The sequence below is a fragment of the Streptomyces sp. TAA040 genome (genome assembly GCF_000424845.1).
Genome location: NZ_AUKR01000001.1, coordinates 1 through 54,715, shown reverse-complemented (window position 1 = coordinate 54,715; position 54,715 = coordinate 1). Strand labels below are relative to the sequence as shown.

Sequence of the window (54,715 nt, the reverse complement as noted above, 5' to 3'; positions counted from 1 at the left end):
CGTCACGATGGACGAGATGACGATGCTGGCCGCGGCCGTGGTCCGCGGCACCCGGCGCGCCCTGGTCCTCGCGGACCTGCCGTTCGGCTCGTACCAGGAGGGCCCTGCACAGGCCCTGCGCAGCGCCACCCGGCTGGTGAAGGAGGCGGGCGTCGGCGCGGTGAAGCTGGAGGGCGGGGAGCGCTCGCTGCCGCAGACGGAGCTGCTCGTCTCGGCCGGCATCCCTGTGATGGCCCATCTGGGGCTGACCCCGCAGTCGGTCAACACCATGGGCTACCGGGTTCAGGGCCGGGACGGGGAGGCCGCGCACCGGCTGGTCCGGGACGCCAAGGCCGCCCAGGACGCGGGCGCGTTCGCGGTGGTACTGGAGCTGGTGCCCGCCGCCCTGGCCGCAGAGGTGAGCCGCTCGCTCCAGATCCCGACCGTCGGCATCGGCGCGGGACCGGAGTGCGACGCCCAGGTCCTGGTGTGGACGGACATGGCCGGCATGACGGGTGGCCGGATGCCCCGATTCGTCAAGCAGTACGCCGCACTCCGGGGGGCCCTCGGGGACGCGGCGAAGGAGTTCGCCGCCGAGGTCGGGGGCGGTTCCTTCCCCGCCCCCGAGCACACCTTCGACTGAGCCGGCCCGCGGCGCCCCCGCCCCCGTTCCGGGCCGCCCGGAGTGGAGGCGGGGCCCGCGGGTACGGTCGGTGCCCATGGACAGCGCCCCGGCCCAGCAGCGGATCAGTCCGGTCTTCCTCGGCATCGCCGCCGTGGCGGTGCTCGGCGGCTGGGCGGTCTGGCAGGACCTGCCCCCGCTGACCGGGCTGTGGGTGTTCCTCTTCGTGGTCGCCTGCTGGGTCGTCTCGCTGTGCCTGCACGAGTACGCCCACGCCCGAACCGCCCTGCACAGCGGGGACCTCTCGGTGGGCGCCAAGGGGTACCTGACCCTGAACCCGCTCAGGTACACCCACGCTCTGCTGAGTATCGTGCTGCCGGTGCTCTTCGTGGTCCTGGGCGGGATCGGCCTGCCGGGCGGCGCGGTCTTCATCGAACGGCACCGCATCCGGGGCCGGTTGCGGCACAGCCTGATCTCCGCGGCCGGGCCGGGGACGAACGCCGTCCTGGCGCTGCTGCTCAGCGCGCCGTTCTGGCTCGACGCGCTGGACGGGGTGCCGGCCGCCTTCCGCTTCGCGCTGGCCTTCCTGGCGATGCTCCAGGTCACCGCGGCGCTCCTGAACGCGCTTCCGGTGCCCGGCCTGGACGGTTACGGCGTGCTGGAGCCCTGGCTGTCGCCGGGGGTCCGCCGCCAGGTGGAGCCGTTCGCCCCGTACGGGCTGATCGCCGTCTTCGCCTGCCTGTGGGTTCCCGAGCTGAACGCCTTGTTCTGGGACGGCGTCCACGCCCTGATGGGCGGCCTGGGCGTCCCGGAGGGGGACGTCTACGACGGACTGGAGTTGTTCCGGTTCTGGCAGGGCGAACCGGCGGCCGCTCCGCGCTGACGGCCGTCCTCCCCGCGAGCGCCGGCGGCGGTCATTCCGCGCCGGCGGCGGTGGACCGCTCGGCGGCGGCCCGCTCGACCCGGTATCGGCGCCAGTGGAACCAGGCGATGTTGGACGCGACCCCGATCATCAGAATCCAGACCACGCCCAGCCAACTGCCCCGGGCGAAGGAGACCACCGCCGCGGCCAGGGCGAGCACACAGACGAGCAGGGCGTACAGGGCGATGCGGGGCATGGGAACGGGCTCCAGTTCGGGGGGACGTGCACCGCCCATTCTCCACCCCCGCCCCCGTCCGTCCACCCGCGCCCGGCCCGCGCCCCCGACGTCGGGGGCGCGGGCCTGGGGCGCGGTTTCACACGTCCGTGAGGCGGACGCCGGCGTGCGCCTTGTACCGGCGGTTGACCGAGACGAGGTTCGCGACCAGCGACTCGACCTGGTGGGCGTTGCGCAGCCGGCCCGAGAAGATCCCGCGCATACCGGGGATGCGGCCGGCCAGTGCCTGGACGATCTCGCAGTCGGCCCGCTCCTCGCCCAGCACCATCACGTCCGTGTCGATGGACTCGACGGCCGGGTCCTGGAGCAGTACCGCGGACAGGTGGTGGAAGGCGGCGGTGACCCGGGAGCCGGGCAGCAGTGCGGCGGCCTGCTCAGCGGCGCTGCCCTCCTCGGGCTTGAGGGCGTAGCCGCCCTTCTTGTCGAAGCCCAGCGGGTTGACGCAGTCGACGACCAGCTTCCCGTCGAGTTCGGTGCGCAGCCCCTCCAGGGTCGCCGCGTGCCCGTCCCAGGGCACCGCCACGATCACCACGTCACTGCGCCGGGCGCACTCGGCGTTGCCGGCGCCCTCGACGCCGTTGCCCAGTTCGGCCGCCGCCGCGGCCGCGCGTTCGGCGGAACGGGAACCGACGACCACCCGCTGCCCGGCTCGGGCGAACCGGTAGGCGAGGCCGCGCCCCTGGTCGCCGGTGCCGCCGAGTACACCGACGGTGAGCCCGGACACGTCCGGCAGGTCCCAGGGGTCCTTCTTGGGTGCAGGAGAAGTCATGGGGACGATCCTGCCAGGGTCGCGCGGACGGGTGGCCCTCCCCCACCCGTGGCGCGCCTCACCCCGCCCGGCGCACCCGCCCGGTACATCCTGCCCCGCGCGTCGGCGCACCACCCGCGCACCGGGACGGGGTTACCGGCCGGTTCTGCCGCCGAGGGCGGGACGCGTGGAGCAGGATGCCGTGCATGGACGCCGTCAAGGTCGCGCTGCTGCGCGACGTGCTCGCCGGAACGGAGTGGCTCCAGGAGGCCCGGCGGTTCGCCGGCGCGGTGCGGTCCTCGGTGGCGCCGCACGGCGGCGGGCTGCTGCTCGTCGGCAGCGAGAGCTACGAACCGTGGCACCTGGCCGCCCATCTGGACGACGAGGCGGCCTGGTCCGGTCTTCCCGGGCTGTCCCCCACCCTGGTCAGGCACCGGGTGCCCGCGACAGCGCCTCCCCACCTGTCGGTGGGCCTGCCCCGGCTGGAGTCGGCGCGCCGCGGGTCGACGCTGCTGGTGGTTGCCCCGGACGACCCGGGCGCGGGCCTGCTGGAACGGGTGCACGGCGCCCGGCGTGCGGGTGCGCAGGTCTTCGCACTGGACGCCGACCTCCCGGGGACGGCCGAACTGCGCGGCCTGGCCCACGACGTGCTCAGCGCCGACGACAGGGCGCCGGACCTCGAACTCGCCCAGCACCTCGTCAGCGCCGCGGCCGGGGAGAGCGGGGTGCCGCTGCCCCGGCGCGGCCGGCGGGTCCGGGACCGGCTGTCCCGCCTGGGGGACCGGCTCACCGCCCCGCCCCCCGACCGCTGGTGACCGCACCCGCCGACGCTGAAGGGCGGCGGCGGGCCGGTGCCGGGGCGCGCCCTCTCACTCGCGGGTGCCGGTCCCGTCGGGGCGGTCGTCCTCGTCGTGCCAGCGGGGGTCGTCGCGCCACTCCGCGTTGCGGGCGTGCGCCGTCTCCATCGCGGCGGCAGCCTCCTCGCGGCTGGAGTAGGGGCCGAAGCGGTCCCGTGCCGGGCACTCCGGCCCTTCCTCCACCGTTCCGTGCTTGAGGCAGTAGAACCACTCGCCCGGGTCGCCGACCGGCTTGCGCTTGAACAGAGCCATCCGCCCATCGTCCCGCACGGACCGAACGGATGCCAGCGCCGGAGGCATCACCGCTAGACTCGCCCGCATGTCTGGCCAGTCTCTTCTCGTTCCCGGCACCCTCTCCCCGAGGCGTCCCGTGCCCACCGCGATCCCGCGCCCCGAGTACGTCGACAAGGAGGGGCCCACGCCGTACACCGGCCCCGAGGTGCAGGACGCGGAGACCGTGGAGAAGATGCGGCTCGCCGGCCGGGTCGCCGCACGGGCGATGGCCGAGGCCGCCGCGCTGATCGCGCCCGGTGTCACCACCGACAAGCTCGACGAGGTGGCGCACGCGTACATGTGCGACCACGGCGCCTATCCCTCCACCCTCGGGTACCGGAAGTTCCCCAAGTCGCTGTGCACCTCGGTCAACGAGGTGATCTGCCACGGCATCCCGGACTCCACCGTGCTGCGCGACGGCGACATCGTGAACCTGGACGTGACCGCCTTCCTGGACGGCGTACACGGCGACAACAACGCCACCTACCTGTGCGGCGAGGTGGACGAGGAGTCCCGGCAACTCGTCGACCGGACCAGGGAGTCGCTGAACCGGGCGATCAAGGCGGTGCGGCCCGGACGGCAGATCAACATCATCGGCCGGGTCATCGAGTCCTACGCCAGGCGGTTCGGCTACGGCGTCGTCCGCGACTTCACCGGCCACGGGATCAACACCTCGTTCCACTCCGGTCTGATCGTCCCGCACTACGACGACCCGCGGGCCACCACGGTGATGCAGCCCGGCATGACGTTCACGATCGAGCCGATGCTGACCCTGGGCACCCACGAGTGGGACATGTGGGAGGACGGTTGGACGGTGGTGACCAAGGACCGCAGGCGCACCGCCCAGTTCGAGCACACCCTGGTGGTGACCGAGTCCGGGGCGGAGATCCTCACCCTCCCGTGAGCGCGGGGCGGCGGGGCGGCGGACGGAGGGCTCGCGGAGGTTTTCCCGACAGACCGTCGGGACAGGACCAGGGTACCGACAGCGCGTCGGCAAGGGGTTGACTTAGGCAAGCCTAAGCAGGAGGATCACCGTCAGGTCAGCGCGCTGTGGCTGCCCGACGCTCCCGCCTTCCCGCTCTCCTGGCTCCCGGAGGCCCGCCTTGGCCGCACCCGCCGAACCGGCACCCTTCTCCGCCCTCATCCGCACCGCCTCGCACCAGCAGCACGCGAGCGCCCGCGGTTCCACCTTCATGGGAGACCTCCTCGGCGCACGCCTGGGCATGGCCGCCTACGTCCGGTACACCGGGCAACTGTGGTTCGTCTACCGGGCCCTGGAGGAGGCGGCAGCGGGGCTGGCGGCGGACCCGGTGGCCGGTCCCTTCATACGCCCCGAACTCTTCCGCGTCGCCTCGCTGGAGCACGACCTGGACCACCTGCACGAGGGGCGGGAGTGGGCCGCCGCGCTCGAACCGCTGCCGGCCACCGCGGCCTACGCCGCGCGGATCGGCGAGGTCGCCCGCGACTGGCCGGGCGGGTACGTCGCCCACCACTACACCCGCTACCTCGGCGACCTGTCCGGCGGGCAGATCGTCCGGGACACCGCCGAGAAGGCCTGGGGCTTCCCTCACAAGGGCGACGGCGTGCGCTTCTACGTCTTCGAGGGCGTTCCCAACCCGGCGGCCTTCAAGCGGGAGTACCGCGAGCTGCTGGACTCCCTCCCGGCGGACGAGTTGGAGCAGCAGCGGATCGTCGAGGAGTGCCGGCGCGCCTTCGCTCTGAACAGCGCGGTCTTCGAGGACCTGGAGGGCAGCTTCCCGCTCACCGCCTGAGCCGCCTCGGCCGCCTCGGTCCTCTGAGCCGCCCGGTGCACGCGAGCCCCGCGTGCGGCTGGACCGGGGCACTCGGACGGCCGCGGCTCAGCCGCCGCGGGCCTCGATCAGGCCGTTCTGCTGGTCGAGGAAGCGCACCCGGTCGCCGTCCGCGTCCACAGGGGGCACCCGCACCGCCTGCTGGGCCAGGAAGACCTGGGTCAGGGTCCGTTCCGCCTCGCCCTTGAGCAGCGGCCGGACAAGTGGCCGCACCACCGGCCGGTACCCCTCGGCCACGGTCTGCTTGGTGTGGTGGTGGGAGGCGAAGAACACCAGCGCCGAGCCGTCCCGCGCATACAGCCCCATCGGCGGGTACCGCTCCGGGTCCGCGGGCATGTCCGCCCACTCGTTGCGGGCTGCGGGCCGGTTGGCGGACTCCGCCCGCGTCTCCCGGCGCTCGGTCGTACGGACTCCCTCGGCGAAGTCGTCGCCCTCGCCGTCCTGGAGGTAGCGGGTGTACGACTCGCTCAGCTCCTCGGGGGGCAGCAGCAGATCCTCCCCGCCCACCACCGGCTGCACCCGCCCCTCCTCGTCGGTGGCGAACTCCGGTATCTCCTCCTCGGGCAGCACGCCGAGGTAGGCCGCCCTCCACTTCTCCTCGACGCCGTCGCGGGCGAAGGCGAGCATCAGGCGCCCCTCGTCGGTGTCGCTGCTCTCGGCGTCCACCAGGAAGAACTTCGGCCAACCGGCCTGCGCGGGGATGTGGAAGCGGGTGTCGGACAGCACCAGGGGACGGTGGTCGGGGTCCCCCTCCGGGCTGACCGCCCGGTGCGCCTCCAGCCGGGCGGCGTCGACGGCGCCCAGCGCACCTCTCTCGACACCGCGGCTCAGCTCCGCGTCGTGGTCCCGGTCCGCCCGGTTGCCGACCTCGACGAACTCCTTCAGCGTGCGCGCCGCCTCGGCCTCCGAGACGGCGGTTACGACGGCCTTCTCCCCGTGCACCGTCACGCAGCCGCTCAGCGCGACGACCAGCACCGCGGCACCCGCCGCCGCCAGTACCCGCGTCCTCATGCCCGCGCCCTCCCCGAGCCCCCGTGAACCACTGCCGCAGGGACGCACCTTACCCGCACGGGTCCGGCCGGCGGACGGGGACCACCAACCGCTCGCCCGTCCGGGGATGCGGTACGACTTCGACGCGCTGGCGGTAGACCTCCGACAGCAGAGCGGCGTCGAACACCGTCGCCGCGTCGCCGTGGGCGGCGGCCGGTCCCAGGTCGGGCAGGACCACGACCACGACGTCACCGGCCGCCGCGCGCTCCCGGCAGAGCCGCAGCACGAGTTCCTGGTGTCGCAGGTCGAGCGCCGCGGTCGACTCGTCGAGGAGGAGCAGCGGCGCGCGCTGGGCCAGGACCCGGGCGAGTGCCGCCCGGGCCCGCTCCCCGCCGGAGAGCGCCGCGAAGGGGCGCTCCGCGAACCGGGAGAACTCGGTGGCGGCCATCGCGGCCTCGACGACCTCCTCGTCCCCGCGCTGCGCCGGCGTGCCGGACCAGCGCGCGCGTCCCAGCCGCACCACCTCCCGCACCGGAAGCGGGAGGGCCAGGGAGATCGCCCACCGGCAGCCCGACGGGCGGTGTCTCCCCGGCCGGCACGGCCGGCGGCGGCTCCCGGGTCCTGGCGTCCAACGGCGCCGGGCTTCCGCCGGCGACTGTGCTGGGCGGGGCTGGCCACACTCCGGGAGGCGGCTGCGTACACGGCGCGCCGCCGTTACCGCGGAGCGCTGACGGTCCGGCGCTCCTCACCCCCCGGGGACGTCCGCCGCGCCGCCGGTCAGCGCACCGGCCAGGCGGCGGGCTCCTCGTGCTCGGCATCGCCCGCATGGACGGCGCAGGCGTCGGTGAGCGCCTCCAGCATGGTCAACGGGTCCGGCAGCGGCCGTTCGGGGGCCCGGACCCATCGGACGTCGGACAGCCCCTCACCCAGCACCCGGGAAGGCGGCACCAGGACGTAGCTGCCGCGGCAGTGCCAGCGCAGCCCGGGGTGCTCGTCCATCGTCTCGGGGTGGCAGTCGAGGTCGCAGGGCCACCACTCGTCCTCGTCCTCCGGAGTCCCCCGGGTGGCGGCGAAGAAGAGCATGCGGTCCTCGCCGTACACGGCGACCGGGCCGACCTCGATCCCCTCTTCCTCCAGCCGTTCCAGCGCCGCGCGGCCCGCGTCGTAGGGGACGTCGAGCACGTCGTGGTTGAGCCCGGTGGCGGTGACGAAGTTGGCGTCGGGACGGTTGCGGGCCCAGCGCTCGACCTGCTCCGGGTCGATGCTCGCCTGGGTCTGCCAGGCGAACGAGACGGGGTGCCTGGCAGGTGTGGGGCAACCGATGCGCTCGCAGGAGCAGCTGTAGCCGTCCGGGTGCGCGGCCGGGGCCAGGGGGAAGCCCGCGGCCGCCGACGAGAGGAGCAGATCTTCCCGGATGCGGGCGGTCTTGGCCGCTTCGCCGTCGGCGCTCCGGACACGGCGGCGCAGCCAGTGGGAGAGTCTGCCTTCGCGTTCCATCTACCGCCTCATTCCGGGCCGGAGCCGTGGGCTGCCGTCCACCGACGAACGCCCGGCGCCGTAGCCGGCCGGAGTTCACGGAGCACGGATGACTGCCCCCATAGTGCTCCTCCTCCGCCCGGAATGGGTAACCGGGGGCCGCGCGAACGCAGCATGGTGATAGCACCGGCGTCGCACACCTGTGCTTCCGGCGAACAGCGGTCGCTCCCCGTACGACGGTATCGCCGGACATGTACCGACACCTCGCCGGAGCCGTGGTAGAACGCCTCGCACCGGTCGGCCGCCTCGCGCCCCGCGGCGGACCGGGCCGCGCTCGGCCGCCGTCCGGGGCGGGCGGCTCAGACCCGCGGCCGCAGCCCGGCGAGCACCAGGTCGACCAGGGTGTCGGTGAAACGGTGGCTCAGTTCACCCGAGCCCATCAGCCACCGCTGGAAGAACGGCGAGAGGAGCATGTCGACGGCGACCCGCAGGTCGGTCCCGACCTCGATGTCCCCGGCCTCCCGAGCAGATTCGAGTCGCCGGATGTAGATCGCCAGCCCGGGTTCGGTGAGCCGCTCCACGAACTGGCGGGAGAGCTCCGGGTCGGCGGCGCCGGCGGCTGCCAGTGCACGGTAGGGGGCCTCGAAGGCCGGATCGCTGAACTCGTCGACCGTGGCACGGAGGACGCTCTTGAGGTCGGCGGACAGGTCCCCGGTGTCCGGGACGCCGTCCCGGTACTCCTCCTCGGTGGTCGCGGTGAAAGCGTCCAGCAGCACCGCCGCCTTGGAGGGCCACCAGCGGTAGATCGTCTGCTTGCCGACCCCGGCCCGGGCCGCGATCGCCTCGATCGTCAGCTTCGGATAGCCGACCTCGCCGACCAGTTCGATGCTCGCGCCGAAGATGGCCCGGCGGGAGCGCTCACTTCGCCGGGACGCGTCCGGGGTGCGTGAAGGGGTCATGACCTCAACCTACCGATTCAGAGGCGATACGTATCGTCTCGACAAGACGATACGTATCGCCTCACACTGGTCATATCCCCGCACGGCACCGATCCGGCAGCGGTGCGGACCGGCGCACACCCGGGGCGATCCGGCAGGCGATCCGAGGAGGCGGCACATGGGCAAGGGCAAGAGCGGTGACATGCTGGGGGCCGGAGGCACCCGCTCCTCCCTCCCGCGCACGGCGATGCACGGGACACCGGACCGGGCCGGACGGCGGAGCAGGCACGGCGAGCCCGCCGGAAAGGGCTTCGACCCGATGGCGGAGAAACGCGAACTCCTGCGCAGGATGCGGGAGAAGAACGGCTGACCGGTGTTCCGGCCCCCGTCCGGGGCGACAGCGGGCATCCCGCCCCGGCGGCAGCACCGGCCGGGCCCCGGGCCGGTCGGCAGCCCGGCGCCTCCTACTCCCCCGGCGCGGAAGGCGGGTGCTGCGGCGACGCCTCCCGCGCCGGCGCATCCGCCTCGGCGGACGGCCAGGGGTCACCCCAGCCGGTGTTCCTGGCGGCACGGTACCGGGGACCGCGCCGCTTGCTGACGCTCTCCCGCGCCAACGTGCCGTCCGGTCGGCACAGCTCCAGCAGCACCTGGCCCTTGCGGATCTGCGGGCGCCGGACCACCCGGGCGTCCGCCGCCACGGCCTCCGCCGCGACGTCCGCCCGGGTCGCGTCCGCGGGCGGGCGCACCGCGGCGACGTAGCTGTACTTCTCGTCCTCGTAGGACAGCGTTCCGCCCTTGACCTGGCGGTGCAGCGAGGAGCGGCTCACCCGCGCCGCGAAGTGGCACCAGTCCGCACCGGGGACCATCGGGCAGGTGTCGTTGTGCGGGCACGGGGCCACGACGGTCAGTCCGGCCGCGATCAGCTGGTCGCGGGCCTCCCGGATCCGGAGGTAGCCGTCCGGGGTGCCCGGCTCGACCAGCACCACCGCCGTCCCCGCGCCGGCCGCGGCGGCGACCGCCGCCCGCCGGTCCTGCGCGGTCAGTTCGCCCAGCACGTACGAGACGGTGACGAGGTCGGCGTCCGGCAGGTCGAGGCGCGCGTCGATCCGGGTACGCCGCCAGGCGACCCCGGACGGTCCGGCGTCCGCCCGGCCGACCAGTTCCGCGCCCAGCTCCAGGGCGGGCTCCGCCCAGTCCAGCACCGTGCTGTCCGCGGCCCGGGCCCACACGTCGGCCACCGCCCAGGTCGCCGCGCCCGTGCCGCCGCCGAGGTCGAGGTGTACCACCGGTGTCCAGTCCGGCCTACGGCCGGCGAGGGCCGACAGGGACGCGCGCACCGCCTCGAAGGTGGCCGGCATCCGGTACGCCGCGTAGGCCACCGCATCGGCCCGGTCCCGCAGCACCGGCGTACTGGTCCGGGTCGTCCCGCGGTAGCCGGCGATCAGCCGGTCCACCGCGGCGGTGGCCTGCCGCGGAGGCAGGCCGTCGAGTAGGGCGGCGAGAGCGGCCCGCAGTTCAGCGTCGATCACCGGCACAGTCTAGGGAGCCGCCGGTGGCTCCCCGCCCGGGCGTGCGGCAGCCCGCGGCCGCACGCACCCGGCCCGGCCCGGCCCGGCCCCGGATCGGGTAATACCCCCAGGCACGGCGCACCCCGGGGGCGCACGTCACGGGGGACGCGCCCACCCGTTCGGGCCCGCACGCCGGTCAGCTCGGACCCTCTGCGTCATATGACGCAGCACAGGCTCCCCCGAAGCGGTACTCAGGAAGCACACCGGCGCGGCGGGCGCACTTCGTGCCCCCCGGCGGACGAACGGCTCGAAGAGAGGCACCATGGGACCCACACCACGCTACTTCCTGATCGCCATCCTGGACATCGTCGGATCCGGCCACCGCAGCGACCCGGACCAGGCCTGGCTGCGCCAGCGCATGTACCAGCTCACGCGGCGCGCACTGACTGCCGCGGGCATCGACTCGTCCCACGTGGAGGACCGCGGGGACGGGATACTCCTGCTCCTCCCCGCAGGTGTGCCCAAACCGATCCTGCTGGGCACCTTCGTGGACGCCCTGGAGGGGGAGCTCCGCGAGCACGCCCGGCAGCACCGCGAGGGCGCCCGCGCCCTCCGGCTGCGCGCCGCTCTGCACGCCGGGGAGGTGGCGTGGGACGGCAGGGGCTGGGTCGGAGCAGACCTCAACGCCGCCTTCCGGATGGTGGACCTGCCGGACCTGCGCCGGACCCTGGACGCGGCTCCGAAGGGGGTGCTCGCCGTCGGTGTGTCCGACGCGCTGTACCAGGCGGTCGTCCGGCACGACTACCCCGGCATCGACCCCGTCGCGTACCGCTCGGTGAGGTTCTCCGCCAAGGAGATGACGGACCACAGGCTGTGGATACGGGTCCCCGGCTACGTGGAGCCCCCCGGGCTCGACGCGACCGGCCCCGGAACCGGCCGCCCGGCCGACGCGCGAGCGGAGGACGCGCGACCGACCGCGGGAGCGGGCAGCCCGCCGCACGGGGCGGCGGCACCCGCACCACCGGCGCAGGGCGGCATCGGCACGGTGCACGGCGGCTTCCACCACGGCGCGATCGGCATCGCGCACCGCGAGGTGCGGCAGACCTGGAACTCCGGCGGCCCCGGCTCCGGCGAGCTCGACCTCAAGCGGGAACTCGTCCGCCTGCGGGAGGAACTGACGGAGGCACACCGACGACAGCAGATCGACGAGGAGACCTACCGGGAGGCGGGCGACGAGCTGGACGCCGCCGAGCAGAACAGTCCCCCGGAGGACGAGGCGGGCCGCGGCCGACTGCTGCGGGCGCTGCGGAAGTTCCGTGCCCTGGTGGAGGACGTCGGCGGGCTGACCACCGCGGTGACCGCGCTCGTCGGCGCGCTCGCGGGGAGGGGCTGACCATGGCCGAGGGCATCGACACGCTGTACGGCGGGATCAGCCACGGGGGCATCGGCGTCGTCCACGGCAACGTCACCCAGTACACGGCGGCGGCCGACGCGCGACCCGAGGAGCTGGTGCGGACGGCCTGGCGCTGTCTGCGGGCCGGGATGCGGGAACGGGCGGGCGAATTGCTCGACCGGGCGACCGAGCGAGGGCACGACTCGGACGAGACCCGCTACCTGCGGCTGCTCACCGTGCTCAACAGGCGGGCGCCCGAGGAGCTGACCGACGAGGAGTGGCCCCGGTTGCGGGAGCTGCTCGACGGTCCGGCGTCGCTCGTTCCGGCGCCGGACCCGGAGGGCTACCGGGCCTCGATGCGGGTGGCCGGGGGTCTGCTGGCGGCCGCGGTGGCCGCCTCGGACCAGACGGCGCACCCGAACGGCACCGCACCGGCCGACGGCGCCGGCGCGCGCGGCCCCGGCGTGGACGTCGAGGCGCTGATGGCCGGCGCCCCGCCGGAGCGCCGGGCGGAGTTGGAGGACCACCTGCGCCATGTGCTGGGACGTGTGGAGGACGACGGACGGCGCGTGGCGGAGGAGGCCGAGGTCAGGGAGAGCCGGCTCGGCGACGGGCGGCTCGAACGGGTACCGCTGTTCTTCACCGCCGACCCGCTGCCGCCCCGGCCGCCGGAGCAGAACCACGGCCCGGCGTGGCTGCCGAGTGTGCGCGCCGGGTGGGGCCTGGCCGCGCTGGCACTGATCGCGGCGATGGTCCTCGCGCTCACCCGGGCCGCCGCCACGGGGGACGACGAAGGCAGCGGGTCGGGCACCGGCACCGAGACCGGATTCGGCCAGGTCCAGGGCACCGGCGGCTTTGAGGGCAGCACCGCCGCCACGGGCTCGGACCTCGGAGCGCTGATCGTCTGGGGCCTGCTCTTCGGTGTCTGCGGGGCGGCCGCCATGGCCTTCGCCGCCAAGCCGACGATGAAGCGCCGGGCCCGGGCGGCCCGGATGCGCCTCTGGCAGGGCGGCCGGCGCGTCGAGACCGAGACGGCCGGGGCCGGGGCTGCCGGAACCGGGGCCGGGACCGCCCGCTGGGAGCAGCTCCGCCGACGTCTCGCCGGCTCCGGCCCGGCCCGGGTGGGGCTCCTGGGCAAGCTGGCCGCCCAGGAGCGCCGACGCGAGCGCTTCCGGCAGAAGGTCGCCGACCTGGTGGACGCTCGCTGCGCCGAGCAGGCACCGGACTCCCTGGAGAAGGCCACGGCCTGGTCCGCGGACTCGCGCGAGTGGCGCGAGGAACTGGTCGCCGAACTCACCCACCACTACTGGCGGGCGGGCGAACCGGCCGGGCTGGACTGGCTGATCCAGCGACGGGCGCGTGATCTGGCCGCGCACTGGCGCGCTCATGGGCCGGACAAGGTGGCGAAGTGGTCGCGTCCGGTCATGGTGGCCGGAACGGTGCTGATGTTCCTGCACTGCGTGTTCGTGCTGAGCCCGCTGCTGGAGTCCGACAGCGGGGGCTTCCTACTGCTGGTGCTGCCCCTCTGGGGGTTCGCGTTCTTCGCGGGACACGAGGCGGTGCGGTACGAGGTGAGCGACGAGTGGGTACGGGCACGGACCCACGAGTACGAGGCCGACCGGGAGGTGCAGGCCGACTGGGCGGAGTACCTCCGGGAACACCGGCCCGCCGACGTACGGATGGCGGCGTGGCTGGACCTCGACCAGCGTCATCTGCTCCAGGAGATGCTGCACGAGCACGAGATGGAGCACCGCGACATCGTCTTCAGCTTCTTCGTGCTCCAGGCCGCCCCCGACTGCGTCCGAGCCCGGGTGCCGGGCGGGCCGGCACGCTACTCGGGCTACGTGGTCAAGCTGTTCGTCCTGACCGCGGGCGGGGTGTGGACGAGCACCTGGCTGATGGACTTCGTCACCGGCGAGCACCACGGGCGCAACGACGTGGTGTTCCGCTACGACTCCATCAGCTCCGCCATGCTGGAAACGGTGGGAGCGCATCCGGGCCCCCGCGGGAGCCGAGGGTCCGCTGAAGGGTGGGGCCCCGCGGCCGGGCCGCCCGGCGAGTTCGGTTCCCCGGTGGAACCGCACGCCACCGACGCGCCGCTGTCGCGGGAGACCCTGCGACTCGTCCTGGACAACCAGCAGTTCCTCGACATCGCGCTGGAGGACTACGCGCTGATGGAGGGCAGCCCCGAGTCGCCCGGTCGGTTGCGCGAGCTGGCACGGGAGACCTCCGGGGTCTCGGCGGGCTTCCGCGTCCTGGCCGCGCTCGCCACCGAGGGCAAGCAGTGGTTCGACCAACGGCGCCGGCACAGCCGTGCGGCGTTCCGCGCCGAGGCCCGGGAGCGCGACGGGCACCGCGTATGAGCCGCGGGCCGGCGTCGCACGTCCGGCCCGCAGAAGCCGCGCGCCACCGGCACCGGGGAGGGTGGTGGCGCGCGGCGAGGTGGCGCGAGTGGCGCCGTACGCCGCCGGGGACTGCGGGACAGCCCTTAGGCTGAGGGGCCGTGGCCCGGAGATTCCGGGTCCGCCGGAAGCCCGACCGAGTGGGTGCCCATGGCCGAACGCCACGACGGTTCCGTACGGTTCTCCCCCGCCCAGCTGGACGCGCTGGACTCCGCGGGGCGCCACCGGCTCTGGCGGAGCGGAGAGGTCCTGATGCGCCAGGGCACGCCGCCCACGGACGTCGTCCTCGTCAGGGAAGGGCTGGCCAAGGTCACCGCGGACTCGTCCAACGGCTATACGAGCGTGCTGGCGCTCCGGGGGCCGGGGGAACTACTCGGCGAACTGTCCTGCGTGGACGACCGGCCGCGCTCCGCGACCGTGACGGCGGTGGGCCGGACAAGCGGCGTCGTGGTCTCCGCCGCGCACTTCCGCCGGCTGCTCGCCGCCGACGGCACGCTGGCCCTGGCCGTTCTGCGCAGCGTGGTCCTGCGGTTGCGGGACTCGGACCGGTTGCGCGCCGAGCACGGCGCCTACCCGGCGGTGGTCAGGGTCGCCCGGGTGCTGCGCGAGTTGGCGGAGCGGCACGGGTCGAAGGCGCCGCGGACGCCGGGCGGCCTCGCGGTCCGGATCACCCAGCAGGAACTTGCGGGCGCCGCCGGGACGTCCCGCGAGACGGTCGTACGGGCACTGCGGCTGCTCCAGGCCGACGGGCTGGTCCTGCTCGGGCGGGGCCTGGTGACCGTGACCGCGTCCACGGAACTGGCGGTCTGGACGGTGCGCTGACCGCGGGCCCGCGGGGCCGCGCCGGTCCGCGTCCGTCCCAACGGCCGTCTCCCGGCCGTCGCGCATCCGTCTGCCGGCCCGGCCGTTCCCGGCCCGGCGGCTACCCGCCGGCGCGCACCGCGCGGGCCAGCCGGGTCGCCGCGGCGGCGCGCGGACCGCTGTCCGGGTGGGCCGGGCGGACCGGGTGGACGGTGTTGGCGAGCAGCACCAGGTAGGTGCCGGTGGCCCGGTCCACCACCAGGCTGGTGCCGGTGAACCCGGTGTGCCCGGCTGCGCCGCTTCCCGCCAGTTCGCCCATGAAGGAGGGCTGGTCGACGGCGAAGCCCAGTCCGTCGAGCAGCGCGTCCACCGACGCGGGCCGGAGGATCCGCACGCCGCCGAGGCTGCCGCCGTCGAGCAGCGCCCGGCACAGCAGCACCAGGTCGTCGCCGGTGGCGAAGAGGCCGGCGTGGCCCGCGACGCCGCCGAGTGCGTGGGCGTTCTCGTCGTGCACGACCCCGCGGAGCATGCCGCGGTCCGCCTTGGCGACCGGCCGGTGCTGGTCCTCGGTGGCCGCGGCGCCGTCGACCGGGCCGAATCCGGTGGCGGTCATGCCCAGGGGGCCGGTGATGCCCTCGCGGACCAGGGCGTCCAGCGGGCGGCCCGCGGTGCGCTCCAGCAGATGTTGGAGGACCAGGTAGTTGAGGTCGGAGTAGCGGCGGCGGCCGGTCCCGCGGGGTTCCTCGGCCCACAGCAGTTCCAGGCCGTGGCCGTCGTGGAACGGCAGTTCGGGGCGGAGCCCCGAGGTGTGGTCGAGCAGGTGGCGCACGGTGATGCCCGCCGTGCCGGTCGCGGAGAACTCCGGAAGGTGGTCGGCCACCGGCCGGTCCGGGGCGAGTGTGCCGGTCTCGAAGCTCTGCACCGCGAGGATCGCGGTGCACAGCTTGGTGAGCGAGGCGAGGTCGAAGGGGGTGTCCGTCCGCATCGGGACCGGTGCGGCGGCGGGCCGCCCCACCGCGTCCCAGGCCACCGCCCGGCCGGTGGCGTGCCGGACGGCGGGGTGCGGGCCGCGTCCGGCCAGCACCACCGCGCCGGCGCACCAGCCTCGGCCGGGCAGCGCGTCCACGCCGTCGACCAGGGCAGCGAGTCCGCCGGTGTCCAGGGCCGCCCGGCGGGCGGCAGCCGGGTTCAGTCCCGCAGGCGCCACGGTCGGCACATCCCGAGGAAGCACGCGATGCCGAGCAGCACGGTGGTGAGCTGCACGACGGCCATCGGCACGGCGGTGTGTTCGCCCGCGATGCCGACCAGCGGCGAGGCGATGGCCCCGACGAGGAACTGCGAGGTGCCCAGCAGCGCGGAGGCCGATCCGGCCGCGCGCGAGGCGCGCATCAGCCCGAGGGAGTTCGCGTTGGGCAGCACCAGCGCCATCGCGGACATCAGGACGAACAGGCCGGAGGCCACCGGGAGCAGCCCGACCTCGCCGAACACCCCGGAGGTGAGCAGCAGCAGGAAGACCGCGGCCAGCGCGATGACGAGCAGGCCCACCGCCATGACCCGGTTGAGCGAGACCCGTCCGACGAGCACCTTGCCGTTGAGCTGTCCGACGGCGACCAGTCCGATGGAGTTGACCATGAACAGCAGGCTGAAGGTCTGCGGCGAGGCGCCGTAGATCTCCTGGACGACGAAGGGCGAGGCGGCCACGTAGGCGAAGAGCGCGGCGAAGGTGAGCGCGCCGACGAGCAGGTAGCCGGTGAAGACCCGGTCCGCGAGGAGTCCGCGCATGGTGCGCAGCGCCACCGGGATGCCGCCACGGTGCCGGTCGGCCGGGGCGAGTGTCTCCGGCAGCAGGCGCAGAGTGATCAACGTGAGCAGCAGACCGATACCGGCGAGGATGAGGAAGACGCCCCGCCAGTCGGTGAAGCGCAGCACCTGGCCGCCGAGGACGGGAGCGAGCACCGGGGCGGCACCGGAGATCAGCATCAGAGTGGAGAAGAACCGCGCCATCGCGAGGCCGTCGAACAGGTCCCGGACCACGGCGCGGGCGATGACGATGCCGGCGGCACCGGCGAGGCCCTGGATCAGCCGGAAGCCGGTGAGGGTGCCGATGGTGGGGGCGAACGCACAGGCCACGCTGGCGAGGACGTAGCAGACCATCCCGGCGAGCAGCGGGCGGCGGCGGCCGAACTGGTCGCTCATCGGCCCGACGATCACCTGTCCGAGTGCCAGACCGAGCAGGCAGGTGGTCAGAGTGAGCTGCACCTGTGCGGCGGAACTGCTCAGCGCGCCCCCGACCTCGGGCAGCGCGGGCAAGTACATGTCCATCGACAGGGCCGGCAGCGCGGTCAGGCTGCCGAGGATGAGCGTGAGCAGCAGCCCGGCGCGCTGCCGGTCGGTGAGCGGTGCGGTCGCCGGAGTCTTGGCGGCCGGCCGGGCGGCGGCGCCGTCCGGGGAGGTCGCGGGGTGGGGGACGGACGCCTTTTCGGCAGCCGGGGAGGACGAACGGACGGGCACCGGTGCGGCGGCCGGGGTGGACGAGCCGGGGTCGGTCATGCACCTCTCCAGGAGATTGTTGACTTCCGGCACATTCTCCCAGGTGCCGCGGCCCCGGCCCACCGATGAAGCGGGATCGTCGGTCACACCCGGGGCACCGGACGCAGTCCGGGGTCGCCCGCCAGGGAGACGAACGAGGCGGCGGTGGCGATCGGCGCATCGGGCACGGTGACCGCGGAGACCGTGCGGTAGTCGGCGCGCAGGCGCTCCTCGTCCAGCGTGAGCAGCAGGTATCCCCGCCGGCCGTCGTAGAAGCGCAGGTGTGCGTTGGCGTCCATCAGCGCCTGCCAGTTGGCCGGACGCTCGGCACCGTCGCCCCCGCTGGAGATCGCGGTGGTGACGAGTTCCACACCGGCGATCCGTCCGTCCGGGGCGTCGAAGTCCCGCGGCAGGTCGAACCCGTAGTGGACGTGGACGTCGCCGGTGAGCACCACGAGGTTGGCGACGCCCGCGGCGTCGGCCCCCGCCAGCAGCCGCTCCCGGGCGGCCGGGTAGCCGTCCCAGGCGTCCATCGACACCGGCCAGGGCCCCTCGACCCGGTTCCGCCGCCGGGCGAGGACCACCTGCTGCGGCACCAGGTTCCACACCGCCTCCGAGCGCTGCCAGCCGTCCAGCAGCCAGCTCTCCTGCTCGGCGCCGGTCATGCTGCGACCGGGGTCCTCCGAGTCCGGGGTGGGCAGTTGCCAGCCGTCGCCGTTCGCCTGGTCGTCGCGGTACTGCCGGGTGTCGAGCACGTCGAGCTGGGCGAGCCGGCCGTAGTGCAGCCGCCGGTACAGGTGCAGGTCCGCGCCGCGAGGTTGCTGCGGACGGCGCAGCGGCATGTTCTCCCAGTACGCGCGGTAGGCGGCGGCCCGGCGGATCAGGAACTCCTCGGGCGGCACCCCGTTCTCCGGGGTGCCGTCGGCGTAGTTGTTCTCCGTCTCGTGGTCGTCCCAGGTGACGATCCAGGGGTGGGCGGCGTGCGCGGCCCGGAGGTCGGGGTCGGTCTTGTACAGGGCGTACCGGAGCCGGTAGTCGTCGAGGGTGACGGTCTCCCGGTCGAAGATGTCCGGCAGCACCCGGTCGGTGTATCTCCGGGCGCCGCCGGCGGAGTCGACCGGATACTCGTAGAGGTAGTCCCCCAGGTGCAGCACCGCGTCGAGGTCCGGCTCGGCGGCCAGGTGCCGGTAGGCCGTCCAGTAGCCCTGGTCGTAGCGCTGGCAGGAGGCGACGCCGAAGCGCAGCGCGTCGACGGCGGCTCCCGCGGCGGGAGCGGTGCGGGTGCGACCGGCCGGGCTGACGCGGCCTCCGGTCCGGAAGCGGTAGTAGTAGTCGGTTCCCGGCCGCAGACCGCGCGGCTCGACGTGCACGGTGTGGTGGAACTCGGGGTGGGCGACCGCGGTGCCGCGGTCGACGATCCGGCGGAAGCCCTCGTCACGGGCGAGTTCCCAGCTCACTGGCACGGGCCGGGGTGGCAGTCCGCCGTCGGGCTCGAAGGGGCGCGGGGCGAGCCGCGTCCACAGCACCACGGAGTCGGGCAGCGGATCACCCGAGGCGACGCCCAGAGTGAAGGGGTCCTCCGTGAAGTGCACGGGATCCAGGGTGGAGGCCGCCTGGGCGGTGGTGGGCAGGTTGGTGGCGAAGGCGAGTGCGACCGCGGCCGCGCCGCCGGTCAGCAGTCGACGGCGGCCCAAGTGCTTCGCGGCCGCACGGAGTTCGGTCTCTGCGCTCCCGGTGTGCGTCATACCGACGAGTGCAGCGGCCGCGAGCGGCGGCCTGTTGGCGCGTACGCGTCATGGAGATGGCGGTCTCGTGGCGCACGCCCCTCGACCGCGACGACCAGGCACCCGGGGCCCGCGCCCTTCACGCTCCCTCAACGAGCGGCACGGCATCACCTGCGGACGGATCGGTGGCGGACAGGGGCCCGGCACCGGAGGCGGAGACGGGCCCGACGCCGTTGGCGGACACGGCGAGCGCCATGACAGCACGGCCGCGGACGGGAACCGGGCAGGCGGTCGGGAGTGTCGGAGCGGTCCCCACCGAGGGGCTCGGGATCGGGCCCCCGCCCTGCTGCACCTGGCGGATCCGCTCCCGCCCGGCCGGGGCGTCCCCGCCGCTCCCGTCCGCGGGACGGTCGGGGCCGGTGGTATGGGCGGCACTCCGGGGTCGCGGGAGGCCGCCGAGCCCCGGGGGAGGTGGCGGAATACCGTGGCAGGGGTCCCGGTTGCGGACGGCATGACGGCTCATCACGGCATCGAGGTCCTGCACTACGCGGCGTTCACCAGCGTCCCCGAGGGCGGCAATCCCGCCGGGGTGGCACTCTGCGCGACCGCCCCCGAGGAGGCGGTCATGCAGGCGGTCGCCGCCGAGGTGGGCCACTCGGAGACCGTCTTCCTCACCCCGCCGCCCGGCGCACCGCCCGGCCCCGGCGCACCGGCCCACGAGCCGGCCGCGGCGGACGGCTCCGCAAGGGCCCACGGGGCCGCAGCGACTCAGGGCTCCGCAGGGGCGGACGGACCCGGCCGGGCCTTCCGGGCGCGGTACTTCAGCCCGCTGGCCGAGGTCCCGTTCTGCGGGCACGCCACGGTCGCCGCCGCCGTCGCCCTCGCCGAACGCTCCGGCCCCGGCACGTTCCGCTTCGCCACCCCGGTCGGCGAGGTGCCGGTGACCGTCGGACCCGATCTGCACGCCACCCTGACCGGGGTGCCGCCCCGGGTCGACCCCGTGGAGGACGGGGATCTGACGGAGGCACTGGACGCGCTCGGCTGGACGCCGGACGAGCTGGACCCCGGCTTCCCGCCCCGAATCGCCTTCGCCGGCGCGCGCCACCTGGTGCTCGCCGCGGCCGGCCGCCAGCGGCTGGCCGCGCTGGACTACGACTTCGAGCGGCTCGCGGCACTGATGCGGCGCACCGACCTGACCACGCTCCAGCTGGTCCACGCCGATCCGGCTCCGGGACCGCACGGCGAGCGGGTCTTCCATGCCCGGAACCCGTTCCCGGTCGGCGGGGTCGTGGAGGACCCGGCCACCGGCGCCGCGGCGCTGGCCTTCGGCGGCTACCTGCGCGCGCTGGGCCTGGCCCCGGACACGAGCACCCTCCTGCTGCGGCAGGGCGAGGACCTGGGGCGGCCCTCGCTGCTCACGGTCCGGATGCGGGAGGGCGAGGACCGGCTCACGGTCTCCGGCGCCGCGTTCCGGATCGGCTGAGTCCGGGACGGCGGCGACGCTGCCGGACGGCCTCCCCGGCCGGGGCCGCAGCAGCATGCCGCACGCAGCCGGAGGACGGTGCCGGCCGGGGACCGACGCACGGACCCGGCCTGTGGGGCCCGGGGACAGGGGCCGGGGCTGCGGGGGCCGGACACACGGCCCCGGGCTGCGGAGCTCGGACCGTGGGGCCCGAACACGCGGGCCTGCGCTGTGGGAGCCGGGCGTGAGGGCCGCGAGGAGCCGGGGTCACTCCTCCGTCGGGTGCCAGGCGGCGGACCACGACTCGGGCGCGTCCACCCAGTGGACCTGCTCGGGGTCGTCGAGGTCGATGTCGGGGAAGACCTCCCGTACCCGGTGCTCGAACTCGTCCCCCGCCAGCGGCTCCCAGCCGAGGCCGCGGAACCACACCAGTCGGTACCCGGAGCCGTCGCCGAATGACCCCACCACAACCGGGTACTCCGGCTCCGGCGGGCGGTTGCTGTCCATGCCTCCAGCCTGCACGAGACGCACGGATCCGCACCCCGGATGCCGCCGAACGGGTGCCCGTCGGGGACGGGCGCCGGGGCGGAACGCGGCCGGGAGCGCGAAGGCGCGGATCAGCCCGGCGGGGGCCGCCGGATCAGGCCGTCGAGCAGGGCGTCGAGCAGGCGCCGATGGTCCGCTGGGTGGCGGCGGCCATGTCGACGGCGTCGGGGTCCAGCAGCCACCGGACCCGGAGGCCGTCCATCACCACGACGATCGCGGCCGCCACCGCCGCCACGTCCCCGCCCCGGGCGGCCTCCGCCGGCAGTTCGTCCGCCCGCCTCCGCGCGGTCCCGCCGCTTCGGCACACCGACGAGCAGCGCCGCCTTCGACGGGAAGCGGTGCGGGGCCCCGGCCCGGGTCAGTGCCGCGGGTTCGGAGATCTCCGCCGGCGAGGCGCTGTGGCAGCCGCGGGCGGCGAAGGTCTCCATCGCGATCCGGAGGATCTGCTCCCGGCGCTGCGCTGCTTACGAAGGCGCCCCGGACTCGGTTCCGGAGAGCCCGTCCGGCCCCTGTTCGCTGCGCCCGGCCGACCGTGGAGGCGGTGGACCGCGGGGAGGCGGTGGACCGCGGGGAGGCCGGGCGCGCCCCTCCTGGCGGACGGCAGCGCGGTCGACGGCTCCAGGAGCCCCGGGCCTTGCGAGCTGGGAACCGTCGGACAACGACTTCCGCTGCGTGCGCAGCGCGTGGGCGAGCATCCTGTCGGTCGGGAATGTCGCCTCCGCCCCTCGCCACCGCACTTCCGCCGCCGGGTCGACGGTCCCGACGGCCGGAGAGCACCCGCGCTGTTCCGCCGGCGGTGAACTCCGGCCGGAGCGTGCCCGTCGATCGCTACGATCCGTCTCATGACGACGATCACCACGCGCACGGTCGAGTACCGTGCCGACGGTCTGACGATGCTCGGGCATCTCGCGCTTCCGGCCGGAACCGGCCGCCGGCCCGCAGTGCTGCTCGGCCCGGAGGGACCGGGGCTCAGCGACGTCGGGCGCCGCCGGGCCGACACCCTCGCCGAACTGGGGTACGTGGCGCTTGCCTTCGACCTCCACGGCGGACGCTACCTGGGCGACCCCGAGGAGATGCTGGCCCGTTGCATGCCGTTGCTCGCCGACCCCGACCGGATGCGGGGCATCGGCCACGCGGCGCTCGATGTCCTGCGCACCGAACCGCGGATCGACCCCGGGCGGATCGCCGCCGTCGGCTACGGTACCGGCGGCGCGATCGCGCTGGAACTCGGGCGCGACGGCGTTGACCTGCGCGCGATCGGAACCGTCAACGGACTGGCCACCGGCCGGCCGGGCGAGGCGGCGCGCATCCGCTGCCCGGTGTGGGCCGGGGTCGGGTCGGAAGATCCGATCATGCCACCCGCGCAACGGGACGCGTTCACTGCCGAGATGCAGGGCGCGGGCGTCGACTGGCGCCTCGTGGTCTACGGCGGTGCCGTGCATGCCTTCCACCACCCGCCGGTCGACCACACCGTGCTCCCCGGCGTCGGACACCACCCGCGGCACGCGCAGCGAGCCTGGCAGGACGTCGTCGGCCTGCTCGCGGAGTGCCTGCCCGTGACGGAGTGATCGGGTTCGGTCCGAACTCGGGCACCCACGGACCAGCGCTGTACGCGAGGGGGGCACCGTTCACCGCACCCCGGCGGAGCACCGGCCGTTGAACCGCTGAGAGGCAGGGAGGGCGGCAGACGAGCCGTGCTGTACGCCGGATTCTGTCTCCGCCGGGCCTCGCGGCCCGGCGGGAGGCGGCCATCCATCTGGGACCGGTGTCGCCACCGACCTCGTGCGGCCTACCCGTGAACTCGGGCGAGCAGCCCTCGGACATCCACGCAGCGTCGTCCGGGGACGGCGCCTCCTGGCCTTGCTCCGGGTGGGGTTTACCGAGCCGCCCGGGTCACCCCGGGCGCTGGTGGTCTCTTACACCACCGTTTCACCCTTACCGGGAGCCTCGCGGCCCCGGCGGTCTGCTTTCTGTGGCACTTTCCCGTGGGTCGCCCCAGGTAGGCGTTACCTACCACCCTGCTCTGCGGAGTCCGGACGTTCCTCGGCGGGGGCGCGGTGCCCCCGACGCGGCCGCCCGCACGACTCGTCTGCCGCCACCAGTCTACGCGGCGCGCGCACCCGCGCCGACCGCGCTGGACAGCCGCCGCGTGCCCGGCCCCGGGCAGTGAGGCGCAGGGTCGCGGGCACGGAGGGGCGCGCTCTGGGTCGTAGGCTTCGGGACGCCGCGGTGACGCGGCCGGCGGACGCCGCGCGGTGCGGCGGACTCCGTGGGAACGCTGCGAAGGAGAGATGTCGTGCTGGTGCTGCTGCCGCCGTCCGAGGGCAAGGCGATCGGCGGATCGGGACCGGCCGCGGACCCGGACGCGCTGTCGCTGCCGGAGCTGGCCCCGCCCCGCCGCCGGGTACTGAGCGGGTTGGTGGACCTGTGCGAGGGCGACGCGAACCAGGTGGAGAAGGCGCGTGCCGTGCTCGGACTGAGCCCGGGCCTGCGTGGCGAGGTGGCGCGGAACGCCGCACTGCGCGACGCTCCGGCCCTGCCCGCGGGCGAGTTGTACACCGGTGTGCTGTACGACGCGCTGGACCTGGCGACCCTGTCCCCGGCGGCACGGGAGCGCGCCCGGTCACGCCTGCTGATCTTCTCCGGACTGTGGGGCGCCGTGGGGGTGGCCGACCGGATCGCTCCGTACCGCTGCGCGGCGGGGGTGAAGCTCCCGGGGCTGGGCGGACTCGGCGCCTTCTGGCGGAGCGCGATGGCCGAGGCGCTGCCCGCGGCAGCGGGTGACGGGCTGGTGCTGGACCTGCGGTCCTCGGCCTACGCGGCGATGTGGAAGCCGAAGGGTGAACTCGCCGACCGGACCGCGACCGTCCAGGTGTGGCAGGTCAAGCAGGTGGACGGAGTGGAACAGCGCTCGGTGGTCAGCCACTTCAACAAGGCGACGAAGGGGCGCCTGGTGCGCTCGCTGCTGGAGGCGGACGCCGACCCGGCCACCCCGCAGGAGCTGTCCCGCACCCTCGCCGAGCTGGGCCACCGGGTGGAGTGCACCCCTCCGGCGAAGGACGGCCGTCCCTGGCAACTGGACGTCCTCGTCACCGAGGTGCACTGAATCCGGCGCACACCGGAGGGTCGTTGCGTGGTGCGCAACGGGCATTTCACAGAGTGCGCGGCCTCGGGCAGTATGGCGGCCATGAACGCCGCCGCAGACTCGACAGGTACCACCCTCCCGCCCGGCACCGCCGTTCCACCGGGTGCCACCGTCCCGCCGCACGGAACGGCATCGCCCGGACCGCAGGAGCCCGGCGGTCTGCTGGATCTCGCACCGGTGATCCCGGTGGTCGTGGTGGAGGACGCGGAGACCGCCGTGCCGCTCGCCCGGGCGCTGGTGGCGGGCGGCCTCCCGGCTATCGAGGTGACGCTGCGGACACCGGCCGCCATCGCGGCGATCCGGGCCGTGGCGGCGGAGGTGCCGCAGGCGGTGGTGGGCGCCGGAACCGTGCTCACGCCCGCCCAGGCGGGCGAGGTCGCGGCGGCGGGCGCCCGGTTCCTGGTGAGCCCCGGCTGCACGGAGCGGCTGCTCGACGCGATGCGGCAGACCGGGTTGCCGTTCCTGCCGGGGGTAGCGACCGCCTCGGAGGCGCTGGCTCTGCTGGAGCACGAGGTGCGGGAGCTGAAGTTCTTCCCCGCCGAGGCCGCCGGGGGCGCCCGCTGCCTGCGTGCGCTGGCCGGGCCGCTTCCGCAGCTCAGGTTCTGCCCCACCGGGGGCATCACCGCCCGGTCCGCGACGGAGTACCTGGCGCTACCCAACGTCGGCTGCGTGGGCGGGAGCTGGATGGTCCCCGCGGACGCGGTGGCCGCCCGCGACTGGCCGCGCGTCCAGCGACTGGCCGCGGAGGCGGCTGCCCTCGGCGGCCGCTCCGGGGCGCCGGACAGGGCACCGGCGTGAGAAGTGCGTCTCCGTGCGTGCGTACGCCGGGCGGATCGCCCGTGGCAGGCGGAGTCGTTCTCCGCCCTGCGCGAGCAGTTCCCAAAGAGCGGATGGCGAGGGGGCGCCTGCCCAGCGCACCCCGGAGGGGCACCCCGCAGCAGGCCGTAGCCGGGCGTGGGGCACGCGGGCCAGAGAGCGGACGGGCGGACGGGCGCGGCGGGCGCGGCGGGTCGTGTTCGGTCAGGGCGCGGACAGGTGCCCGGTGTCGTTGAGGAGGCGCACCGAGGCGTTGCCGTCCCCGTAGCAGGCCACCGCGGAGAGCGAGGCGGCGGACAGCTCCATCCGGAACAGCGACTCCGGCGGAGCCCCGAGGGCGAGCCGGACCAGCGTCTTGATCGGCGACACGTGGGTGACCAGCAGGACCGTGCGGGAGCGGTGAGCGGCCAGCACGGCGTCCCGGGAGCGCGCGACCCGCTGGGCGACCTCGGCGAAGGACTCGCCGCCGGTCGGGGCCGCGTCCGGGGAGTCGAGCCAGGCGGCCAGGTCGTCCGGGTAGCGCTCGCCGACCTCCGCGAAGGTCAGGCCCTCCCAGACGCCGAAGTCGGTCTCCCGGAGGCCCTCGTCGACCCGCACCTCCAGGCCGAGGCGTCCGGCGACCTCCTCGGCCGTCCGGCGGCAGCGGCGGAGCGGCGAGCTGACGATCTCCTGGACGGTCCCCCGGGCGGCGAGCACCTCGGCGACCGCGCGCGCCTGGCGGCGGCCGGTGGCGGAGAGTTCCGGGTCCGTGCCGCCGCTTCCGGAGAAGCGCTTGAGCGGGGTGAGCGCCGTCTCCCCGTGGCGCAGCAGGAGCAGCGTGGTCGGGGTGCCGAGGTCGGCGGACCAGCCGGCGCCGCCGGCCGCCGGAGCCGCCCCGCCGTCCCGGGAGGCCGCCGGGGCCGTTGCCGCCCCGGCGGGCGCCGGGGCGCCCCGGGGTCCACCGTCGGCCCCGGCGGTGGGCCGCAGGCCCTCCCCCGCCGTCACAGCCCCGAGTCGGGGGTGCGGACCAGGATGCGGCGGCAGTTCTCGCAGCGCAGCACCTCGTCCGGGGCCGCCGCGCGCACCTCGTTGACCTCGGTGATGTTCAGCTCCAGCCGACAGCCCTCGCAGCGGCGCTGGAAGAGCTTCGCCGCGCCGACGCCGCCCTGCTGCGCGCGCAGCTTGTCGTACAGCTTGAGCAGATCGGCGGGCACGGCGGCGGCCACGGCAGCGCGCTCCTTCTCCACGGCCTCGGCCTCACCGTCGAGCTCCCCGACGGCGGCGTCCCTGCGGGCGGTCGCCTCCTGCGCCCTGGTCTCCACCGAAGCGACGCGCTCGGTGAGTTCGGCGACCCGGGCAGCGGCGGCCTCGTTCCGCTCCATGACCTCCAGGACGACGTCCTCCAGGGCGCCCTGCCGGCGGGCGAGCGAGGCGATCTCGCTCTGCAGGCTCTCCAGGTCCTTCGGGCTGGTGACCGCACCGGAGTCGAGACGCTCCTGGTCCCGGACGGAGCGCTGCCGGACCTTGTCCACGTCCTGCTCCGCCTTGGTCTGCTCCCGGGCGGTGTCGCTCTCCTCGGTCCGGGCGGCGACCAGCAGGTCGCGGAGCTGGCTGAGATCGCCCTCCAGCGTCTGGATCTCGGCGTGCTCCGGCAGGCTCCGGCGCTTGTGCGCGAGTTGCGAGAGCCGGACGTCCAGGGACTGGACGTCGAGGAGACGGATCTGGTCGGCGGGCTCTGCGTTCAGTTGGGGGCTCCTGAGGGGTCTTGAGAGGAGGATTCCTCGTGCTGCGGACGGTGCCCGGGCCGCGTGCCCGCCGGCGGGGCGGAGGCCGCGTGGGCGGTCCAGGGATCGGTGACGGCGCGGGACACATGGGTGCGCAGTCCCCAGCCGTGCCGCTCGGAGAGCGCGTCGAGCTGGGCGGCCGCCTGCTCGCACCAGGGCCACTCGGTGGCCCAGTGCGCGGCGTCGACCAGCGCGAGCGGGGACTGCTCGCGCGCTTCGGAGACGGGGTGGTGGCGCAGGTCCGCGGTAACGTAGGCGTCGGCACCGGCGGCGCGGACCTGCGCGAAGAGGCCGTCGCCGGAACCGCCGCAGACCGCGACGGTCCGGATCGGCTGCGCGGGGTCACCCGCGGCGCGGACCCCCTGAGCGGTGGCCGGCAGCCGCTCGGCGGCGAGCCGCGCGAAGTCGGCCAGCGGGAGCGGCTCGTCCAGGACGCAGATCCGGCCGAGCCCACGGCGGCCCCGCGGGTCGTCCGGGTCCGGCACCAGCGGACCGGTGACCCGCAGACCGAGCGCTCCGGCGAGGGCGTCGGAGACACCGGGGTCGGCACGGTCGGCGTTGGTGTGCGCGACGTGCAGGGCGATGCCGTTGCGGATCAGGGTGTGCACCGCGCGCCCCTTGGAGGTGCTCGCGGCGACGGTGGTGGTTCCGCGCAGGTAGAGCGGGTGGTGGGTGAGCAGCATCCCGGCGCCGAGCGTGACGGCTTCGTCGACGACCTCCTGCACCGGGTCGACCGCGATCAGTACGCGCTCGACCGGGGCTGCCGGGTCGCCGCACACCGTCCCCACGGCGTCCCACTGCTCGGCCCGGTCCGGGGGCCAGAGGGAGTCGAGAGCGTCGATGACTGCGGAGAGTGCGGGCACGGGGAAAGGCTACCTGCCGCGGGCCACCGGCCGACCGGCCGTACCACAGGGCCTCGCACCGGCGGCGCGGAACGGGCCCCGGCGGGCCCCGCCACCGCGTCGACCCGCTCGAATGTGTGCACGAGTGAACGTTTCCCTGCACAGCCCGGGGGACCGGACCCGAGGAACCCGGACGGCGCCATCCTTACGGGTGAACACGAGGCCGACACGGTGTTCGGGTGCACGTGCGAAAACTAGCGTCGCCCCCGGAGGTGATCGGCGCAATGACGATCTGTGCCACGGAGACGCCCAGCCGGAGCGGCGGGAGAGCGGGCAGCGAGCGGTGCACGGTCTCGGCCGACGGCGGATACGCCGCCCGGCTCACCGCACCGGCCGGCGACGATCGCTGGTATCCGGAGCGCTGGACGCTGGCCGGTCCCGAGCCCTACACCGTCGCCCTGCCGGGGAACCAGCCCGAGGAGCCGGACAGCCAACTGCTGCCGCTGGCCGACGGCCGGGTGCTGATCGTCCGGCGGGCCGACCGGCTGCACCGGCTCTCCCTGCTCTACCCGAGCGGCCCGAGGACCGGTGAGTGTCCGCTCGGAACAGTGGAGAGCGCGTGCCTGACCCTGCTGCCACCCGCCCCGGACGGGCGGTCCGGTTTTGCACTCGCCACCGGCCCTGAGCGCAGCACCGTGTGGCGGGTGGCCGGCGGGGCCCGCGGTCCCGAACCAGTGGCCGAGGTGACCGGGCACTGCTCCGGCGGTGCCTGGCTGGACCGCGAGGGCCGGCTCCTGGCGCTCGACCGCCGGCAGCCGGACGGGCCGACCAAGACGGTCGTGGTCGACCTGGGCCGGGGCGGCGAGGTCTCGCCGCTGCTCCAGCTCACCGAGGACAGCGAGGACCGCCTGCTGCTCGCCGATCCGGACAGCGGTCTGATCCTGGTGCGCTCGGACGCGCCCGGCGAGCAGCGCACCGGCTGGGGGGTGCTCGGCAGCAGCCGCCCGGTGCACTTCCCCTCGGTACTGCACCCGGCCGGTGTGGAACTCACCCCGTTCGCCGTGCAGCCCGCGCAGATGCTCACCCCGGAGGGGTGCCTGGTGGCGTTCCGGGTCGACGGTCCGAACGGCACCTGGGCCGCCGTCTGGCGTCCCGCCCAGCGGGAGCTGCTGCATCTCTCCGCGCCCGCGGGCTGGCTTCCCGGTGTCGGGCTGGTGACGGCGGAGGGCGAGTTGCGGCTGCCGTGCTCCGGTCCGGCCGACCGGTGCGGGATGGCCCGTTTCTCGCCGCCCCGGCTCCAGGACCTCGCCCCGGCCCCGCCCGCGGTGTCCGGCCACACGCCACCGGCCGATGCGGGGCTCGACCCGGTCCCGCCCGGCGTCGGCGGCCCACCGGCCGCGGGCCCCGCCCCGACGTCGGCCCCCGACCCGGCAGCCGGTGCCGGTGCCGCCCCGGCCGCCGCCGCGGCGCCGGTGAACCGGACGGAGGGCGGCGCGCCCGCGGGAGCACCGGCGCGCGACGCGGACGACGGCGGCCACATCGGGGACCGCCCCGGAGACCCGCCACGCGAGCAGGACGACCCGCCCGATCCCTGGCGACCCGTCCCGCTCCAGGAGGCCCCGCTCGCACCCGGTGCGCCGCTCGTCCCCGGCGGCTGAGGCGACCGGCGGCCGGGGGACGAGCGGCGGCCGGAACACCCCGGCGGCCGAGACGCCCGGGCTTCTCAGCCACCGGAGCCGGGCTCCCAGCGGCGGAGGAGGGCCCGGCGGGGTGCGGGAGCGTCTCAGGGGCGCAGGTACGAGGCGCCGTTGAGGTCGAGGACCGTGCCGGAGGCCCACTGCGCCGCCGGAGAGGCAAGCCACAGCACCGCGGCGGCGATCTCGGCGGCCTCGGCGACACGGCCGAACGGACTCTGCGCGCGGATCGCCGCCCCCTCGGCGCCGGCCAGCCGGGGCGCGACCCGCTCGGTGGCGAAGAACCCGGGAGCGACCGTGGCCACCGCGATACCGTGCGGGGCGAGCGCCACCGCCAGCGACTGGCCCAGCGCGTGCACGGCCGCCTTGGTCGCGCCGTAGGCCGGGTGCTCCGGTTCGCCGCGTAGGGCGCCCCGGGAGCCGATGTTGACGATACGGCCGCCGCGACACTGGTCGATCATGCGGTGGGCCGCCTGCCGGCTGACGTGCGCGGTACCGAGGAGGTTGACCGCCGTGTGCTGCTGCCAGGCGGCGACCCACGCGTCGAACCCGGTGGTCACCGGCGGGTGCGGGGTGTTGACCGCGGCGTTGTTGACGAGCACGTCCAGTCCGCCGAGTGTGTCGGCGGCGGTGTCCACCATGCGGGCGGCGCTCCCGGGATCGGCCAGGTCGGCGCCGACGGCGGTGTGGCCCTCGCCGGGGAGCGAGGCCGCGGCCTCCTCGGCCTCGGCCCGCCGGGTGCCGTAGTGCACCGCCACCCGGTCCCCCGACGCGGCGAACTCCTCCGCGAGCACCCGGCCCAGGCCGCGGGCTGCGCCGGTGATCAGTACACGGCGTCCCGTTGCCGGCAGGTCAGTCATCAGCGGTCTCCTCCGTGTGCGGTGCGCCCGGAAGCGCGGCGAGCATCAGCAGGACGGCGCCCAGCAGGATCACCGCGCCCGCCCGGAACGCCAGGGCGTAGCCGGCGGTGAGGTCCTCCGGGGAGGTGCCGCCGGCGATCCGTCCCGCCGCCAGGGTGGACAGCGCCGCCAGTCCCAGTGCGCCGCCCATGGTGCGGGCGGTGTTGATCAGGCCGGAGACCAGGCCGGTGTCGCCGGGCGCCGCACCGGAGACGGCCACGGTGGCCAGCGGGGTGGCCGCCAGGCCGGCGCCGAGCGCCATCAGCAGGCCGGGACCGAGCACGTTGCCGAGGTAGCTGCCGTCGGCCTGCATGGTGCTCTGCCACAGGTAGCCGGTCCCGGCGACCACCGAGCCCAGGACCGCGAGGTTCCGGGCGCCCAGCCCCGGGATGAGCCGTGGGGCGAGCTTGGATCCGGCCACGATGCTGAGCGACTGCGGCACGAACCCGAGTCCGGCCTGGAGCGGGGTGTAGTCCAGGACGTTCTGCATGTAGAGCGACATGAAGTACCACATGCAGAACATCGCGGCGCCGTTGACGAACATGGCGGCGTTCGCCGCGGAGACGGCGCGGGAGCGGAACACCGCCGGGGGCATCAGGGGCGCGGCCGTCCGGGACTCCACGAGCACGAAGAGGGCGAGCAGCAGCAGCCCCCCGCCGAGCGGCCCGAGCGCACCCGGCGCCGTCCAGCCCAGGGACTCGGTCCGCACGATGCCGAAGGCGACCACCCCGAGCCCGGTGGTGACGAGCACGGCACCGGGGGCGTCCAGGCGGCGGCCGGTGCGCGGGCGGCCGCCGATCGTCCACACGGCGGCGGCCAGCAGGACGAGTACGCCGACGGGCACGTTGATCAGCAGCACCCAGCGCCAGGACAGCATGTCGGTGAGCAGGCCGCCGACGAGTCCGCCCGCCGCGCCGCCGCCGGCGCCCACCGCCGTCCAGGTGCCGATCGCCCTGGTGCGGGCGGGCCCGGCCGGGAAGGCGCTGGTGAGGATGGTCAGGGTGGCGGGGGCGAGCACCGCGGCCCCGGTGCCCTGGACGGCGCGGGCGGCGAGCAGTTGCCAGGGTTCCTGGGCCAGCCCTCCCGCCAGGCTGGCCGCGGTGAACAGCGCCAGACCGAGCAGGAATATCCGCTTGTGCCCGAAGAGGTCCGCCGCCCGGCCGCCCAGCAGCATGAATCCGGCGAAGGTGAGGGTGTAGGCGTTCACGACCCACTGGAGGCCCAGTTCGCTGAGCCCGAGGTCGGTCCGCATCGAGGGCAGCGCGACGTTGACCACGGAGACGTCCAGCACGACGAGGAACTGCCCCGCGCAGGCGACGAGCGCCGCCACCCAGGCACGCGGCGGCGCTGCGGGAGCCGTGGCCGAGGGATGCCGGTGGTCGGTGCCGGAGGTGCGTGGTGCCATGCGGTCATGGTCGCACCGGTGCCCCGCCCGGTACTCCGCGGGCACCGGCTGTCCCGGGGCCCGTGTGCGGCCACGGCCTTTGCCGGGCGCAGACGCACGCCCCCGCCGCCACAAGGGGCGACGGGGGCGTGCGGGGGTGCGGGGGTGCGGGGGCGAATCCGGGGGTCAGCCCCGCTGGATGCCGGAGGTGTCCTGGAGGACCCCCCGCCGGCCGTCCTGGGTCTGGGCGATCAGCGCCGGGCCGCGCTGCTCGACTGCGAGGTACCAGGTGCCCGGTGCGAGCTCGGCGACCGGGGTGGGCGCGCCGTCCTCGCCGAACAGCGGACGGGCTACCGGCACGGCGAACCAGAACGGCTGGAAGTTCGGGTCGGCGGCGGCCGGCTGCTGCTGGGGCTGGGGCTGCTGCCCCCCGCCGTAGGACTGCTGCGGAGCGGCCTGGCCGCCCTGCTGCGGGTAGCCGGGCTGCGCCGCGCCGGGGTACCCGTAGCCGGGCTGCGGCTGGCCGGGCTGCGGACCACCGGGGTAGCCGTAACCCGGCTGCGGACCGGCGCCGTGGGGCTGCCGCGCGCCCGGTCGCGGACCGGCGGGGAGCAGCGGGGCCCGCAGCGGCGGCAGCAACGGGGTGGCGATCGCGCCGCCGGCCAGGATCAGCACCGCGATGAAGGCCATGATCTGGCCGGCGCCGACGTCGAAGGCGGCCTTGGCGTCCCCGGTACTGCTGAGCAGGGTCCAGAAGGCGGTCCAGAGGGCGAACACGCTGAGCGCGAGGCCCCACTGGTCGAGCTTGAGCCCCAGGACCTTCCGCTCCTGCGGCAGGAATCGCGACCCCGCGATGAGACCGGCGGCGAAGAACCCGGCCAGGAAGACGGACGGCATGACCGGCCACCAGAAGTTCGACCATCCGTTGCGGCCGTCGGAACCGCCGAACTCCGAACTGGCCGTGTAGAAGTCGAGGAATGAGGCGATGAACAGCAGAACCGCTGCTCCGATCACCACTGCGTCGCCTCGAGTGAGCGAGCGGTTGTTCACATCAGATCCTTAGTCGATCTCGTCGTCATGGGCCGGTCAGCACAGGGGCGACACCATCGTACGGACAACGTCCGCCCCGGCGGGACGAACCCCGGCGCGGGCGGGGCGCCCCCACAGGGCGTCAGGTGCCGTCCTCAGCCGCGAGGAAGTCCGCGATCCCGTCGGCGACCCCCTCGGCCGCCCCGGCCCGCCACTCGGGGTCGGCGAACGCGGCGGCCTCGCCGGAGTTGCGCATGTTCCCGCACTCCAGGAAGACCTTCGGCACTCGGGAAAGGTTCAGTCCGCCGAGGTCGCCGCGCACCACCAGGCCCGACGCGGCCGTCTCCGGGCCGAGGTAGTCGGCGGGTTCGAAGCCGGTGCGGTCGGCGAATCCCTCGGCGAGGTGCTCGCCGAGGCGCCGCGAGCCCTCGACGACGGCCGAGGTGTCCGCCTCCCCGGCGTCCACGGCGGCGGGGAGGATCACGTGGAAGCCGGTGTTGCCGCTGCCGGAGCCGTCCGCGTGCAGGGAGACGACGGCGTCGGCCTCCGCCTCGTTGCCGGCGCGGGCGCGCTCGTCGATGCACGGCCCGAACGGCCGTTCGCCGCGGTGGGTGAGTTCGACGGTGGCACCGAGCGCGGTGAGCACCTTCTCGGTGCGCTCGGCCAGGTCCAGGGTGAACTCCGCCTCCGGGTACCCGTCGTCGCTCGCGGTGCCGGTGGTGTCGCACTCCTTGCGGCCGGTCCCGATGTCCACCTGACGGGCGATCTCCGCGGTGTGGTCGCGGTTGCCGGGGTTGTGGCCCGGATCCAGGACGACGACCCGTCCGGCGAGCGGCCCCCCGTCGCCTCCGTCGCCGTCCTGCCCCTCGCCGTCCTCGGACGGGTCGGCGGTGCGGCCCTTCGCTCGGCCCGGGCCCTGCTCCGGCCCGTCCGCCGGCTCGCGCGCGCCGGGCGCCGGTGTGGTCGGGCCGTCGGCGGAGGAGCCCTCGCCGCCGCGGGCGGCCAGCCACAGCAGGACACCCAGGAGGGCCAGCGGCAGCAGCGCCGCGGCGACCAGGAAGGTCCACCGGCCGGCGGACATGGGAGTGCCCGACGCCACGTCAGCTTCCCTGCCCGATCCGCCGCAGCACCCGCAGCGACCGGGTCGCCGGCTCCTCGGCGAACGCGCCGGAGGCCAGGGCCCGCTGGTGGATCCGATAGGGGGCCCGGCCACCGTCCGCGGGGTCGGGGAAGACGTCGTGGATCACCAGCAGCCCCCCGGTCGCGAGGCGGGGGACCCAGCCCTCGTAGTCCGCGGCGGCGTGCTCGTCGGTGTGGCCGCCGTCGATGAAAACGAGCCCGAACTCGCCCTGCCACAAGGCCGCGGCCTGCGGGGAACGGCCGACGACGGCGATGACGTGCTCCTCCAGACCGGCGGCCGCCAGCGTCCGCCGGAAGGCGGGCAGGGTGTCCGTCCGGCCGACCTCGGGGTCGACGAGGGACGGGTCGTGGTACTCCCAGCCCGGTTGCTGCTCCTCGCTGCCGCGGTGGTGGTCCACCGTCACCACCGTCACGCCCTTCGCGCGGGCGGCGTCGGCAAGCAGCAGGGTGGATCGTCCGCAGTAGGTGCCGATCTCCAGCAGCGGGAGGCCCAGCCCGGCGGCGCCCGCGGCCGCCGCGTGCAGGGCGAGCCCCTCGTCCTGCGGCATGAAGCCCTTCGCGCTCTCGAAGGCGGCGAGGGTGCTCGGCTCGGGTGTCATGGTGCTCATGCTGCCGTACGCGGGCGGGCGCCGGGACCCGGGTCCGTGTTTCCCGTCGGCACGCCTTACCGGTGGGCGTCGGTCAGCCCCGGTCGGCACCCGGGTCGGCCGGGGCCCGGCCGGGTGAGGTGAGGTCGATCAGCCGGCAGGCGGTCCTGACGTCCGCCTCCACCCGGGCGATCGTCGCCCGCCCGGACAGCCAGGTGATCAGTGCCGAGTGCCAGGTGTGCTCGACCACCCGGACCGCCGAGAGCTGCGCGGGGGTGGGCGCGCCGTCCAGGGCCACCGCGTCCAGGATGACGGCCGTGGTGAGCCGGAAGACCCCCTCCACCTCGGCGCCGGCCGACCGGTCGGCGAAGGTCAGCGCACGGACCATGGCCTCGGCCAGCCGCGGCTCGCGCTGCATGGCGCGGAAGGCGCGCATCAGCGTCTCCGCCACCCGCTCGGCCGGTTCCGGCCCGGTGGGCGGATGCGTGTGCAGCGCGGCGTGCATCCGCTGGAGCTGGTCCCCCATGCAGGCGACGAGCAGGTGCACCTTGGACGGGAAGTAGCGGTACAGCGTGCCGAGCGCCACCCCGGACAGCTCCGCCACCTCCCGCATCTGGACCGCGTCGAAGCCGCCGCCGCGGGCCAGTCGGGCGCAGGCGTCCAGAATCCGGCGGCGCCGGGCCTCCTGGCGCTCGGTCAGCCTCGGCGCGGCGGGTGGCCCGGGCGGTGTGGTCATGGGTGGGGGATCGCGTTCCTCGGGGCGGTGGGCACCGGACGGCGGGGCGGCGGGCGGATGACCGCCCACGATACGGCGGCCGTGGCGCGCGTCACCAGGTCCGCCCGGCCGGACTCGGTGACCGACCGGTAGATTCAGGGGGTCCGGAAGGGCCGGACCGAGCCCGAACCTGAAACTTGTTCCACCTTCGCGGAAGCGGTTACGCTCCGCCGAATCCCAGCCCGAAGGGGGCCGCGAGTGACCGCAGAGGCCGTACGGAACACGGTGTCCGGCCCCCCGCGACGCCCCGGCGCCGCCCACGGCCCGCTGCGGATCGCGCTGCTCAGCTACAAGGGCAACCCGTACTGCGGCGGCCAGGGCGTGTACGTCCGGCACCTGTCCCGGGAACTGGCCCGGCTCGGACACCGGGTCGAGGTGATCGGCGCCCAGCCCTACCCCGTGGTGGACGAGGGGGTCACGCTCACCGAGCTGCCGAGCCTGGACCTCTACCGGAGCCCCGACCCGTTCCGCACGCCGCGTCCCGACGAGTACCGCGACTGGATCGACGCGCTCGAAGTCGCGTCCATGTGGACCGCGGGCTTCCCCGAACCGCTGACCTTCTCGCTCCGCGCGCGCCGCCATCTGCGCGCCCGGCGCGGCGCGTTCGACATCGTCCACGACAACCAGACCCTCGGCTACGGCCTGCTCGGCGACCTGGGCGCCCCGCTCGTGACCACCGTCCACCATCCGATCACCGTGGACCGGGCGCTGGACCTGGCCGCGGCGCCGAACGTGCGCAAGCGGCTGTCCGTCCGGCGCTGGTACGGCTTCACACGGATGCAGAAGCGGGTCGCGCGCCGGCTGCCCTCGGTGCTCACCGTCTCCGGCAGCTCCGGCCAGGAGATCGTGGACCACCTCGGAGTGGACGAGAAACGGGTGCGGGTGGTGCACATCGGCGCCGACGCGCGAATCTTCGCGCCCCACCCGGAGGTTCCCGAGGTGCCGGGCCGGATCGTCACCACGGCCAGTGCCGACGTCCCGCTCAAGGGACTCGTCCATCTGGTGGAGGCGCTGGCGAAGCTGCGGACCGAGCATCCGCAGGCGCACCTCGTCGTGGTCGGCAAGCGCGCCGACGACGGCCCCGTCGCCGCCGCGATCGAGCGCTTCGGACTGACCGGCGCCGTGGAGTTCGTCAAGGGCATCACCGACGAGGAACTGGCCGCCCTGGTGTGCGGGGCCCAGGCGGCGTGCGTGCCCTCGCTCTACGAGGGCTTCTCGCTGCCCGCGGCCGAGGCGATGGCCACCGGGACCCCCCTGGTGGCCACCACCGGCGGAGCGATCCCCGAGGTCGCGGGGCCCGACGGGCAGACCTGCCTCGCCGTCCCGCCGGGTGACGCCGGTGCGCTCGCCACCGCGCTCGGGCGGCTGCTCGGCGACCCCGCGCTCCGGCGCGACCTGGGCGCCCGCGGCCGCGAACGGGTGCTGCGCCGGTTCACCTGGGAGCAGGCCGCCCGCGGCACGGCGGAGCTCTACCGGGAGGCGATCAGCCGCGATCGGGCCGGCGTCTGACGCTCCCCGCTCCACCACCGCCCGCCCCCGCAACCCGTATCCGACCTCCCACCCGCACCTGCCCACCCGTCCCGCACTCCGTCGTCCGCACGCACCTCCCCCGTGCCCGTCCGCCGATCCGCGTGCCCGTCCGTCCCCCGCACACCCGCCACGAAAGCAGAGTCCCCGTGCTGACCGTCGACTTCTCCCGGTTCCCGCTCGCCGCCGGCGATCGCGTCCTCGATCTCGGCTGCGGCGCCGGGCGCCACGCATTCGCGTGCTACCGGCGCGGCGCCCGGGTGGTGGCACTCGACCGCAACCGCGAGGAGATCGCGGAGGTGGCCCGCTGGTTCGCCGCGATGGAGGAGGCGGGCGAGGCCCCCGCGGGCGCCACCGCCACCGCCGTGGAGGGCGACGCGCTGGCGCTGCCGTTCCCGGACGACAGCTTCGACGTCGTCATCATCTCCGAGGTCATGGAGCACATCCCCGACGACAGGGGGGTGCTGGCCGAGATGGTGCGGGTGCTGCGGCCCGGCGGCCGGATCGCGGTGACCGTGCCGCGCTACGGCCCGGAGAAGATCTGCTGGGCGCTCTCCGACGCCTACCACGAGGTCGAGGGCGGCCACATCCGCATCTACCGCGCCGACCAACTGCTCCGGCGCATGCGGGAGGCGGGCTTGCGCCCCTACGGCACCCACCACGCCCACGGCCTGCACGCGCCGTACTGGTGGCTGAAGTGCGCCTTCGGCGTGGAACGGGACGGCGACGAGGCGGCGCTGCCGGTACGCGCCTACCACCGGCTGCTCGTCTGGGACATCATGAGGAAGCCACTGGCGACCCGGCTCGCCGAGCGGGCGCTCGACCCGTTGATCGGCAAGAGCTTCGTGGCGTACGCGACCAAGCCGCACCACCCCAAGGTGACGCTGTGACGAGCCCCGAGCGCACCGACCGGCTCACCCTGCCCGGCGTCCTCACGACGGAGCAGGCAGCCCTGACCGTCGCCGGTATCGCCGCCGTCCAGCGCCCGGACGGCGCGATCCCCTGGTTCCGCGGCCACCACCTCGACCCGTGGGACCACGTCGAGGCAGCGATGGCGCTGGACACCGCGGGCGAGCACGAGCGGGCGGAGGCCGCCTACCGCTGGCTCGCCGAGCACCAGCTCCCGGACGGCACCTGGTACGCCGCCTACCGCGACGGGGACGCCGCCGAACCGACCGACCGCAGCCGGGAGACCAACTTCTGCGCGTACGTCGCGGTCGGCATCTGGCACCACTACCTCGCGACGGGGGACGACAACTTCCTCGACCGGATGTGGCCGATGGTGGCGGCGGCCACCGCCTTCGTCCTGGAACTCCAGCAGCCGGGCGGCCAGATCGGCTGGAAGCGCGAGCCGGACGGCACCCCCGTGACGGACGCCCTGCTCACCGGCTGCTCCTCGATCCACCAGTCGCTGCGCTGCGCGCTGGCCGTGGCCGAGCACCGCGAGGAGCCGCAACCGGACTGGGAGCTGGCGGCCGGCTGGCTGGGCCACGCGCTGCGGCAGCACCCCGAGCGCTTCCTGGACAAGTCCCGCTACTCGATGGACTGGTACTACCCGATCCTGGGCGGCGCGGTCACGGGCACGGCGGCGAAGCAGCGGATCGACGCGGGCTGGGACACCTTCGTCGTACCGGAGGTCGGCGTCCGGTGCGTCGCCCCCAACCCCTGGGTGACCGGCGGGGAGAGCGCCGAACTCGCCCTGGCGCTGTGGGTGGCGGGCGAGTCGGACAAGGCGCTGGACATCCTGCGCTGGATCCAGCACCTGCGGGCCGGCAACGGCATGTACTGGACCGGGCGGAACTTCGCCGACGGCAAGGTGTGGCCGGAGGAGCAGACCGCCTGGACGGCGGGCTCGGTGCTGCTGGCGGTCGCCGCGCTCGGCGGCGACGAGGCCACCGTCCAGGTCTTCAGCGGCGAGCGCCTCCCCCACGGCCTCGAACCCGACTGCTGCTGACCGACCTCCTGCCGCATCGCCCCCGGCGCACGGGGCCGCCGCCGCGGAGCGTCGCACGCCGGGGGCGTGGCGGTCGCCACGTCGCGGGGCAAACGACCCGCTGTGTCCGGTTTTCCGCCCCAGGGGTCCGCGTTAGAGTGTGCGACGCAGTTCCCGCCTTCGCCCGGGGGAAGCCGGTGCGAATCCGGCGCTGACCCGCAACCGTGAGCGGCGTCCGCAGGCCGAGTGCCGTGCGGCCCGCGAGCCGGAGCGCCCGTGCGAGGGCACGTCCCCGCCTGCGGGGACCAAGGCTCCCGGCAGCCGCCGCGCCCCTCGGGACGCGTCCGGCAGCCGGCACCGTCGAGGTCTACGGAAGCTGAGCCCGGTGTGCCGGCGCGCTCTGCGCGCGCCCGGCCGGCGGTGCCCGGCCGGCAGGCACGCCCACCCGAAAGGCATTCGCTGATGTTCCCCCGTCGCAGCACCGTGGCCCTGGCCGCGGCCGCCGTGCTCTGCACGACCTGGGCCCCGGCCGCCCACGCCGACGAGTCGCCCTCCGCCGCTCCCCTGCCCGGCGGGCTGCACGGCACCTCGGACCCGCAGTTCGACGGGGTCTTCCGGCAGTCACTGGCCCTGCTCGCCCAGCACACCGCGGGTGTGACCCCGTCCGACGAGGCGGTGGAGTGGCTGGCCGGGCAGCAGTGCGCGGACGGCTGGTTCGCCGCGTACCGCCCGGACGCCGGCAAGCCGTGCACCGACGACACCCCCGCCGACACCAACGCCACCGGCCTGGCCGTGCAGGCGCTGGCGGCGCTGGGCGGACACCGGCCCGCGGTCGACTCCTCGGTGAAGTGGCTGAAGTCCGTCCAGAAGGAGGACGGCGGCTGGAGCTTCCAGCCGGAGTTCGCCTCCGACGCCAACTCCACCGCCGTGGTCGCCGGGGCGCTGGCGGCCGCGGGCGAGGAGCCCGCCAAGACCCGCTCCGCGAAGGAGGACCGGACCCCGCTGGACGCGCTGCGGCGGTTCCAGCTCGGCTGCGAGGCGGACGCCGCCGACCGCGGCGGCTTCGTCTCCCAGCGGGACGGCGAGAACGGCACCGAGGAGGACGCGGGCACGCCCGCCAACTCCGCCGCGACCGTGGCCGCGACGGCGGCCCTCGCGGGCCGCGGCGCCGTGGTGCCCCCCGTCGAGGGGGACCCGGACGCCGACGGACCGGACGCCGGTGCTCCGAAGGCCCCCGACTGCGGCGAGGGCGGCGACTACCCGGCGGAGGAGGCGACCACCGCGGCCGCCGCCCACCTCACGGGCGCGCTGGAGGAGAACGGGCAGCACCTGATGTCCGCCCTGGAGGGCGCCGAGGACCAGCCGGACTGGAGCGCGACCGCCCAGGCCGTGCCGGCGTTGGTGGCCGTCGGGCAGCCGCAGGCGGCGCAGCGGGCGCTGGACTGGCTGGCGGAGAACCTCGGCGACTGGGACAAGGCAGCGGACGACCCGGCGGCCCTGGGCTACCTGGTACTGGCCGTGCACGCCGCGGGCGGCGACCCGGCGGAGTTCGGCGGCGCCGACCTGGTGTCCCGGCTGAACGCCACCGGCCCCGAACCGGCCTCGGCCGAGGACTCCGCCGACGCCTCGCCGGACGCCGGGAAGGACGGCGACGACGGGGAGAACGGCGCCGCGCAGGACGAGGAGGCGCCCACCGCGCTCTGGCTGGTCCTGGGGGTCGGCGTGCTCGCGGGCGTCGGCGTCGGCCTGCTGCTCAGCATGCGCAACCGGAACAAGCGGGACCGCTGATGCGCGGGCGGGCGTGCGCGGCGGCACTGCTCTGCGTGCTGCTGGGCGGCGTCGGCACCGTCCTGGGCGCGTCCGCCGCGCACGCCGACGGCTACCGCTACTGGTCGTTCTGGACGAAGTCCGCGGCGCAGGCGGGCCCGGAGGCGGACTGGACCTACGCGACCGAGGGCCCGGGCACCCTGCGCCCGGCCGACGGCGAGGTGGTCGGCTTCCGGTTCGCGAGGAGCGCCGACTCCCGGGACGCCGCCCAACCGCGGCAGCGGGCCGGGTTCGCCGGGGTCTGCGCGGACACCCCGCAGCGGGAGGACCGCAAACGCGTCGCGGTGGTGATCGACCCCGGGACGCGCGCCGACGCCGCGGACGGCCGGAAGCCGCCCGCTCCCCGCACCGGGTGCGCCTCCCTCGCCGCGGACGGCACCGCGGCCGCCGCCCTGGCAGCGGTCGCCGAGCCGCTGCGCTACAACTCCGACGCGCTGCTCTGCGGCATCGACGGCTACCCCGAATCCGGCTGCGGCGAGCCCCTTGCCTCCGGGGAGACCGCAGGGTCCGGAGCCGGAGACGAGACCGCGGGCGAATCGGGCGGCAGCGGGGACGGCGGCGACAGCGACGACGGCAGCGGGACGCTGCCGCTGGTCGCCGGTGCCCTGACGGTCACCGTCCTGGCCGGCGGGGCCGTGTGGCAGGTCAGGCGACGCGGGTGAGGAGGGACGGCGGCCGACTGCCCGGTCTGCGGGCCCCCCGGGCCGACCGGGCCACCGCCCTGCACGCCGGGGCCTGGTGGCTCTGGGCCCTGGGATTGGCCGCCGCGGCCTCCCGCACCACCAACCCGCTGATCCTCGCCCTGCTGGTGGCCGTCACCGGCTACGTCGTGGCGGCCCGGCGCAGCGATGCGCCATGGGCCCGCAGCTACGGCACCTTCCTGAAACTGGCCCTGCTGGTGCTGGGCATCCGGCTGGTGTTCGCCGTGCTGCTGGGCTCGGCCGTCCCCGGCACCCGGCTGCTCTTCACCCTCCCCGAACTGCCGCTGCCGGGCTGGGCGCAGGGCGTCCGGGTAGGCGGCCCGGTCACCGCCGAGGGCCTGCTCTTCGCCTGCTACGACGGGATGAAGCTGGCGACCCTGCTGATCTGCGTCGGCGCGGCCAACGCCCTCGCCAGTCCGGCCCGGCTGCTGAAGTCCCTGCCCGGGGCGCTCTACGAGGTCGGGGTGGCGGTGGTCGTCGCGATGACCTTCGCCCCGAACCTGGTCGCCGACGTGCAGCGGCTGCGCGCGGCACGACGCCTGCGGGGCAGGCCCGACAAGGGCGTGCGGGCGATCCTCCAGGTCGCGCTACCGGTCCTGGAGGGCGCCCTGGAGCGGTCGGTCGCGCTCGCCGCGGCGATGGACGCGCGGGGCTACGGGCGCACCGCCGCGGTCCCGGCCGCCGTACGGCGCACCACCGGGGCGCTCACCCTCGGCGGGCTGCTCGGCGTCTGCGCCGGAACCTACGCGCTGCTCTCCGCGCAGGGAGCCGCGTACGGGCTGCCGGTGCTGCTGATCGGTCTCGCCGCGGCGCTGGGCGGTCTGTGGCTCGGCGGCCGGCGCACCGTGCGGACCCGCTACCGCCCGGACCGCTGGGGCGTCCGGGCGTGGCTGGTGGCCGGTTCCGGCACCGCCGTCGGCGCCGCGCTCGTCGCCGCGTCCGGGCAGTACCCGCAGGCGCTGAACCCGCCCGCCGTCCCGCTGAGCGCGCCCGGGCTGCCGCTGTGGCCGGCCGCCGCCGTACTGCTCGGCCTGCTGCCGGCCCTGGTGGCCCCCCTCCCCGCGGTCGGCGCCCCGGCCGCCGCCCGCCCGTCGCGCCGCACGCGGCGCGAGGACACGGTGCGGGAAACGGCGGCAGGGGCCGGGGAACGCGAGGAGAACAAGGAGAGCACGGGCACGTGATCCGCTTCGAGAACGTCTCGGTGACCTACGAGGACACCACCGCACCCGCCCTGGACGGCGTCGACCTGACCGTCCCCGAGGGCGAACTGGTGCTGCTCGTCGGCCCCTCCGGGGTCGGCAAGTCCACGCTGCTGGGCACGGTCTCCGGCCTTGTCCCGCACTTCACCGGCGGGACCCTGCACGGCCGGGTCACCGTCGGCGGCCGGGACACCCGCGACCACAAACCGCGCGAACTCGCCGACCTGGTCGGGACCGTGGGGCAGGATCCGCGGGCCCACTTCGTCACCGACACGGTCGAGGACGAGCTGGCCTACGGCATGGAGTCCCTCGGACTGCCCGCGCCCACCATGCGCCGCCGGGTGGAGGAGACCCTGGACCTGCTCGGCCTCGCCGAACTGCGGGACCGGGCCCTGGCCACGCTGTCCGGCGGGCAGCAGCAGCGGGTCGCGATCGGCTCCGTGCTCACCGCCCACCCGGCGGTGCTGGTCCTGGACGAGCCGACCTCCGCGCTCGACCCCGGCGCGGCGGAGGAGGTGCTCGCCGTGCTGCAACGGCTGGTGCACGACCTCGGCACCACGGTGCTGATGGCGGAGCACCGGCTGGAGCGCGTCGTCCAGTACGCCGACCGGGTGCTGCTGCTGCCCGGCCCCGGGCTCCCCGCCGAACTCGGCGACCCGGCCGCGCTGATGGCGGTGTCCCCGGTTCAGCCGCCGGTCGTCGCGCTGGGGCGGCTGGCGGGCTGGTCCCCGCTGCCGCTGTCGGTACGCGACGCCCGCCGCCGCGCCGCCCCGCTCCGCGCCCGCCTGGCGGACCGGCCCCCGGCAGAGGAGGAGACGAGCGCGACCCCGGTCGCCGCAACCTGCACCGGCACGACCCCCATGGCGGACACCGGCAGCGCCCCCGACCCGGGCCCCGGGACGGACATCGGTCCCGCCCCGGCACCGCTCAGCCGTCTGCGGGGTCTGTTCCGCGGCCGGGCCCCCGAGCGACGGGCGGCGGCGGGCGGCGCTGCGTCCGCACCCGGAGCGGGCCCGCGGACCGTTCCCCGGGGTGCGGAGGCGGCCCCGCTCGCCCGGATGTCCGGGCTCGGGGTGCGGCGGGGCCGGAACCCGGTGCTGCACCAGGTCTCGCTCACCGTGCGGCCCGGTGAGACCGTCGCGCTGATGGGCCGCAACGGCACCGGCAAGTCCACGCTGCTGGGCGCCCTGGCCGGACTGCACCAGCCCGCCGCCGGGACCGTGCGTGTCGGCGGGCAGGACCCGTGCCGCGCCCGGCCCGCGGAGCTGCTGCGGCACGTCGGGCTCGTCCCGCAGGAACCCCGCGACCTGCTGTACGCCGACACCGTCGCGGCCGAGTGCGAGGCAGCCGACCGGGACGCCGCCGCTCCGCCCGGGACGTGCCGCGCGCTGGTGGCCGCGCTGCTGCCCGGCATCGACGACCGCACCCACCCCCGCGACCTGTCCGAGGGCCAGCGGCTCACCCTCGCGCTCGCGCTCGTCCTGACGTCGGCGCCGCCGCTGATCCTGCTCGACGAACCCACCCGCGGGCTCGACTACGCGGCCAAGGGACGGCTGGTGGAGGTGCTGCGCGGGCTCACCGCCCGCGGACACGCCGTGCTCCTCGCCACTCACGACGTGGAACTGACCGCGGAGCTGGCCGGACGGGTGGTGATCCTGGCGCAGGGCGAGGTGGTGGCGGACGGCCCGACAGCCGAAGTCGTCGTCTCCTCCCCCGCGTTCGCCCCGCAGACCGCCAAGGTGCTCGCCCCGCAGCGCTGGCTGACCGTCCCCCAGGTACGGCGTGCCCTGGAGCGGACCCCATGAGCCGGGACGACGCGCCGCACCGCACCCCGTCCGCCCCGTCCCGCACGCCCCGCACGTCCCGCACATCCGGCACCTCCGGCGCGCGGGAGCGCCAGGTGCGGGCGGTGCGGCTGGGCGGACGGTCCGCCGCGGCGCTGCTGCTGGTCTCCGCCGTCGGCGTGGCCGCGTTCGGTTGGCCGCTGCTCGCCGACCTCGACGCGGGCGCCGCCCACGCGGGAGACGCGCCCTGGCTGTTCGCCGCGTTGCTGCCCCTCCTGCTGGCCGTTGTGGTCGCCACCATCGCCGACCGCGGGGTGGACGCCAAGGCGGTGGCGATGCTGGGCGTCCTGGCCGCCGCCGGTGCCGCCCTGCGCCCGCTGGGCGCGGGCACCGCCGGGCTGGAACCGATGTTCTTCCTGATGGTGCTCTCCGGGCGGGTGCTCGGCCCGGGGTTCGGCTTCGTGCTCGGCGCGGTCTCCATGTTCGCCTCGGCCCTGCTGACCGGCGGTGTCGGCCCCTGGCTGCCGTTCCAGATGCTGTCGATGGGCTGGGTCTCGATGGGGGCGGGCCTGCTCCCCGGTCCGCACGCGCTGCGGGGCCGCGGGGAACTCCTGCTGCTCGCGGGCTACGGAGCGACCGCCGCGGTGCTCTACGGGGTGGTGATGAACCTTCAGGGCTGGACGTGGATCGCCGGGCTCGGCTCCGGTATCTCCTTCGTCCCCGGCGATCCGCTGCCGGACAACCTGGCCCGCTTCGCCGCCTACTGGCTCGCCACCTCGCTCGGCTGGGACCTCCCCCGCGCCGCGCTGACGGCCGTGCTGACGCTCACTCTCGGCAGCACCCTGCTGCGGGCCCTGCGCCGCGCCACCCGCCGCGCCGCCTTCGACGCCCCCGTCTCCTTCGCACCGTCCCACACCCCGGACCCCACCGGCACCCCCGACTCCACCGGTACTCCGGCTCCCACCGACGCCCCCGCCCCGGACGCCGGGGCGCACGCCCCGACCGCCCGGCCGCCCGGCACCTCGGCCCGCTGACCGACCACCCGTCCCCCGCCCCGCCACCGGGCGGGACCGTCCGGACCGCACAGCTACGCGCGCGGGGACGCCTCCGCCTCCACTTCGCGCGCCTCTCCCGCCGGTCCTGCCCCCGCCCCACCGGAACCCCCACCCGGGTCGGCCCCGGCACCGGCCCGGGCACCGGCCCGGGCGGGCGACGTCCCCTCGTCCTTCCGGAGGGAGGTGCCCGGCGGCGAGGCGCCGCCCGGGGCGTGCCGGGTCCAGAAGTGGGCGGCGGCGAACCCCGCCGCGATCACCACCGCACCACCGGCCGCGTCGAGCAGGTAGTGGTTGGCGGTGCCCATCACCACCACCGTGGTGAGCAGCGGGTACAGGACGCCCAGCAGCCGCAGCCACACGTTCGGGGTGATCCGGATGATCACGAGGGTCGCCCAGAGCGACCAGCCGACGTGCAGCGAGGGCATCGCCGCGTACTGGTTCGAGATGCCGGTGAGGACGCCGAAGTCGGGGTCCTCGAAGTTCTGCGGCCCGTTGATCGTGTCGATGTACCCCAGGCCCGGCATCAGCCGGGGCGGGGCGAGCGGGTAGAGCCAGAAGCCGACCAGCCCGAAGAGGGTCCCGAAGCACAGCGAGGCGCGGGCCCACCGGTAGGTGGCGGGGCGGCGCAGGTAGAGGCCGACGAGCAGCGAGATCGGCACCAGGAAGTGGAAGGCGCCGTAGTAGAAGTTCATGCTCTCGCTCAGCCACCGCACCCCGGCCACGGCCTGGTTGATGCCGTGCTCGATGTCGATGCCCAGCGCCTGCTGCGCTTCCAGGATCTGCCGCCCGTGCCCCTCCGCCCTCTCGCGGCCGTCCGGCACGAGCGAGCGGACGTAGGAGTAGGCGAAGTACCCGACCCTTATCAGCAGCAGCTCCAGCATCAGGTTCGGCCGGCTGAGCGGGCCGGACCGCTCCGGCCGGTCCCAGCGCTCGGAGCCGCGGAGCACGAACGGCAGCACGCAGGATGCGAGCAGCGCGGCGAGCAGCGGGGCGTTCTCTCCCAGCGGGGCCAGCCAGGCGATGTGCGGCACCAGTGCGCCGGCGTCCAGGGTCATCACCAGCACCACGAACACCGGCCACACCAGTCGGTCCGCACGGCGGCGTCCCACCCGTCCGACGACCGCCAGCAGGAGCCACAGCTGCTGGTGCTGCCACGCCACCGGCGCGACCGCGACCGCGACACAGCCGGCCAGCGCCGCGCCCAGCAGCAACTGGCCGTCGCGGAGGCAGTCGGCGGCGCGCCGCAGCCCGATCACCGCGACCGCCACCGCCAGCACCACGAAGAGCACGAGTTCGATCGGCCCCGAGAGGCCCAGGCGCAGCAGCATGCCGTGCAGCGACTGGTTGGACAGGCCGTCGGACGCGCCGCCCAGTCCCACCCCGGCGACGTGGTGGAACCAGTACGTCCAGGAGTCCGCGGGCAGCGCGACCCAGGCGAGCAGCGTGCAGGCGGCGAAGCCGCCGGCCGCGGCCCCCGCCTCGCGGCGGCGGTCCGCCAGCCAGAGCAGGGGGACGAAGACCAGCATCGACGGTTGCAGTGCCGCCGCGAGTCCGATCAGCAGACCGGCGGCCCGGGGCGCACGGCTCCCGTACAGGAGGGCGCCCAGGACCAGCAGCACCGGGATCACGCTCGCCTGGCCCAGGAAGAAGGCGTTGCGCACCGGGACGGAGACCACCAGCAGGATGACCGCGACCGGAGCCGCGAGGAGCCGGGCGCGGTGGGAGAGCGGCTGCGGCATCGCCCGGACGGCCAGCAGGCCCAGTGCGGCCACCAGCAGCAGGGTGCCGAACGTCCAGAGCACCCCGAACCCGTCCTGCCCCGCGCGGGCCAGCGGGGTGAGGACCAGGCCGGCGAACGGGGTGCCGGCGAACGGGGTGTCCGCGGCACCGGCCTCGTAGAGCGGGCCGCCGGCCCCCGGCATGCCGTAGCCGCCGAGGCGGCCGAGCAGGCCGGGCAGCCGCTGCTCCACCGGAAGCCGCAGCACCGCCGCGGCCTGGCGTCCCGCCAGCGCCGCCGCCAGCAGCCACAGCGCCGCCACCGCCAGGACCTCCCCCGCCCTCCCGGCGGGAAGGTCGCCCGCCACCCCGCGCCGCAGCACCGCCGGCCCGCGTCCGCTCGTCTCCGCCGTCACGCCCTGCCGCCCGTCCCTGGGTCCCCTGCTGTCCCACACGCTCGCTGCCGTCCAGCTCGGTCGTGCTGGTGCAAGCACATCATTCCGGATGTCAGACGCAGTACACCCCGGCGTCACCTGACTCGTGACCGTGAAGGATCCGCGCCTGCTCGTGGGGAGTCCGCCCTCGGGAAGCACCGCCGCGGGAAACGTCGCGTCGGGTAACACGTCCGGGGCGGCGGAGCCCGGTACCGGCAGGTGAGCGCGCCCGTATGCTGGCCGTGTACCGCATGTCGAGCGCCACACCGCGACCACTGGCGGCGTCCCGGTCGGCGCTGCCCACCGGGGCGGTGGGGGGACGAGGAGGTGAAGGGAATGAGCGGTGCCATCGACCACACCGGGCCCTGGACCGTCGCCGATGTCCTGGCCCTGCCCGAAGACCGCACCACTCGCTACGAGTTGCTGGGGGAGTCTCTCGTGATGTCCCCCGCACCCGGCATCCGTCACCAGCGGGCCTCACTCCGGCTGGCCATGATCCTGCACACGGCGGCTCGCAAGGCCGAGGCAGCGGTCGAGGTACTGGAGGCCGTCAACGTCATCCTGCCCTCGGGCCTCGTGGTGCCGGACCTGGTGGTGGCCGATGCGGGAGCGACCGCCGAGGACGGCGTCAGCGTGGACGCCGACGGTCTCCAACTCGTGGTCGAACTGGTCTCTCCCGGCAATCGCACCGTGGATCGCAAGTTCAAACCGATGCTTTATGCCGAGGCGGCCATCCCGCATTTCTGGCGCCTGGAGTTCGACCCCGCCCCGATGCTCGTCGTCCATGAGCTGGAAGACGGCCGGTACGTGGAGCGTACGACCGCCCTCGCCGGTGCGACAACGCGGCTGGACATCCCGTTCCCCGTCGCCATCGACCCGGCGGAGCTCGCCCGGCAGTAGGCACCGACCCCACGTCGGCACCGACGTCCCACCGAACCGGGATGTAGGAGACTGCACCCACGTGACCGAGGTCGGGACGCCGTCGGGCGTCCGTTCTGTTGGAGGTGTGAGGTGCCCAGCATCGTCAAGATCAATGTGCTGACCGTCCCCGAGGAGCAGCGGGAGGTCCTGGAGTCCCGCTTCGCCTCCCGTGCCGGCTCCGTGGAGAGCTCCGACGGGTTCGAGTGGTTCGAACTGCTGCGGCCGGTCGAGGGCACCGACCAGTACCTCGTGTACACCCGCTGGAGGGACGAGGAGTCCTTCCAGGCCTGGATGGAGGGACCGATGAAGGCCGCACACCGGGGCGGCGACGGCCAGAGCGATGGCAAGAGCGACGGCCAGGGCGGCGGACAGGGCGAGAAGCCCGCCGCGGGCGGTTCGACCCTGTGGAGCTTCGAAGTGGTCCAGCAGGCCGCTCCCAAGTAGACCCGCCGCCGCGCCGTGCCCCGCGACCTCCCCGGCCGGGGGCACGGCGCGCACGCGCCGGGGCACGGCGCAGCACCGCCGGTGCTCCCTCGCGGGACGCCACCTCCCCGGGGAAACGGCCCGGACCCGGGCCCGCGGGCGCGTCCCACGGGCGTGCCCGGCCCGGGGTCAGCCCCGCAGACTCCACGCGTTGCGCGGGCTGTCGAGCCACGCCGACTCGCCGTCCGGCGTCACCGTGAGGCCGAACCGGGTGTGGTCCGGCCCGCCCTGGGCGACCCACCAGCGGTAGGCCGCCTCCACCTCGTCCCAGAGCCTGCGCGGCCCCGACTGCCAGACGCGGGCCTCCCGCGCACCGTCCTGGAACATCACGGCCGCCCAGGACCGGTCCCCCAGCCCGCGGAACCACACCGGCCGCGCGCCCTCCCGCTTCTCGGCGACGGACTGCGCGCAGTCGCGTACCCGCAGCCCCAGGACGAACGGCAGGGCGGTGTACCGGCCCGTGAGGAACTCGTCCTCGGTGAGCGCCGTCGTGGACGTGTCGGCCTCGTCCATCGGCCCGGCGGCCAGGTACGCGTCGTGGTCGGGAGGGGGCAGCCGCTGCGAGCGGGCCTTCATGAACTCGACCGGGCGGGTGAAACCCCCGCACGCCACCCCGCCCTCCACGGCAAGGCGGACGACGGCGTCCGCGGCGGAGAAGTGCGTCCCCCACGGCGCGACCACGAGACCGCCCGGCCGCGTCTGCTCGATCCAGGCGCCGGGGACACTCCGGATGCCGAAAGTGGCCAGGACGCGGTCGTAGGGCGCACCGCCGGCGTGCCCCGCACAGCCGTCCCCCACCACGGCCTCGGGATGCAGACCGAGCGCGCCCCACCGGGCCCGGGCCCGCGCGGAGACGTCCGCGTCCACCTCGACCGTGGTGACGTGTCCGCTCCCGCAGCGGTGGGAGAGCAGGGCCGCCGTCTCGCCCGTGCCGGTCCCCACGTCGAGCACCCGCATGCCCGGCCGCACGTCCAGGGTCCGGAGCAGCGCGTACACGACGGACGGCATGGAGGAGGAGCTGGTGGCCACTCTCCCGGGCCAGATGCCGCTGTGCCTGCCGTCGTCCCACTGGGTGACGAGGGGGACGTCGCTGTCGGCCGCCGCGTACCAGGCGTCGGGGTCGGCGGCCCGGTCCACCGGGACGCTCGCTGCCCGCTGACCGTCGAACGCCCACATCAGGTCGGGCAGGAACGCGGCCCGGTCCACGGCCGCGAACGCCGGGGCCCAGTCCGCGGACATCGCGTGCGATGCCAGGAGGGCGTCACCCAGCTCCCTGCGGCCGGGCCGCGCCGACTGTGCCGATTCCCCGGTCATGCGCGCCGCTTCCCATCCTGCAAAGGGGTGCCCCCGTCGGGCCCTGGCCGCTCCTTGGCGAGCGGCCAGGGCCCGCCCGGGGGTGTCGTGCCCGACGTCGACTGCATGGTGCTGCTCCTTCACTGGTTCGGATACTGCCGGTCCCGCGGATCGGAGCCCCGTCGCCCGCCGCCGGACCGCTCCCTGCCACCCACTCCCCGCCGCCGGTGGCCCGCCCTCGGCTTCCTGCCGTCGACTGCCTGCCGACGACGGCCGGTACGGGAGTCAGGGCCGGTTCCTGCTCCACCTGTTCAACTCCCGCACCCGGTCGCGCAGCTCGGGCAACCTCGCGGTGCGCGAGGAACCGCGTCGGACGAGGTCCGCGAGCGCAAGGACGGTGTCCGGGAGTGCCGCGCCGAGACCCACCAGACGGACCGGCCCGTTCCGCCCGTCCCACACCTCCGGCTCCACGACCACCCCGTGAACCGCCAACTCCGCCGCTGCCAGCGCCCGGCGCAGTTCCTCGGCGGCGTCCTCCGCCGCACTCCGCCGGCCCTCGGCGATCACCGGCCCTCCTCCTCCGCACGCAACCGCTCCAGACCCCGACGCATCGCCTCCCACTCCTCGCAGGAAAGGTCTTCCGCGACCTTGAACACGGGCGGGCGGCCGACGGCCGCCGGAATCGCACTCCACTCCAAGTCGTTGGCGGCCAGTACCGGAACCAGATCAACGAGAGTGCGCCGGGAAAGCGCTGCCAGATCTCCGACTGCCACGGGAATTCCTTTCTTCGGGTTGCTCGTTCGCGACCCAGCGTGACTCCTCCGACACTACGCTGACCAGGTATTCCTCATGACAACGACCGTGTAGTGAAAGGGGAGTCGATCCATGGCCAGAGCTGACGGCCCGGTACCCGCCCAGCCCCGAATCGGCTGGGAGTTCTTCGGCTCGGAGTTGAAACGACGCCGGGAGCGAGCAGGATTCACCCAGCAGCAACTGGGCGCGACCGTCTACTGCTCGGGTTCCTACATCGGGCAGTTCGAAGCAGCTCTTCGAAAACCACAGCTCGATGTCGCCCAGCGCATCGACGCGGAACTCAAGACGGACGGATTCTTCGCCCGAATGTGCGAGGAGCTGATCAACAGCAGCCACCACGCCGCATACTTCGCGGAGGCGGCGGACCTGGAGGCGAGCGCAGCCACGATCCGGGAGTACGCGCCGATGTTCGTCCCCGGACTGCTGCAGACCGCGGACTACGCCCGAGCCGTCTTCCTCGCCGCCGAACCGCTCGCCCCGGACGAGGCGATCGACGCACTGGTCCGGGCCCGACTGCACCGCGCCCATCTGCTCGACCATCCAACACGACCGCTGTTGTGGGTGGTTCTGGACGAGAGCGTCATCCGCCGGCGCGTCGGAGACGCCCAGGTCATGGCCGACCAGTTGGCCCACATCGCCACCCTGGCCCATCGCCGCCGCATCGTCGTCCAACTCCTCGGCTACGAGGCGGGCGCCCCCGCCCTCGGCGGCATGATCACCCTCATGACCTTCGACGACGCCCCACCCGCCGCCTACGTCGAAGGACCCAGAAACGGCAACCTGCTGGACGACCCGGCCGAGGTGGCGCAGCATGGATTGTCCTACGATCATCTGAGGGCCGCCGCGCTTTCACCAGCAGCGTCTCTCCTTCGGATCCAGTCTGCTGCGGAGGAATACCGACATGAGCACTGAAATCGATCTCACCACGGCCCTGTGGCGCAAGAGCACGCACAGCAATGGCGACGGAGGCAGTTGCGTCGAGGTGGCCGACGGATTCCCCGGAGTCGTGCCCGTACGCGACTCCAAGACACCCGCCGGCCCGGTCCTCCTGGTACCGGCCGACGCCTGGTCCACCTTCGTCAGCTTCACCAGCCGCCAGACCCGCTGACCCCCACGCCTACGCCACTTCCGCTAATCGAACCATAGTGCAGGCTGGCAAAGGCTCTGACTAGAACTCACCTGGCGCGAAAGGCTTCTACGTCAGACCACTCCCATATGGCGACACCTCCAAGATTTCGGACGGCTCCCCAGACCAGAGCGACAGATCCACCCAATGGGATATCGATTGCCACATGCCGATCTCCACTCCACTCCGCCTTCAAGCCGGAACCACGAATAGCGTTGACAACGTCGCTTTTCGCCGAGTTGAGTTCATCCGCAGAAATTGAAGGCAGGAAGAGAATTCGAAACAGGCGATTCCCGCAAGCCTGCACAACTCTATTGACATGCTTGGCATCTGCATCCAGTGAAACGATGTCCCCCAATGCCAATCCGTAAACTCTAAACAGCAAACAACAAACTTCGTACCGGCCATCACCAAGAGGGCGCAGCCACACTTGCTCCACCTGACCAACAAAGCCGAAAGGCGCCAAGTCGACCATCGCGATATGGGCAGGGTTAGGCCTATTAACAGGCTCATCATGCACAATAAAGCTAATTTCTGCACTGATGAACTACGCCTCTCGCGTCCATCCATCTTGACAGTCCAGCGGCTCCACCGTCGATGAACCGTCAATATATTTAGTGCGGCTAATACGGCATGGATATACCCGACGCAACATTAATGCCGGGCATATCCATGCTTCAGAAACCCGCGATCACCTGCTGATATGAGGTGGCCAGTGAGACGGTGGCCACGGACCAGTGTAACTTGCCGACGGATTCAGGGGAGCTCCGCGATCCCTTTTCGAACTGTTGCAGTGCCTGCACGCAGGCGTTGTATTCGCGTCGGTTAGATCACCACCTCGAATGCGAGGTTCGGCATGATCCACTGCTTGCGCAGGGTTCGTCCTGCAGTACGAGCACAACGGCGTAGGAAGATTTGGATCTGCTTTGACTCCGATATTGTATTCAGTGAGCATATCGGCAGGTATTCTCTTGCCTGCCCCGGGACCCCCGCTTGATCCGGCCGGAATGCCGTAAATTGGCTCACCATTCACGCCGCAACTGGTAGACGTGTTTATATTATGAACCAGGACCGGGGCGGCCCCCGCCAGCACATAGTACGTGTGGAGGGAGGTGATGGTGAGGTTGTGGACGGTGGCTTGCTGGGTCCAGCGCTTGACGCCGTCGATCTGGACGTACGTGCCCGCACTAGTCTGCAACAGTAGTGAGCATTTCCGATCTACGCTCTGGAAAGTGAAGATCGGAAATGCTCACTAGAATACCCCGGCCGAGCGTCCACGTGATCCATTCACCACCTGAAATCGAGTGGTGTTGCGACGACCCCTTGAGCCCAAGGAACTTGAGTGGGGCCGCTCGTTTTCGATTCCTATTCGACATCAGGTGACTGGCGCCACACCATGGCAGTAATCAGCGGCTTGCTTCAGCGCGAAGGTCGATGCTAGCAGACCTTCAAACCGGCGGACCCTCATGCGAAATTTAGACTACGTCCTTCAGAAGAAGGTCTTGTTCCAAGTTCCAGAAATCAGGGCTCGCATAGATTGCATGAAACCGTTCCCGACGTACTGCATTCCGGCATCCCCAGCGAGAAATACGCCTCCATCGCTCGCAATCAATACCACTTCTTCGGTGGCGAACGCAGAGCCGACGGGCACCAGGGGACGCCCCACTCTCTGAGAAAACGCGCGAATGTTACCAGGATAGAAAGAAAGGGCTTCTCCTGCGTCAATTTGCACACCTACCTCCATCTCGCGATAGATCCACGAAATGGACAACTCTCGATACTCTTCGAGGAATCTGCGCAACTCCACCCCTATGCCATATCCAGCCATTTCGTAGAGCCTGGACACCTGATCGATGGAAGCTGGACCCAAGTCTACTCGGATTGCGTCGGGGAATGCATCACGCAATCTCTGTCGCCGCGAAGTTTCATTGAACCCGCTCATCCGGTGAGTACGCTCCTAACCGCGTCCGGCACCCACGCCTGACAGTTGGGGCACATTTTGAACTTCTTTCCTTTCTGGTTGAGGGTGATGATATCCAAGTTCCCCAACGACGCTCCATCGTTTAGGGCGTTAGTACACATTCGCGCTTCCGCGCACACGCCTGGCGGGCGACCGTTCGGGAGTTGGGATCCTCCAGGTAGCCGGGAAGCCACACCGGCGTGATGCCCAGTGGCGGGTCCACTCTCACCGTAGTAAGTCATTCCGGTGGTTCGGTCACGCCCCACGCTGAACGCACCAGGGAGGATCTCACCTTCGGAAAGGCTGCCCTTGACGTCTTCGATCCGAGCTTTGCCGAGTTGGGTCAACTCGCTCTGAAGTTCAGCGTCGCCACAATTGTGAACGAGGACCGGCGTAGCGCCCGCCAGCACATAGTACGTGTGCAGGGAGGTGATGGTGAGGTTGTGGACGGTGGCTTGCTGGGTCCAGCGCTTGACGCCGTCGATCTGGACGTATGTGCCCGCGCTGGTCTGCAACCACTGGCCGGCCTTGAGGTCGGTCGCGTCCAGCCAGTCGCCGAGTTCCGGCACCCAGAAGGGGTGACCGTCCGTTGCCGTGACGGAGGCCGTCTTGCTTCCGGCGTCGCCGTCGAGGTCGAGGGTGACCTTGACGAG

General features: G+C 74.1%; 55 protein-coding genes, 1 other RNA gene, 2 pseudogenes and 1 riboswitch (1 of these 59 cut by a window edge). Of the genes and pseudogenes, 26 read left to right on the top strand and 32 right to left on the bottom strand.

Annotation, left to right across the window (positions count from 1 at the left end):
* Together panB and H300_RS0100260 are read left to right on the top strand one after the other, a co-directional pair.
* Positions 1-622, top strand: the 3' portion of a protein-coding gene (gene panB, locus H300_RS0100265) for a 3-methyl-2-oxobutanoate hydroxymethyltransferase (protein WP_028425786.1). The gene continues 233 nt to the left of window position 1, outside the view; 622 of the gene's 855 nt are visible here — the last part of the coding sequence; the start codon falls outside the window, past its left edge; its stop codon occupies positions 620-622.
* A 76-nt stretch (positions 623-698) separates the two neighbouring features.
* Positions 699-1,484, top strand: a complete 786-nt coding sequence (locus H300_RS0100260) for a site-2 protease family protein (RefSeq protein ID WP_028425785.1) — start codon at positions 699-701, stop codon at positions 1,482-1,484.
* A gap of 31 nt (positions 1,485-1,515) precedes the next feature.
* On the opposite strand, the gene H300_RS0100255 is transcribed toward H300_RS0100260, so the two are convergent.
* Both H300_RS0100255 and npdG read right to left on the bottom strand, forming a co-directional pair.
* On the bottom strand, positions 1,516-1,719 hold the full coding sequence (locus tag H300_RS0100255) for a hypothetical protein (RefSeq protein ID WP_028425784.1): 204 nt from the start codon (positions 1,717-1,719) through the stop codon (positions 1,516-1,518).
* Between the two features lie 118 nt (positions 1,720-1,837).
* A complete protein-coding gene (gene npdG, locus H300_RS0100250; RefSeq protein ID WP_028425783.1) occupies positions 1,838-2,527 on the bottom strand; it encodes an NADPH-dependent F420 reductase in 690 nt (229 codons plus the stop codon).
* Between the two features lie 185 nt (positions 2,528-2,712).
* Between npdG and H300_RS0100245 the strand changes: the two genes are divergently transcribed.
* Positions 2,713-3,321: a hypothetical protein gene (locus H300_RS0100245; RefSeq protein WP_028425782.1), complete on the top strand. Its 609-nt coding sequence runs from the start codon at positions 2,713-2,715 to the stop codon at positions 3,319-3,321.
* 54 nt (positions 3,322-3,375) lie between these two features.
* On the opposite strand, the gene H300_RS0100240 is transcribed toward H300_RS0100245, so the two are convergent.
* Positions 3,376-3,615, bottom strand: coding sequence for a hypothetical protein (locus tag H300_RS0100240; protein WP_028425781.1), 240 nt, complete (start codon positions 3,613-3,615; stop codon positions 3,376-3,378).
* A gap of 67 nt (positions 3,616-3,682) precedes the next feature.
* Here H300_RS0100240 and map point away from each other — a divergent pair, with 67 nt between their 5' ends.
* Together map and H300_RS0100230 are read left to right on the top strand one after the other, a co-directional pair.
* The gene (gene map / locus H300_RS0100235; RefSeq protein ID WP_028425780.1) at positions 3,683-4,540 is read left to right on the top strand and encodes a type I methionyl aminopeptidase; all 858 of its coding nucleotides are present in this window, start codon (positions 3,683-3,685) and stop codon (positions 4,538-4,540) included.
* Between the two features lie 199 nt (positions 4,541-4,739).
* A complete protein-coding gene (locus H300_RS0100230; RefSeq protein ID WP_028425779.1) occupies positions 4,740-5,408 on the top strand; it encodes a biliverdin-producing heme oxygenase in 669 nt (222 codons plus the stop codon).
* Between the two features lie 87 nt (positions 5,409-5,495).
* Here H300_RS0100230 and H300_RS0100225 read toward each other — a convergent pair whose 3' ends face one another.
* The 4 genes and pseudogenes from H300_RS0100225 to H300_RS0100210 form a co-directional block, all read right to left on the bottom strand.
* A complete protein-coding gene (locus H300_RS0100225; protein ID WP_028425778.1) occupies positions 5,496-6,458 on the bottom strand; it encodes an SCO2278 family lipoprotein in 963 nt (320 codons plus the stop codon).
* Positions 6,459-6,507: 49 nt separating this feature from the next.
* A pseudogene (locus H300_RS24255) lies at positions 6,508-6,990 on the bottom strand (ATP-binding cassette domain-containing protein); the annotation flags it as partial.
* A 224-nt stretch (positions 6,991-7,214) separates the two neighbouring features.
* Positions 7,215-7,934 carry a bifunctional DNA primase/polymerase gene (locus H300_RS0100215; protein ID WP_028425777.1) on the bottom strand — a complete coding sequence of 240 codons (720 nt, stop codon included), beginning with the start codon at positions 7,932-7,934 and terminating at the stop codon, positions 7,215-7,217.
* A 338-nt stretch (positions 7,935-8,272) separates the two neighbouring features.
* Positions 8,273-8,872 (bottom strand): TetR/AcrR family transcriptional regulator, encoded by a 600-nt coding sequence (locus tag H300_RS0100210; protein ID WP_028425776.1) that lies wholly within the window; start codon positions 8,870-8,872, stop codon positions 8,273-8,275.
* Positions 8,873-9,029: 157 nt separating this feature from the next.
* On the opposite strand from H300_RS0100210, the gene H300_RS0100205 reads away from it, so the two are divergent.
* The gene (locus H300_RS0100205) at positions 9,030-9,221 is read left to right on the top strand and encodes a DUF6243 family protein (protein ID WP_028425775.1); all 192 of its coding nucleotides are present in this window, start codon (positions 9,030-9,032) and stop codon (positions 9,219-9,221) included.
* 94 nt (positions 9,222-9,315) lie between these two features.
* Here H300_RS0100205 and H300_RS24250 read toward each other — a convergent pair whose 3' ends face one another.
* A complete protein-coding gene (locus tag H300_RS24250) occupies positions 9,316-10,377 on the bottom strand; it encodes a small ribosomal subunit Rsm22 family protein (protein ID WP_078515642.1) in 1,062 nt (353 codons plus the stop codon).
* A gap of 304 nt (positions 10,378-10,681) precedes the next feature.
* On the opposite strand from H300_RS24250, the gene H300_RS29040 reads away from it, so the two are divergent.
* From H300_RS29040 to H300_RS24240, 3 genes are all read left to right on the top strand, one after another.
* On the top strand, positions 10,682-11,752 hold the full coding sequence (locus tag H300_RS29040; RefSeq protein WP_051269230.1) for a hypothetical protein: 1,071 nt from the start codon (positions 10,682-10,684) through the stop codon (positions 11,750-11,752).
* Between the two features lie 2 nt (positions 11,753-11,754).
* Positions 11,755-14,115: a hypothetical protein gene (locus H300_RS0100190; RefSeq protein WP_028425774.1), complete on the top strand. Its 2,361-nt coding sequence runs from the start codon at positions 11,755-11,757 to the stop codon at positions 14,113-14,115.
* A gap of 189 nt (positions 14,116-14,304) precedes the next feature.
* Entirely contained in the window at positions 14,305-14,976 is a 672-nt protein-coding gene (locus H300_RS24240) for a Crp/Fnr family transcriptional regulator (RefSeq protein ID WP_051269227.1), read from the top strand.
* A 100-nt stretch (positions 14,977-15,076) separates the two neighbouring features.
* Here the strand turns inward: H300_RS24240 and H300_RS0100180 are convergent, their stop codons facing one another.
* The 3 genes from H300_RS0100180 to H300_RS0100170 form a co-directional block, all read right to left on the bottom strand.
* A complete protein-coding gene (locus H300_RS0100180) occupies positions 15,077-16,171 on the bottom strand; it encodes a serine hydrolase domain-containing protein (RefSeq protein ID WP_486583411.1) in 1,095 nt (364 codons plus the stop codon).
* On the bottom strand, positions 16,144-17,505 hold the full coding sequence (locus H300_RS0100175) for a multidrug effflux MFS transporter (RefSeq protein WP_028425772.1): 1,362 nt from the start codon (positions 17,503-17,505) through the stop codon (positions 16,144-16,146). Before H300_RS0100175 ends, H300_RS0100180 begins: the two co-directional genes overlap by 28 nt.
* A gap of 83 nt (positions 17,506-17,588) precedes the next feature.
* Positions 17,589-19,229, bottom strand: coding sequence for an alkaline phosphatase D family protein (locus H300_RS0100170; protein WP_028425771.1), 1,641 nt, complete (start codon positions 19,227-19,229; stop codon positions 17,589-17,591).
* Positions 19,230-19,719: 490 nt separating this feature from the next.
* Here H300_RS0100170 and H300_RS0100165 point away from each other — a divergent pair, with 490 nt between their 5' ends.
* A complete protein-coding gene (locus H300_RS0100165; protein ID WP_028425770.1) occupies positions 19,720-20,691 on the top strand; it encodes a PhzF family phenazine biosynthesis protein in 972 nt (323 codons plus the stop codon).
* Positions 20,692-20,937: 246 nt separating this feature from the next.
* Here H300_RS0100165 and H300_RS0100160 read toward each other — a convergent pair whose 3' ends face one another.
* The 3 genes and pseudogenes from H300_RS0100160 to H300_RS32015 form a co-directional block, all read right to left on the bottom strand.
* Positions 20,938-21,177 carry a hypothetical protein gene (locus H300_RS0100160; protein ID WP_028425769.1) on the bottom strand — a complete coding sequence of 80 codons (240 nt, stop codon included), beginning with the start codon at positions 21,175-21,177 and terminating at the stop codon, positions 20,938-20,940.
* A gap of 133 nt (positions 21,178-21,310) precedes the next feature.
* A complete protein-coding gene (locus tag H300_RS32020) occupies positions 21,311-21,523 on the bottom strand; it encodes a TetR family transcriptional regulator C-terminal domain-containing protein (protein ID WP_028425768.1) in 213 nt (70 codons plus the stop codon).
* A 61-nt stretch (positions 21,524-21,584) separates the two neighbouring features.
* A pseudogene (locus tag H300_RS32015) lies at positions 21,585-21,644 on the bottom strand (hypothetical protein); the annotation flags it as partial.
* Between the two features lie 414 nt (positions 21,645-22,058).
* On the opposite strand from H300_RS32015, the gene H300_RS0100150 reads away from it, so the two are divergent.
* Positions 22,059-22,784 (top strand): dienelactone hydrolase family protein, encoded by a 726-nt coding sequence (locus H300_RS0100150; RefSeq protein ID WP_028425767.1) that lies wholly within the window; start codon positions 22,059-22,061, stop codon positions 22,782-22,784.
* A 116-nt stretch (positions 22,785-22,900) separates the two neighbouring features.
* Here H300_RS0100150 and rnpB read toward each other — a convergent pair.
* Positions 22,901-23,304: RNase P RNA component class A (gene rnpB / locus H300_RS29075), an RNA gene on the bottom strand.
* A 208-nt stretch (positions 23,305-23,512) separates the two neighbouring features.
* On the opposite strand from rnpB, the gene yaaA reads away from it, so the two are divergent.
* Together yaaA and eda are read left to right on the top strand one after the other, a co-directional pair.
* Positions 23,513-24,322, top strand: a complete 810-nt coding sequence (gene yaaA, locus H300_RS0100145; RefSeq protein ID WP_028425766.1) for a peroxide stress protein YaaA — start codon at positions 23,513-23,515, stop codon at positions 24,320-24,322.
* A gap of 81 nt (positions 24,323-24,403) precedes the next feature.
* On the top strand, positions 24,404-25,159 hold the full coding sequence (gene eda / locus H300_RS0100140; RefSeq protein ID WP_078515640.1) for a bifunctional 4-hydroxy-2-oxoglutarate aldolase/2-dehydro-3-deoxy-phosphogluconate aldolase: 756 nt from the start codon (positions 24,404-24,406) through the stop codon (positions 25,157-25,159).
* A gap of 222 nt (positions 25,160-25,381) precedes the next feature.
* Here eda and H300_RS24230 read toward each other — a convergent pair whose 3' ends face one another.
* Genes H300_RS24230 through H300_RS24225 form a run of 3 tightly spaced genes read right to left on the bottom strand, consistent with a single transcriptional unit; the run spans position 25,382 to position 27,803 of the window.
* Complete coding sequence (locus tag H300_RS24230) at positions 25,382-26,161, bottom strand: histidine phosphatase family protein (protein ID WP_486583410.1); 780 nt, start codon at positions 26,159-26,161, stop codon at positions 25,382-25,384.
* The gene (locus tag H300_RS0100130; protein ID WP_028425764.1) at positions 26,158-26,901 is read right to left on the bottom strand and encodes a CT398-like coiled coil hairpin domain-containing protein; all 744 of its coding nucleotides are present in this window, start codon (positions 26,899-26,901) and stop codon (positions 26,158-26,160) included. Before H300_RS0100130 ends, H300_RS24230 begins: the two co-directional genes overlap by 4 nt.
* Entirely contained in the window at positions 26,898-27,803 is a 906-nt protein-coding gene (locus H300_RS24225; RefSeq protein ID WP_078515596.1) for a Nif3-like dinuclear metal center hexameric protein, read from the bottom strand. Before H300_RS24225 ends, H300_RS0100130 begins: the two co-directional genes overlap by 4 nt.
* A gap of 263 nt (positions 27,804-28,066) precedes the next feature.
* On the opposite strand from H300_RS24225, the gene H300_RS24220 reads away from it, so the two are divergent.
* Positions 28,067-29,440 carry a hypothetical protein gene (locus tag H300_RS24220; protein ID WP_051269225.1) on the top strand — a complete coding sequence of 458 codons (1,374 nt, stop codon included), beginning with the start codon at positions 28,067-28,069 and terminating at the stop codon, positions 29,438-29,440.
* A gap of 125 nt (positions 29,441-29,565) precedes the next feature.
* Here H300_RS24220 and H300_RS0100115 read toward each other — a convergent pair whose 3' ends face one another.
* The 6 genes from H300_RS0100115 to H300_RS24210 form a co-directional block, all read right to left on the bottom strand.
* Entirely contained in the window at positions 29,566-30,336 is a 771-nt protein-coding gene (locus tag H300_RS0100115) for an SDR family oxidoreductase (protein ID WP_037978776.1), read from the bottom strand.
* Entirely contained in the window at positions 30,329-31,780 is a 1,452-nt protein-coding gene (locus H300_RS24215; RefSeq protein ID WP_051269223.1) for an MFS transporter, read from the bottom strand. The genes H300_RS0100115 and H300_RS24215 overlap by 8 nt, the downstream gene beginning before the upstream one ends.
* Positions 31,781-31,945: 165 nt before the next feature.
* Positions 31,946-32,809: a DUF5336 domain-containing protein gene (locus tag H300_RS0100105; RefSeq protein WP_028425762.1), complete on the bottom strand. Its 864-nt coding sequence runs from the start codon at positions 32,807-32,809 to the stop codon at positions 31,946-31,948.
* 121 nt (positions 32,810-32,930) lie between these two features.
* Positions 32,931-33,845, bottom strand: a complete 915-nt coding sequence (locus H300_RS0100100; protein WP_028425761.1) for an N-acetylmuramoyl-L-alanine amidase — start codon at positions 33,843-33,845, stop codon at positions 32,931-32,933.
* A 43-nt stretch (positions 33,846-33,888) separates the two neighbouring features.
* Positions 33,889-34,536, bottom strand: a complete 648-nt coding sequence (locus H300_RS0100095; RefSeq protein WP_028425760.1) for a class I SAM-dependent methyltransferase — start codon at positions 34,534-34,536, stop codon at positions 33,889-33,891.
* Positions 34,537-34,609: 73 nt separating this feature from the next.
* Positions 34,610-35,251, bottom strand: a complete 642-nt coding sequence (locus H300_RS24210) for a TetR family transcriptional regulator (RefSeq protein WP_037978774.1) — start codon at positions 35,249-35,251, stop codon at positions 34,610-34,612.
* Between the two features lie 237 nt (positions 35,252-35,488).
* Here H300_RS24210 and H300_RS0100085 point away from each other — a divergent pair, with 237 nt between their 5' ends.
* The 8 genes from H300_RS0100085 to H300_RS24200 all read left to right on the top strand — a co-directional run bounded on the left by H300_RS0100085 (position 35,489) and on the right by H300_RS24200 (position 45,295).
* On the top strand, positions 35,489-36,799 hold the full coding sequence (locus H300_RS0100085) for a glycosyltransferase family 4 protein (protein ID WP_028425759.1): 1,311 nt from the start codon (positions 35,489-35,491) through the stop codon (positions 36,797-36,799).
* Between the two features lie 167 nt (positions 36,800-36,966).
* The gene (locus H300_RS0100080; protein ID WP_028425758.1) at positions 36,967-37,707 is read left to right on the top strand and encodes a class I SAM-dependent methyltransferase; all 741 of its coding nucleotides are present in this window, start codon (positions 36,967-36,969) and stop codon (positions 37,705-37,707) included.
* Positions 37,704-38,771 (top strand): prenyltransferase, encoded by a 1,068-nt coding sequence (locus H300_RS0100075; RefSeq protein ID WP_028425757.1) that lies wholly within the window; start codon positions 37,704-37,706, stop codon positions 38,769-38,771. Before H300_RS0100080 ends, H300_RS0100075 begins: the two co-directional genes overlap by 4 nt.
* Before the next feature lie 169 nt (positions 38,772-38,940).
* Positions 38,941-39,022, top strand: a riboswitch (cobalamin riboswitch).
* Between the two features lie 190 nt (positions 39,023-39,212).
* Positions 39,213-40,538 (top strand): SCO2321 family membrane protein, encoded by a 1,326-nt coding sequence (locus H300_RS0100070; RefSeq protein ID WP_028425756.1) that lies wholly within the window; start codon positions 39,213-39,215, stop codon positions 40,536-40,538.
* On the top strand, positions 40,538-41,239 hold the full coding sequence (locus H300_RS0100065) for an SCO2322 family protein (RefSeq protein WP_028425755.1): 702 nt from the start codon (positions 40,538-40,540) through the stop codon (positions 41,237-41,239). The genes H300_RS0100070 and H300_RS0100065 overlap by 1 nt, the downstream gene beginning before the upstream one ends.
* Positions 41,236-42,459: a CbiQ family ECF transporter T component gene (locus H300_RS24205; RefSeq protein WP_051269221.1), complete on the top strand. Its 1,224-nt coding sequence runs from the start codon at positions 41,236-41,238 to the stop codon at positions 42,457-42,459. The genes H300_RS0100065 and H300_RS24205 overlap by 4 nt, the downstream gene beginning before the upstream one ends.
* Positions 42,456-44,282 (top strand): ABC transporter ATP-binding protein, encoded by a 1,827-nt coding sequence (locus H300_RS0100055; protein WP_028425754.1) that lies wholly within the window; start codon positions 42,456-42,458, stop codon positions 44,280-44,282. The genes H300_RS24205 and H300_RS0100055 overlap by 4 nt, the downstream gene beginning before the upstream one ends.
* Positions 44,279-45,295 (top strand): ECF transporter S component, encoded by a 1,017-nt coding sequence (locus H300_RS24200; protein ID WP_078515594.1) that lies wholly within the window; start codon positions 44,279-44,281, stop codon positions 45,293-45,295. The genes H300_RS0100055 and H300_RS24200 overlap by 4 nt, the downstream gene beginning before the upstream one ends.
* Positions 45,296-45,348: 53 nt before the next feature.
* On the opposite strand, the gene H300_RS24195 is transcribed toward H300_RS24200, so the two are convergent.
* The gene (locus H300_RS24195; protein ID WP_486583409.1) at positions 45,349-47,448 is read right to left on the bottom strand and encodes a bifunctional glycosyltransferase 87/phosphatase PAP2 family protein; all 2,100 of its coding nucleotides are present in this window, start codon (positions 47,446-47,448) and stop codon (positions 45,349-45,351) included.
* 354 nt (positions 47,449-47,802) lie between these two features.
* On the opposite strand from H300_RS24195, the gene H300_RS0100040 reads away from it, so the two are divergent.
* Together H300_RS0100040 and H300_RS0100035 are read left to right on the top strand one after the other, a co-directional pair.
* The gene (locus tag H300_RS0100040) at positions 47,803-48,366 is read left to right on the top strand and encodes a Uma2 family endonuclease (protein WP_028425753.1); all 564 of its coding nucleotides are present in this window, start codon (positions 47,803-47,805) and stop codon (positions 48,364-48,366) included.
* Positions 48,367-48,477: 111 nt separating this feature from the next.
* On the top strand, positions 48,478-48,831 hold the full coding sequence (locus H300_RS0100035) for an antibiotic biosynthesis monooxygenase family protein (RefSeq protein ID WP_028425752.1): 354 nt from the start codon (positions 48,478-48,480) through the stop codon (positions 48,829-48,831).
* Positions 48,832-48,999: 168 nt separating this feature from the next.
* Here the strand turns inward: H300_RS0100035 and H300_RS0100030 are convergent, their stop codons facing one another.
* The 3 genes from H300_RS0100030 to H300_RS0100020 form a co-directional block, all read right to left on the bottom strand.
* Positions 49,000-50,184, bottom strand: coding sequence for a methyltransferase domain-containing protein (locus H300_RS0100030; RefSeq protein ID WP_028425751.1), 1,185 nt, complete (start codon positions 50,182-50,184; stop codon positions 49,000-49,002).
* 264 nt (positions 50,185-50,448) lie between these two features.
* On the bottom strand, positions 50,449-50,730 hold the full coding sequence (locus H300_RS0100025) for a hypothetical protein (RefSeq protein WP_028425750.1): 282 nt from the start codon (positions 50,728-50,730) through the stop codon (positions 50,449-50,451).
* On the bottom strand, positions 50,727-50,936 hold the full coding sequence (locus H300_RS0100020) for a hypothetical protein (protein WP_028425749.1): 210 nt from the start codon (positions 50,934-50,936) through the stop codon (positions 50,727-50,729). The genes H300_RS0100025 and H300_RS0100020 overlap by 4 nt, the downstream gene beginning before the upstream one ends.
* 112 nt (positions 50,937-51,048) lie before the next feature.
* Between H300_RS0100020 and H300_RS0100015 the strand changes: the two genes are divergently transcribed.
* Both H300_RS0100015 and H300_RS0100010 read left to right on the top strand, forming a co-directional pair.
* Positions 51,049-51,888: a Scr1 family TA system antitoxin-like transcriptional regulator gene (locus tag H300_RS0100015; RefSeq protein WP_051269219.1), complete on the top strand. Its 840-nt coding sequence runs from the start codon at positions 51,049-51,051 to the stop codon at positions 51,886-51,888.
* Positions 51,878-52,084 carry a DUF397 domain-containing protein gene (locus tag H300_RS0100010; RefSeq protein ID WP_028425747.1) on the top strand — a complete coding sequence of 69 codons (207 nt, stop codon included), beginning with the start codon at positions 51,878-51,880 and terminating at the stop codon, positions 52,082-52,084. The genes H300_RS0100015 and H300_RS0100010 overlap by 11 nt, the downstream gene beginning before the upstream one ends.
* Before the next feature lie 67 nt (positions 52,085-52,151).
* Here H300_RS0100010 and H300_RS29630 read toward each other — a convergent pair whose 3' ends face one another.
* From H300_RS29630 to H300_RS24185, 4 genes are all read right to left on the bottom strand, one after another.
* Positions 52,152-52,577: a DUF4265 domain-containing protein gene (locus tag H300_RS29630; protein WP_078515593.1), complete on the bottom strand. Its 426-nt coding sequence runs from the start codon at positions 52,575-52,577 to the stop codon at positions 52,152-52,154.
* A gap of 216 nt (positions 52,578-52,793) precedes the next feature.
* Positions 52,794-53,057: an HNH endonuclease gene (locus H300_RS31705; RefSeq protein WP_037978772.1), complete on the bottom strand. Its 264-nt coding sequence runs from the start codon at positions 53,055-53,057 to the stop codon at positions 52,794-52,796.
* A gap of 534 nt (positions 53,058-53,591) precedes the next feature.
* Positions 53,592-53,948: an SUKH-3 domain-containing protein gene (locus H300_RS29620; protein ID WP_199779107.1), complete on the bottom strand. Its 357-nt coding sequence runs from the start codon at positions 53,946-53,948 to the stop codon at positions 53,592-53,594.
* A 92-nt stretch (positions 53,949-54,040) separates the two neighbouring features.
* On the bottom strand, positions 54,041-54,715 hold a 675-nt coding region (locus tag H300_RS24185; RefSeq protein WP_037978770.1), incomplete at its 5' end, for a polymorphic toxin-type HINT domain-containing protein.

Bases quoted from the DNA above. Each gene is read 5' to 3' on its own strand.
- H300_RS24210 (WP_037978774.1), bottom strand. From the start codon at position 35,251: ATGACCACACCGCCCGGGCCACCCGCCGCGCCGAGGCTGACCGAGCGC.
- H300_RS0100165 (WP_028425770.1), top strand. From the start codon at position 19,720: ATGACGGCTCATCACGGCATCGAGGTCCTGCACTACGCGGCGTTCACC.
- H300_RS0100040 (WP_028425753.1), top strand. From the start codon at position 47,803: ATGAGCGGTGCCATCGACCACACCGGGCCCTGGACCGTCGCCGATGTC.
- H300_RS0100205 (WP_028425775.1), top strand. From the start codon at position 9,030: ATGGGCAAGGGCAAGAGCGGTGACATGCTGGGGGCCGGAGGCACCCGC.
- H300_RS0100015 (WP_051269219.1), top strand. From the start codon at position 51,049: ATGGCCAGAGCTGACGGCCCGGTACCCGCCCAGCCCCGAATCGGCTGG.
- npdG (WP_028425783.1), bottom strand. From the start codon at position 2,527: ATGACTTCTCCTGCACCCAAGAAGGACCCCTGGGACCTGCCGGACGTG.
- map (WP_028425780.1), top strand. From the start codon at position 3,683: ATGTCTGGCCAGTCTCTTCTCGTTCCCGGCACCCTCTCCCCGAGGCGT.
- H300_RS0100190 (WP_028425774.1), top strand. From the start codon at position 11,755: ATGGCCGAGGGCATCGACACGCTGTACGGCGGGATCAGCCACGGGGGC.
- H300_RS0100010 (WP_028425747.1), top strand. From the start codon at position 51,878: ATGAGCACTGAAATCGATCTCACCACGGCCCTGTGGCGCAAGAGCACG.
- H300_RS0100175 (WP_028425772.1), bottom strand. From the start codon at position 17,505: ATGACCGACCCCGGCTCGTCCACCCCGGCCGCCGCACCGGTGCCCGTC.
- H300_RS0100115 (WP_037978776.1), bottom strand. From the start codon at position 30,336: ATGACTGACCTGCCGGCAACGGGACGCCGTGTACTGATCACCGGCGCA.
- H300_RS0100245 (WP_028425782.1), top strand. From the start codon at position 2,713: ATGGACGCCGTCAAGGTCGCGCTGCTGCGCGACGTGCTCGCCGGAACG.
- H300_RS0100215 (WP_028425777.1), bottom strand. From the start codon at position 7,934: ATGGAACGCGAAGGCAGACTCTCCCACTGGCTGCGCCGCCGTGTCCGG.
- H300_RS0100065 (WP_028425755.1), top strand. From the start codon at position 40,538: ATGCGCGGGCGGGCGTGCGCGGCGGCACTGCTCTGCGTGCTGCTGGGC.
- H300_RS24200 (WP_078515594.1), top strand. From the start codon at position 44,279: ATGAGCCGGGACGACGCGCCGCACCGCACCCCGTCCGCCCCGTCCCGC.
- H300_RS0100070 (WP_028425756.1), top strand. From the start codon at position 39,213: ATGTTCCCCCGTCGCAGCACCGTGGCCCTGGCCGCGGCCGCCGTGCTC.
- H300_RS0100255 (WP_028425784.1), bottom strand. From the start codon at position 1,719: ATGCCCCGCATCGCCCTGTACGCCCTGCTCGTCTGTGTGCTCGCCCTG.
- H300_RS0100095 (WP_028425760.1), bottom strand. From the start codon at position 34,536: ATGAGCACCATGACACCCGAGCCGAGCACCCTCGCCGCCTTCGAGAGC.
- H300_RS0100240 (WP_028425781.1), bottom strand. From the start codon at position 3,615: ATGGCTCTGTTCAAGCGCAAGCCGGTCGGCGACCCGGGCGAGTGGTTC.
- H300_RS0100225 (WP_028425778.1), bottom strand. From the start codon at position 6,458: ATGAGGACGCGGGTACTGGCGGCGGCGGGTGCCGCGGTGCTGGTCGTC.
- H300_RS0100030 (WP_028425751.1), bottom strand. From the start codon at position 50,184: ATGACCGGGGAATCGGCACAGTCGGCGCGGCCCGGCCGCAGGGAGCTG.
- H300_RS24215 (WP_051269223.1), bottom strand. From the start codon at position 31,780: ATGGCACCACGCACCTCCGGCACCGACCACCGGCATCCCTCGGCCACG.
- H300_RS0100210 (WP_028425776.1), bottom strand. From the start codon at position 8,872: ATGACCCCTTCACGCACCCCGGACGCGTCCCGGCGAAGTGAGCGCTCC.
- H300_RS31705 (WP_037978772.1), bottom strand. From the start codon at position 53,057: ATGCTCACTGAATACAATATCGGAGTCAAAGCAGATCCAAATCTTCCT.
- H300_RS29040 (WP_051269230.1), top strand. From the start codon at position 10,682: ATGGGACCCACACCACGCTACTTCCTGATCGCCATCCTGGACATCGTC.
- H300_RS0100260 (WP_028425785.1), top strand. From the start codon at position 699: ATGGACAGCGCCCCGGCCCAGCAGCGGATCAGTCCGGTCTTCCTCGGC.
- eda (WP_078515640.1), top strand. From the start codon at position 24,404: ATGAACGCCGCCGCAGACTCGACAGGTACCACCCTCCCGCCCGGCACC.
- H300_RS0100160 (WP_028425769.1), bottom strand. From the start codon at position 21,177: ATGGACAGCAACCGCCCGCCGGAGCCGGAGTACCCGGTTGTGGTGGGG.
- H300_RS29630 (WP_078515593.1), bottom strand. From the start codon at position 52,577: ATGGTCGACTTGGCGCCTTTCGGCTTTGTTGGTCAGGTGGAGCAAGTG.
- H300_RS24240 (WP_051269227.1), top strand. From the start codon at position 14,305: ATGGCCGAACGCCACGACGGTTCCGTACGGTTCTCCCCCGCCCAGCTG.
- H300_RS0100170 (WP_028425771.1), bottom strand. From the start codon at position 19,229: ATGACGCACACCGGGAGCGCAGAGACCGAACTCCGTGCGGCCGCGAAG.
- H300_RS0100150 (WP_028425767.1), top strand. From the start codon at position 22,059: ATGACGACGATCACCACGCGCACGGTCGAGTACCGTGCCGACGGTCTG.
- H300_RS24220 (WP_051269225.1), top strand. From the start codon at position 28,067: ATGACGATCTGTGCCACGGAGACGCCCAGCCGGAGCGGCGGGAGAGCG.